The sequence below is a fragment of the Vibrio galatheae genome (genome assembly GCF_000967545.1).
Lineage (GTDB): Bacteria > Pseudomonadota > Gammaproteobacteria > Enterobacterales > Vibrionaceae > Vibrio > Vibrio galatheae.
This window is the reverse complement of sequence record NZ_JXXV01000013.1, coordinates 1-57671: the sequence shown is the minus strand read 5'-3', so window position 1 is coordinate 57671 and position 57671 is coordinate 1. Positions and strand designations below refer to the sequence as shown.

The window sequence follows — 57671 nt, the reverse complement described above, 5'->3', positions numbered from 1 at the left end:
AGCGGTATTCGTTGTTCGCTTCCCCAACCTCCCATATTAGCCTCCCTTTATAAAAGTGACCTAAATGGATAACTTTCGCTGTTGATTTAAACAGAACATTGAGGGTAGCTTTCACCTATAGAATCTCCTTAGGATGTACATTATTCCTAGTATGAGTTTCTTAGTATGTCAACCTTTAAAGAGATGCATGGATCTCGTGCATTGCCGAAGCGTAAAAACCGCGAGCAAAAATAATCCGATGATAGAGAGTGTTCTCATCGGCTGGCAGATAAATCGGTTCGTCGCCACCCAATTCTAACTTCGTGTTGTAGCTAGCAAAAAAGGTGTGATTAAAAATCTGGATCAAGTCTTGATATTGGTGGTTCATTGCTCGTTTTATGGCCTTCGAATACTGCGCTAGGCATTCTCGCATGTTTATTGTCGAACTCAAATAGCCCAGCTGAGTGACACTTGGTTATTGTAATTGTTAACCGATACGAAAACGGCCTCAATCAAGAGGCCGTCTTTAAGCTGAGCAGAGATTAAATCTGCGGTGTTTCTGTCGTCACACCGTGGTTTTGGCCGCGATGACGCAGTAGATGGTCGAGTACGACAATTGCCAACATCGCTTCCGCAATTGGCACCGCGCGGATACCAACACATGGATCGTGGCGACCTTTGGTGATCAATTGCGTTGCTTCACCTTGGCGCGTGATAGTTTCACCAGGGACGGTAATACTCGACGTTGGCTTAAGTGCAATGTTTGCCACAATGTCCTGACCAGTAGAGATACCACCCAAGATACCGCCAGCATGGTTGCTCGCAAAGCCACTAGGAGTGAGCTCATCTCTGTGTTGGCTGCCTTTTTGGTTTACAACTGCAAAGCCATCGCCAATCTCAACTCCTTTGACTGCATTGATACTCATCAGTGCATGTGCGATATCGGCGTCTAAGCGATCAAATACAGGCTCACCGAGGCCGACAGGGACATTGGTCGCGACCACTTGGAGCTTAGCACCAATGGAATCACCCTGCTTTTTCAAATCACGGATCAGTTGGTCAAACGCGTCTACCTTATCCGTGTCAGGGCAGAAGAAAGCGTTGTTCTCGATTTCGTCCCAATCGACTTTATCAATCGACACGTCACCCATTTGCGCTAAGTAAGCGCGAATCTCGACGCCAAATTCTTGCTGGAGATATTTCTTTGCGATAGAACCTGCGGCAACACGCATGGCTGTTTCGCGCGCAGATGAGCGGCCACCACCACGGTAGTCACGTACACCGTATTTTTGGTGGTAAGTGTAATCCGCGTGACCTGGACGGAACTTGTCTTTAATTTCTGAGTAATCTTTAGAACGCTGATCGGTGTTCTCAATTAACAGGCCAATGGACGTGCCCGTTGTTTTGCCTTCAAACACACCAGAGAGAATTTTAACCTCATCCGGTTCACGGCGTTGAGTGGTATAACGTGAAGTGCCCGGACGACGGCGATCCAAGTCTACTTGAATATCCGCTTCCGTAATTTCTAACCCTGGAGGGCATCCGTCAACGATACATCCTAGTGCGATACCGTGACTTTCTCCGAATGTCGTTACACGGAAATGTTGTCCGATACTGTTTCCTGCCATTACTTCCTCAATCTTATGCGCCCCGTAAACAGAGCTTTACACTTCAATTCTTCGTAAATTCATAGTCGCTTTATTACGGATTGATGTAAACCCCTAAAAGGGATCTATTTTGCTTTTTAACCCGCATAAAAAACGCCAAGTTATCGTTAACTTGGCGTTAGTCATCTCAGTGAGATGTTGCTGGCTAATCTCGGTAGATAGAGAACTCAGCCGCGTGCTCAAGCATCTGCTCGCGCGTGAGCATAAACACGCCGTGACCACCGTTTTCGAACTCTAGCCAAGTAAATGGAATATGAGGATATTGCTCCATCATATGAACCATAGAGTTGCCCACTTCACAGATAAGAATACCTTTCTCGGTTAGATAATCTGGTGCGTTGGCTAAAATACGGCGAACCAACTTCAATCCATCAGTACCTGCCGCTAAGCCAAGCTCAGGCTCATGAGTAAACTCCTGAGGTAAGCTGTTCATATCCTCTTGGTCAACGTATGGCGGGTTCGAAACAATCAGATCGTACTGCTCTTTTGGTAAGTCACGGAAGAGATCTGAGCGGATTGGGAACACTTGCTGCTCCATGCCATGATCTTGAACATTCTGTTCGGCAACTTGCAATGCATCTGTTGAAATATCAATCGCATCTACTTCAGCATGTGGAAAGGCGTGCGCACAAGCAATCGCAATACAACCACTGCCAGTACACAAGTCCATAATACGTGTTGGTTCTTCGACTAACCAAGGTTGGAACTCAGCTTGAATCAGCTCACCAATCGGCGAGCGTGGTACGAGTACACGCTCATCAACATAAAACTCTAAACCGCAGAACCAAGCGCGATTGGTCAGGTAAGCCGTTGGAGTGCGTTCGTTAATACGCTTAACCACACGTTCGACAATACGCATACGCTCGCTGGTGGTTAAACGTGAATTCAACACATGAGGAGGCACATCAATGGGTAAGTACAGCGTTGGTAAGATGAGCTGCACTGCTTCATCCCACGCGTTATCAGTGCCATGACCATAAAATAGGTTAGCGGCATTGAAACGGCTCACTGTCCAACGCATCATATCTTGAAGCGTGTGAAGTTCTGAAACCGCTTCTTCTACAAAAATCTTATCCAAAATTGCCTCCGAAAAGCGCTACAATACTGCCAATTGCATTTATATATATTTACTAGCTAGTCCCATGAGCAAAAAAGACACCGATATGAATGATGACTTCGCCCTATTTAGGGATGCAGTACAAGGCGTAAAAAAGTTGTCACAGGATACCATAGTCCAGCAACCAAAAAAAAATACTAAGCAAAAAGAAATTACTCGTACTGCTCGTGAAGCTAGCGATACCGAGTTCTATTTTTCCGATGAGTTTGTGCCGCTGCTCAACGAAGAAGGCCCAACCCGCTATGCCCGCGACGATGTGTCTCAATATGAAGTAAAACGACTGCGCCGCGGTGTGTACGTCCCCGATGTATTCTTAGATATGCACGGCATGACGCAAAAAGAGGCCAAACGTGAACTTGGCGCGATGATCGCCTACTGCATTAAAAATGAGATTTCCTGTGCCTGCGTTCAACACGGCATTGGTAAACATATCCTTAAGCAAAAGGCACCTCTATGGCTGGCGCAGCACCCTGACGTAATGGCATTCCACCAAGCACCGTTGGAGTTTGGCGGTGACGGAGCGTTATTAGTTTTGCTTTCCATTCCCGACAAGTAAGCTATTTGCGATATTCCGGCGGTATTGGTAGCTCAGAGGTTTTAAGGTTTGGTCTTTGACCACCACGCTTACGGTACTGCTTAAGCTGAAAAACATAAGCGAGGATTTGTGCCACAGCGGTAAACAGACCGTCTGGTATCTCTTGTTCCAGCTCCGTCGAGTGATAAAGAGCCCGTGCTAATGGCGGTGCCGGGACAACATAAATATCGTGTTCTCGCGCAACTTCGCGGATTTTCAGTGCCATATGATCCGTCCCTTTTGCTACCACAATTGGCGCTCGGTCAGTGTCTTGCTTATACCGTAAAGCGACAGAAAAGTGCTCAGGGTTGGTTACAATCACATCAGCTTGGGGAACTTCAGCCATCATGCGGCGCTGAGCGGCTTCCCGTTGCAACATACGGATACGACCTTTGACTTCAGGTTTACCTTCGGTCTCTTTGTATTCGTCTTTGACCTCTTGCTTGGTCATTTTGAGTTGATTCGCGTGCTGCCAGATTTGAAAGGGTATATCTATTGCGACAACGATCAGCAAGGTACAACTAATCAACAAGACAAAATTCAGTAAGATATCGAGCGCATGGAAAATGTTCTGCGGATAGACATCCATGCTCAACTGGAACAAATCTTCTTTGGCGGCATTGATCAGATAAAACGCCATTCCAGATACCAGCGCGACTTTTAAGATCGACTTAACCAGCTCAACCCAGCTCTGAAGGCCCACCATGCGCTTTAGGCCACTCAAAGGGTTCATCTTTGACCATTTAGGCATCGCCGCCTGAGCTGAAAAGTTAACGCCACCAACCCCAGCCGCCCCAGCAAGCGCCGCAATAAACAAGGTAACGAGAATAAGCAGTAACGGTAGTAGTAAGCTGCCTAGCGAGCCCAAAGCAATATCAAACAGCTTAACTTGATCGAAAATTTCATCACGAGAAAGATTGAACAGCCTCCCCATTGCTTTGAACAGAGCGCTTGCGAGGCTTTCACCAAACCACATTAGGGCAATGGAACCTACTACCAACACTGACACAGACGCTAACTCTTTTGACCTTGCAACCTGCCCTTTTTCACGCGCTTGTTGCAAGCGTCTGGGCGTGGCGTCTTCTGTGCGTTCTTGACCGTCTGACTCTGCCATTGCGCCTCCTAACAATCTAGCCTAATGAACTGGCAAACTTGCTGCTCGCCCTGTAACCAGAATAGTTCATAGTGATTGTACAACCCAGCAATGATGTACCAACATAGAAGCAAGCCGACCATCAAGGCAAACGCAAAACCCAAAGAGAAAATGTTCAACTGTGGAGCGGCACGTGTCATCACACCAAAAGAAAGGTTAATCGTCAGCAGCGCAATAATGCCAGACAGTGACATACTCAGCGCGACTTTAAACATAATGCCGAGCCAAAGCGCCAACTCCCTGAAATCGACACTGGTCAGTGAACCAGTTCCAATTGGCAATGATTTGAAGCTCATGACCACCAGCATGATCATTTTTAAGTGACCATCGGTCGCCAAAAAAAACATCGTCGCCAAAAACATAAACAGCTGACCGAGCAAAGGAGTATTTTGCCCGTTTGCCGGGTCGACCATAGACGCAAAACCTAAACTCGACTGCATACCTAAGATTTGACCTAAGATAACGAAAGTTTGAATCATAAATTGCGTCACCGTACCCATAGCGACACCAATAATAATTTGTTCAAGCAGCGTCATGAATCCGGCAAATGAGAGCAGTTCAATATTGTCCGGAACAGCAGGAATTACCGGCATCACCGCAAAGGTTATCGCCAAGCCCAGATATAAACGCACTCGGGTTGAGACAAAGCGAGCCCCTGTTACCGACATCACCATCAGCATGGCCGCAATTCGCGTGTACGGCCAAAAGTAGTTAGCAATCCAATCTAAAACAATGCTGGTTGGATACTCCATGGCGAGACCTAGTAGAGTACCTGAGGAAGCCGCTCGATCATGCTAAAGAAAAACTCCATTAGCATCTGCGTCATCCAATGCGCAAACATCATTAAGGTCAGTAAGGTCACAATCAGACGGGGTAAGAAACTGAGTGTCTGTTCGTTAATCGACGTCGCTGCCTGGAAAATGGCAACCACTAAACCAATCATTAAGCTAGGTATAATGATCGCGCACACCATGATAAGTACCATCCACAGTGCATCGCGAAAAAGCTCAACAAACATTTCAGGAGTCATCGTTTTTCTCCCATCACAAAGCGAAACTGCCGGCCAAGGTAGACAAAATCAGATTCCAACCATCAACCAAGACAAATAGCATCAGCTTGAATGGCAAAGAAACGATCATTGGCGAGAGCATCATCATACCCATCGCCATCAACACCGAGGCCACCACCAAGTCAATAATTAAGAAAGGTAAAAACAGCATGAATCCAATCTGGAAAGCGGTTTTCAGCTCTGAAGTGATAAAGGCTGGAATTAACACTGCCATCGAAACATCTTCAGGTGCGGTTGCTGTTGAGCCTGAAATATTGACAAAGGTTTCTAAGTCTTTGACTCGTGTTTGCTTGAGCATAAAGTCTTTCATTGGCACTTGCGCTACATCAAACGCCTGACGCGCTGAAATCTGCTCATTAATGTAAGGCTGAATAGCATCGTCATTAATTTTGCTTAGTACAGGTGACATGATGAAGAAGGTAAGAAAAATCGCGATGCCAATAATGACTTGGTTTGATGGCGTTTGTTGCAAGCCCATAGCTTGTCTTAAGATCGACATCACCACCACAATACGGGTAAAAGATGTCATCAAAATAACCATCGCTGGCAAAAAGCCGAGCATGGTCATTAAGGCCAATATCTGCAGGTTTATTGAGTAATCTTCACTACCATCGGGGTTAGTTGTCATAGTGAAGGCTGGGATTCCGCCTCCACCCGCAACACTGCCTGCCGCGATGGTTCTCGATGCGCCTTGCTCTTGTTCCATCGCCGTTACTGTGACTGAGTCTGACGGTGCGATGTTGGCAGGCACAGGCGTTTCAATTTCTTGCTGCGCAAAGGACAAAGGTGCCAAGCACATAAGTACCAATGCCAGTACCAGCCGTGTTAGATTATTGGCTTTTATCATGCATTTTTAACAGCTGAGTCAGTTGATTTGAAAACGGACTCGCAGCCATCTCCTCCTGAGACAAAGGTTTATCCAGCTTCGATATCAGTTGAATCGATTGTGCTGTTACGCCGACTAAAAATTGTTCTTCACCGGCTTGAACAATCACGATTCGCTCTTTATGGCCAACCGCGATTTGACGGATTACACTCAAACCTTTTTGATTTACCAAAGACGGGACGCGCATTCGTTTTAGTAACCATGCTAAAAGCAAAATGAAGACTATAACGAATAAGAGCGACCCAAATGTGGTCGCCCAATCAAGCTGGTTGCTTGGCGATGAAACACCCGCCATAGCAGAAGGAGAAAGCAGTATAAGCGAGTAAAGTAAGTACTCCTTAACCTTAAAAGACATACTTATCCTTAAGCTATCGCAGTTTCTTGATGCGCTCAGTTTGGCTGATCACGTCGGTTAGACGAATACCAAACTTATCGTTGACCACTACCACTTCTCCGTGGGCGATTAAGGTGCCATTAACCAACACATCTAATGACTCACCGGCCAAACGCTCTAGCTCAACGACCGAACCTTGGTTGAGCTGCAACAGGTTACGAATGCTGATTTGTGAACGGCCGACTTCCATAGAGATAGTGACTGGAATATCTAAGATGGTATCAAGCTTACGACGTTCATCGTCAGAAATCGGTGATGATGTATCTTTCAGTTCATCAAGCTGAGCATTCATCACTTCATCGACGTCAATCTCAGGCGCGCTCGGGTCTTCACCTAATGCCGCGGCCCATTCGTCCGCCAGTTTTTGGTCGTCACTTGGTTCCATATACGTTACCTATTATTCTCTTAATCTTCGATTTCGCCTTCGTCTTCTTCTAGCTCAGAAATGACGTCTTTACCTAAGAAAGCGATATCCGTTTTGACCACATCAGGTCGTTTGATTTCTTGTGAAACCTGAACCGCAATTTTGTCTCCTGAACGCCCCATCTTCACACGATAAGTAGGTAATTCTTCGACAAACATCACTGCATGTTCTGGCATCTCAATCGGAATGATATCTCCTGGCTGGAGCTCCATTAAGTCACGTAGCGAGATATCTTGCTCGAGTAGATCGACACGGAAGTTGACCGGCACATCCATGATCTCTTCACGCAGTGCGGTACTCCAACGAACGTCTGTTTCCATTTTGTCGGATTGTACACCGGCATCCAATAGCTCGCGAATCGGCTCAACCATGGAGTACGGCATGACAACGTGGAAGTCACCACCACCACCATCAACTTCGATATGGAACGAGCTCACGACGATCACTTCCGTCGGGCTTACAATGTTTGCCATACTTGGGTTTACTTCGGAGTCAAGATACTCAAATTCAACCCCCATCACTGGCGACCAAGCTTCTTTGTAATCTTCAAATACAATCTTTAACAATAGCTGGACGATTCGACGTTCGGTTGGCGTAAATTCACGACCTTCGATACGGGCATGGAAGCGTCCATCACCACCAAAGAAGTTTTCTACCAAAATGAAGACCAAACGTGCTTCCATGGTGATAAGGGCTGTACCTTTTAACGGTCTGAAACGCACCATGTTCAAACTGGTTGGAACGTACAAGGTGTTTTGGTATTCACCAAATTTCATCATTTGTACGCCATTGATCGAAACTTCTGCTGTTTTACGCAGCATGTTGAACAAGCTAATGCGCATGTGGCGGGCAAAACGCTCGTTAATCAGCTCCAGAGTTGGCATTCGACCGCGGACAATGCGGTCTTGTGATGAAAAGTCAAAGTCTACCGCACTGGCATCCGCCACCACTTCATCATCATCGGCCTCATCAACATCATCTACACCATGTAACAGCGCATCAATTTCGTCTTGGCTTAATAGATCAGTCACACGTCACCTATTGCATTACAAAGTCAGTAAATAGCACACGTTCAATCACCGGCTGCCCGACTGCTCGATTTAAGCTGGCTTTGATATCGTCGGTCGCCTTATCTCGTAACTCAACACGACCGTTGACCGTTCTCAACTGATCAACCGTCGCAGAGGCAAACGTGCTCAATAATGTACTTTCAATCAGAGGTGAATGATAGCGAGCTAGATTTTCATTTTCACTGCCACGAACCATCAGTTGTACTTTAATCTGCACTAAGCGATCTTTCTTATCGCCTGTGACATTAAACAAAAATGGTTGGGGGATATTTACATAGGCTACTGGATCGACAGGTGCCGCTGCGTCTTGTGTGATCGCTTGCTGCTCCTCAGCCGCATCATCCGATCCCATCAGGAAGAACGCCGCGCCTCCACCACCAGCCAATAACACCACGACGGCAATTATGATGATCAGTAACTTACTTTTTCCTTTGGGAGCTTCCGTTTCCAGTTCTTCGTCTGCCATAACGTAACGTTCTCTATTCTTTTATTATTAACAGTTTAAGCGTAATAACTAATTCCATCACGCTTTGTCGCTACATTCAAATCAAGATTGATGTCTGGTTCAAGGTTTTCTTCACCTGAGAAGCCCTGACTGCTGTTACCTTGACCATTATTGCCCTGACCACTATCTGCGTAACGTCTTTGCTGCTGACCCGCTGCTTGTTGCTGAACTGAGCTGTCGCCAAGTTGAACCCCTTGCTGAGCAAGCATTTCACGCAGTCTAGGCATTGATTGTTCTATCACATCACGTGCCTGTTGGTTAGCAACCGTAAAGTGTACCGTCGCAGCGTCACCATTCATGTGCATACGGATTTGCATTCTACCGAGTTCTGGTGGGTCGAGGCGGATATCAATATTTTTCAGATTCTTCGACATCATCATTTGCACTCGTTCAGCCACCTGATCACTTGCTAACTCTCTACTGAGCTGCAATGGGGCTTGCGCTGCCTGCTCGGCTCTCACTTGAGCCAACGCCCCCGGGCCTTGCTGTCCAGACGCTTGTGCCAATTGCTGAGCAAATCCGGAGCCTGTCTCGCTCCCTTGCTGCGCACTCTCTTTGTTAGACCCAACTTGTCCGAGCGTACCTGCCGCTTTAGCGCCCATGACAGCTTTCATCAAAGCTTGTTCCTGAGCTACAGCTGCGTTAGGCGCAACAACAGCTTGCTGCATCTGCGCTGCGGCTAAATCTGTCGGCATAGTTGGCATGATCGCTTGCTGCCCAGCAGATTGCACTAATTGAGCCGATGATTGTTGATTCACCACCGCTTGATGAACAGACTGAGCGATTGGCGTATGCTGCGCTTTAGCGGATGTATCTGCTTTAATCGCAACCTCATCTTTTGCCTGTCCTTCTAACTGCGTTGTCCATGGGATGGCTGCCGCTGAAACCGTAACCTGCGGCGAGTTAGCGTCAAGTTCCGCTTCACCTTCAACACTGTCACTGCTCAGCGTTTGGCTACTGACTGAAACTGGTTCGGCTGCAGAATCCAAGGCTTCGGTTGCGCTTGCTGTCGTCACTGCACTTGCGCCGAGCACTCCCCCAGCGGCGACTACCGCTGCTGCGCCAACCTCGACTACCTCTTCATGTACAGCTTGAGGTAACTCAGACTCCACACTTGTAGGGGCGCTCTGTACTTGTATCGGCTCTTCTAGCATATCATTGTGGCTATCACTACCCTTATGCTGCTTAGCCGCGACTAAACGAGCAGGGTTGGATAGTTTTTCTTGCGCAGGTTGAACTTCAGAATGCTTGATCGATTGCTGGTCGACAAAACGCTTAGCGGAGGCTGGGATTACGACCTCTTCACCCTCTGCTGATGACACCACCACTTTCTGTCCGCTTGGTTTTTCACCATCATCAGCCGTACTTTCCAGCACTTTAGCTGATTGATGATGTTGTTGCTCGGACTTAACCCCGCCTTTTTGCGTCACAACAAGATCTTGATCAGAGGCATCAACAGCTTGAACCTTGTTATCTTGTGGCAACGGTTTGCCGTCTTTCGGTTGCAGAACTTTATTGGCATGGTCTAGTCGCTGCAAGACTTCATCATTATCCGCAACAATTTTCTCAGCCGATTGTTGATCATCAGTATCTGATGCCGATTTCGCGATGTTAGCAACGTCGCTCTCGGCTGTGCTTTTTGTCGCCTTTACTGATTCGTCATCACCTGTGCTGGTTGACAAAAGTTCATCGGTACTTTGATTTTCTGTTTCTGAGGCCTTGCTGCTCTTGACTTCAGTATCACCTTCGACGCTAACATCTTCACCCTCAGGCTCGACTGACACTTTGGCTTCTTCAACTTTCGTCTCGGGACTACTTTCGCCTTTGATTAACGCGGCCAACTTAGAGAAAAAGCCACCGGACTCTGGTGATTCAGAGCTTACTTCACCACCTTCACTGGTAATTTTGGTTACTTTGGGACTGTCAGATACCGACGATAAATTGATATTCATATCAGATTCACTCTCTATTGCGCAGCGCCAGTCAAACTGTCGGCGGCAAGATGCCTATAGGATTGCATACATTTTTAATGTTTAACTGCAAGAAGTACGCCAAATAGACGTCCGGAGTGACAATCTAGCCAGTGATGTGAACTTAGTTCAAGCTACGACGGGAAAACTGAAGGGTTGAGAACTCGTCCATCTGCTTCTGCTCTCGAATGTTTTGCAAACGTTCTTTCTCTGCTTGTCTCTTTTCTATCATCCATTCGTACGAGCGACGCTGTTTGCGACATTCAAGCCAGTTCTGCTCACAGCCTTCCACTTGGCTTTTAAAATGTGCTTCGGCTTGTTTTTGCTTCGCTAGCGTTTCATCAAGCGTGGTTAAGAAGCGATTGAGGTGGCTGTATTGACTCGCAGTTAGCCCCTTCTGACCACGGTCAACCAGTTGTTGGCAGTAATCAAGACGATACTTCTCAATCTGTTCCAACTGCTGGTAGTACCCATCTAGCTCGTTGCGTGCCTGATTAAGCGCCAGTACCGCTTGATTCTCACGCTGTGTCGCTTGTTCTAAAAGAAATTCCAGTGCGTTGTCCATTGCCTATTACTCGCCTTGTAGTAATCCACGCAGCATATTAATGCACATATCGTAGGGAACCGTCTCTTTCATCGCTTGTTGCAAATAGCCGTCCAATTTTGGTTTGATTGTAAATGCGCCATCGATTGCAGGATCAGTCCCTGGCTTATACGCCCCAATCGAGACCAAATCTTGATTTTTACGGCATACCGAAAGAACCTGTCGCACCGCTTTTGACATTAGCACATGCTCTTCTGAGGTGATTTGTGGCATGACACGACTGACAGATTTTTCAACGTCAATCGCTGGATAATGACCAGCATCAGCCATCTCACGGGACAAAACGACGTGACCATCTAGAATTGCCCGAGACGCGTCGGCGATCGGGTCTTGTAAGTCATCCCCTTCGGTCAAAACAGTAAAGAATGCCGTAATTGAACCTTGCTCTGGGCTACCATTACCCGCACGTTCAACCAACGCTGGCAGTTTAGCGAATACAGAAGGTGGGTAGCCTTTGGTTGCTGGCGGTTCACCCACAGAAAGGGCAATTTCACGCTGCGCTTGTGCGAAACGAGTTAGTGAATCCATTAATAGCAACACATCTAACCCCTGATCGCGGAAATATTCCGCAATGGTCAATGCAGTTTGGCACCCTTTCAAGCGCATTAATGGCGAAGAATCGGCAGGTGCGGCAACCACAACGGAACGCTGACGACCATCAACCCCTAAGATTTCTTCGATAAACTCTTTGACTTCTCGGCCACGCTCACCAATCAAGCCAACGACAACCACCTGCGCCGTGGTACCGCGAGTCATCATGCCTAAGGTGACCGATTTACCCACACCAGAACCAGCAAATAGACCAATACGCTGACCTTTACCCACCGTCAAAAGACCATTGATTGCCTTGATGCCAACATCGAGTGGCTCGGAAATCGGTTTTCGTGCGAGAGGATTAATCGGCTCGGCGTTAAACGAAGCTCGCTTTTCGGTATAGATAGGACCAAGCCCATCGAGCGGATTGCCGACACCGTCAATCACGCGGCCCAGCAGCTCCATACCCACAGGCAAACCAGACTCACTGGTTAGTGGCGTCACTTTCGCCCCCGGCAGTACGCCAGTAATCTGTTCGCTGGGCATCAGGTATAAACTTTCACCAGAAAAGCCCACCACCTCAGCTTCCATTTCCCCGTGCATGGTTTCCACTTTACATAGGCTACCTATTGGCGCTCGGCATCCCGTGGCTTCTAAGGTTAAACCCACAACGCGAACTAACTTACCTGCCGCAACAGGGCGACAAGTGAGGCCTTGAGTTTTGTATTGGGATAAACGGTCGGCGAGGGCGAGCACTACTCACCACCTTGGTGGCGATTCACTCCACAAAAGCTTTGGATAACACTGCGAATGCGATCTTCCATACGGTAGTTGACACTCGACTCACCCGCCTCAATCTGGACATCACCACGATTAAGGGCTGGCTCGGACATTAATGTCCAATTACGGAACTCTAATTCGTCGGCCCCATAAGATGAACGGATGATTTCTACGTCATCTGGGTGAAGTTTCAAGGTAATAGCATGACCAGAGATAGGTAGTGATTCAACGGACTGTTTGATGGTATCCAAGATAACTTGAGGATTAGTCTGAACTTCAACATGCACCACTTCTTTGACCAACGTCAGTACCATATCGACAAGCTGCTTTTCGACTTGGGCATTCATCAGTTCCAATGGCTGAGCAAATTGATTCGCTAGGTTTACAAAAGTTTGCACTTGTTGCTGGATGAATTCTTGACCAGTTGCAACACCTTCGATTTTACCTGCTTCTAGCCCTTCTTGGTGACCATCTTGAACGCCTTGCTGTTTGCCTTTTTCATAGCCCTGTTTAAAGCCAGCTTCTTGACCTTGATGCAAGCCTTCCTGATAGGCTTGCTGCTTGATCAGATCTATCTCTTCTTGAGTGAGCTGTTTAGGCTCCTCCTCTTCTACGGGATCAGCAATCGGCATCCAGCTTGGATCGTAATTCATTGCTGTTTCTTTGGCTTGTTTGTGAGTTTGCGAGGTGTAATCAGGCATACCCCAACGTTCTGGTTTTTCAACCAACTCGTCATCCTCTAAGCGCAAAAATCCGCGTTTTCTTTCCAAAGACATAGATACCTTAATTCACTTTGTTATAAGAACTCGTCAGCGCCGCCGCCTAGCATAATCTCACCAGAATCAGCCATGCGTCTTGCAATCGCCAACACTTCTTTTTGCGCTGCTTCAACATCCGACACCTTAATTGGCGGCATAGCCTCGAGATCATCGCGCATCATCTCAGCAGCACGTTTAGACATATTCTTGAAGATCTTCTCACGCAGTGTATCGTCAGCACCTTTAAGTGCACGTTGAAGCGCATCTTGTGGTACATCACGCAGCAATTTCTGAATGCCTTGGTCGTCGACTTCGATAAGGTTTTCGAACACAAACATAAGATCTTGAATCTGAGTCGCCATGTCTTCGTCTTGATCGCGAATCTGCTCCATCAAGATACCTTCGACATTGTTATCCATGTAGTTCATGATCTCTGCTGCCGCTTTCAGGCCGCCAATTTTGGCCGCTTGTGCCCCAGCTTGACCTGCGAACTGCTTCTCCATAATCTCGTTCAATTCGGCCAAAGCTGAAGGCTGAACTTCTTCAAGGTTAGCGATACGCATCATCAGATCGAGACGGTCACGTTCGGCAAACTGAGATAGGATTTCAGCAGACTGGTCAGGCTCAAGGTAAGACAACACAATCGTTTGAATTTGAGGGTGCTCATTGATAATGATGCTGGCCACCTGACGAGGATCCATCCACTTGAGTGAATCCAAACCTTTCGACCCAGTACCAAGTAAGATTTGGTCAACAAGGTTATTGGCTTTATCCTCACCCAATGCGGCGACAAGGGCATTGCGCATAAAGTCTTCACTGCCCATACCAATATTGGTGTATTTCTGAATATCTTCGAGGAAAGCACGGTGAACCGCGCCAACTTTGTCTTGACTCAGATCAGAGGCACGCGCCATAGCACTACCCACTCGCTGAACCTGTTTAGGCTCCAAATGGCGAATGATCCCCGCAGCATCTTCCTCATTAAGACTGAGCAACAGAATTGCCGCGCGCTCTTCACCCGGGATGGTTGAAATATCGACGGTGTTTTCTACTACCTCACCGCCCTCTTGCTGTGGAACTAATTCGTTAGGCATCCTGCATCCAATTCTTCACTACTTGTGCTGCAAGTTCAGGTTCGTTAGCTACAAGTGCACGTACCGCTTTAAGCACATCTTCATCTTTGTGGAGGTTAGGCAAGTCAATGCTTGAGCCAAACTCAAATAACTCACCACCGTCTAGGTCACTACCAATCAAGCTAGTTTCACCACCAGCGCCAATTGGCAGCCCATCTGGTCCGTAAAGTTGATCGTCATCTTCATCAGACGCAGGGTTGAGTAGTTTCTTCATCGCTGGGCGTACTAATACTAATACGACGACAATGATAACCAACGCACTTGCGAACCAACGGATCCAGTCATTAAAGTTAGGGTGCTCCCAGATAGGCACATCCGCCATCACTTCGACTTCAGGTTCGGCAAACTGCATGCTCAATACATTAAGCAAATCACCGCGCGCTTCACTGAATCCTACAGTACCAATCAAAAGCTGCTTAATAGAGTTTAGTTCAGCATCTGAAATAGGCTGGTAGCTGGTTTCACCCGTATCTGGATTAACCACTGCGCGGTTTTTGACCGCTACAGCAACAGTCTGACGATTAACGACACCCGTTTGACGACGCTCATGGCTAATGGTGGTATCAAGCTCAAAGTTACGCGTGGCTTCTTTATGCACTGAACCTTGACCTAAGGTTGTACCATCTTTCATTTGCGCAACATCTTGTGGAATTGAAGCGTCCGCTGGAGGCTGATTGCTTAATGCGCCAGGAACCCCTGCGACCACATTACCGTTGTTGTAATCTTCAAGTGTGTATTCGCTGCGAGTTGAAGGTGTATTCGGGTCAAAACGCTTGCTGGTTTGCTCAACTGCACTGAAGTCGAGTTCGATGTCCACTTGCGCGGTGTAGTTACCAAAGCCAAGAATTGGGATCAATACCGAGTCAATTTTATCGCGCAGCGCTTGTTCTTGTTTTCTCTCCAGCTCGTGTTCTTTACGACGAGCGGATGAAGCTGGGTCTTGAGAGCCTGAGCTCAACAAGCGGCCATGTTGGTCGGTCACGGTAATTTTATTGGGTTTCATCCCAGGCACCGCACTAGCAACCATGTCCACTACCGAATCGACCTCTTCTTGTTTGAGATTCGCCCCAGTTTTTAGGGTTAAAAATACCGATGCTGATGCTTCTTGGTTATGTCTGACAAATACGCTCTGTTTCGGCAAAGCCAGCAATACGCGAGCTTTGCGTACCTGCTTCATCTCTTCGATCGCTTTAGAAAGCTGGCGTTCACGACTTAATTTGAGTCGCTCTTGCTCTAGACGCTGCGAGACACCGAATCCCATGTCTTGCAACAGAATATCGTCTCCCGCTTGTTTCTCTTGATTGAGGCCGGCGCGTGCCATATCAAGCTTCAAGGAGTTGAAGTCACTGGTCGGCACTAAGATGGTGTTGCCTTCTAGCTTGTAATCGAGTTTTTGCTGATCGAGATAATCAAGGACTGGGATTAATTCTTCTGTGTCGTAAACACCAAGCGGGCGCATTTCAGGCTCTTTGACCCAAAAGAACAACATGACGATCAAAGCGACACAAATTGAGATAGAAAGAACAAGCACTACCTGACGCAATAAGTCGAGATCGCCCACTGCCATGTCAAATTTAGAACTCGATTTTTCATCCAAATCTGGGTTCTGTACTTGCGTATCAAGATCTGACGTTGCCATCATTGCGCCTTCTCCAGTACCTTCGGTAACGGTTAGATCAGTGGATGAATTTTGCTCTGACACAGATTTTACCTAACTTTATACTGGCATGTTCATCAATTCTTTGTACGCTTCAACGAGCTTGTTACGTACTTGAATTGTAGCTTCAAATGCAACGCTGGATTTGTTTCTAGCAATCATGACATCAGAGAGTGACACATCGGCATCGCCGCGATCGAACCTTGTTTGTAGGTCGCTAGACGTTTTTGAGAGACCATTGACGTTATTAATTGCATTATTAAGCAACTGACCAAAGTCTGCACCGACAGTTTGCCCTGTCGCAGTCGGCTTGGTTGCACTTGCCTCAAACATCATTGCTTGCATTTCGTTTTGAAAACCGTCAATTCTCATCAAAACCTCAGTAGTCAACTCTTTGACTTAAATTAGTGTTGGACTACTGACGCTGCAACCTTCGTGCCACGTCAGTATTAGTGGAAAAATAACACTTTAGTTTGGAATTTCAATCCCTGCGTCACGCATTTTCGCTAACTTGTAGCGTAAGGTTCGCGGGCTAATACCCAGTTTTTCTGCCATTTCTTTACGTCGACCATTACATTCTTCTAGCGTATCGAGAATAATTGCGTATTCCTGATCGCGAAGCTCGCCACCTAAACCACTATTTGAAGTCAAAGGACTGTTTTGTTCAGCAATGGGTTTGACGCTTGGCACGACACTGTCTCCTTGCTCGACCGCAACCTGCAAACTTGACGCGTCTTGCCAATCTAATCCTTCAAGAAGGATGTGCTCAGCATCAATCTGACTATTTTCGGACAGGATCAGCGCTCTTTGCACGACGTTGTCAAGTTCGCGCACATTACCCGGCCAGCTATAGCTCAATAGCTTATTGATTGCGCTCGTGGTAACGCTAGGAACTGGCATACCCAGTTTTTGGCAATGACGCTCGACTAGGTGCTGCGCAAGTGGCTCGATATCGCCTTGACGTTCACACAGAGCAGGCCAAATAATTGGGAATACATTTAGGCGGTAATATAAATCTTCACGGAAGTTACCTTCTTGAACATACAACTTGAGATCGCGGTTACTCGTTGCCAACACGCGCACATCGAGCTTGATGCTCTTACGACTACCCAAGCGTTCCACTTCACGCTCTTGTAGAACGCGCAATAGTTTAGCTTGCAGACTTAAGTCCATTTCACTGATTTCATCAAGTAATATGGTTCCGCCTTGGGCTTGTTCAAACTTACCCGGACACGCTTGTACCGCGCCAGTAAAGGCACCTTTTTCATAACCAAATAGTGTTGCTTCCAGCATATTATCTGGAATCGCGGCACAGTTAATTGCAATGAAGGGGCCATCTTTACGATTCGACGCGTTATGGATATAGCGCGACATCACTTCTTTACCGGATCCACTTGGACCTAGCACCATCACACTGGCATCAGTTTTGGCGACTTTGTCAGCCAGGGCGAGTAGCTTGATACTTTTCTCATCAGCCACCACAGCGTCACCATTGTCATCGGATTTGACTGGTGCGTAACGACTGACCATATTAAGCAGAACTTCCGGTGCAAACGGCTTAGCCATGTAGTCAATCGCGCCATCTTTCATCGCAGACACCGCATCTTCAATGTTGGCATAGGCGGTCATAAGTAACACAGGTAGATTAGGCCAATGCTGTTTGATGTTTCTGAGTAGCGCTAAACCACCCATGCCCGCCATTTGCACGTCTGACACAACAATATCAACGCTGTTCGACTTGAGTTTAACTAAGGCATCTTCAGCACTGTCTGCTTCAAGCCATTCGTAGCCTGCTAGAGCCAAAGTGTCGACTAACGCTTCACGTAGGCCTTCATCATCTTCTACGATAAGTACTTTGCTTTGAGCCATTATGCTTCTCCAGTCATCGCTTGTGGTTCAGTTTGAGGGGAACGTTCGAGCGGTATGCACACTGTAAAGCATGCGCCATCACCCTGTTCTGAAATCAATTCTAATCTTCCATCGTGCGCACGACAGACCATTTGGACTACAGCTAATCCAAGCCCGGTTCCTTGTGAACGCGTAGTAAAGAAGGGTTCCATAATCTTACTTTGCAATTCGACAGGGACCCCTGGCCCGCTGTCTTGAACGGATATTTTCAGCTCACCATTTGCCGCTCTGAAAAACACATCTAGCTGTGACTCTTTTCCTGCAATTTGAATAGCGTTCATAACCAAATTGCTCAAGGCCGACGCAATTGCATTGACGTTGCCAAGTAACTTGGTTTGTTGGTCTTCAACTTCCAGATGGTAGTCGATTTGATTATTTTTCAATGCTGTTTCGACCATAGGCGAGAACTCTGTCACCAACTCAGCAACAGTAAACGGCTTAACGACTTTGTTATCACCGCCTTTCGCAAACAACAGCATATCGTTCACTTGTTTTTCGAGGTCATGTAGACGATCCATCAGTTTGGCCTGGAAACGGTCTTTGGTTGCTGGTGGCAGATTTGGCGCCCCCAAGTTAGACGCATACAGCATGGCACTTGATAATGGTGTGCGTACTTGATGGGCTAAACTAGCCACCATACGTCCAAGCGAAGACAGACGTTGTAAATCGCTGATACGCGACTGCAACAAACGGGTTTCAGTTAAGTCGGTGATTAAGATTAATTGACCCGTTTTTGACGCTGAAATAGCAAGACGCACTTTACGCCCATTGCGTAGCGAAATTTCATGACCATCATCTTCACGGGGTGCAAACGCCTGTTGAATAACTTCGAACCACTTCTCCCCCACTAGTGGGACTTCCAGTAGTCGATGCGCTTCTGGATTCGCTTCCTGAACAACGCCTTGTGTATCAAGCAAAATAACACCTGCAGGCATGACATCGAGTACCTGCTGATAGCGTTCTACTTGTTGTTCTAATGTGCCTAACGGCATCGGGTTATCTACCGACGGGGTTAACTGCATGACGAATTTCTGCCTTAAAAACTACAATAGCCTGGCATGCAAAAGGCACGCCAGGCTATTTTGTTTATATATCAACGAGTTATTCATTGGTCAGTAAATTGACAGTCAAAATTTAGATACTTTAACGCTGTAAATTGTACTTACGCATTTTCTCGACCAATGTAGTACGTCGCATGCCTAGCATATCTGCAGCTCGGGCAACAATTCCCCCCTGCGCTTCTAACGCTTGGTTGATCATATTCACTTCAAGATCAGCCAGCATTTCCTTAAGATTGACACCTTCCGGTGGCAGGCTTTGTGGCGCGTTGTCGTGCTCTTGGAAGAAGTCATTCGACTCAACAACACTGAAATTTTCTGAGAAAATGTCTTGCAGCGCATCCCGCTCCTGCTCTTCGACAGACTCAAAAGTATTGTATTCAGGTTGGAACTCAGGGATATCACTGTAGCGATATTTAGTCGGTAGATGATTAACGTCGACCAAGCTATTTGGGTAGAGAATAATCATTCTCTCCACAAGATTAGCGAGTTCGCGTACGTTACCTGGCCATTCGTGATCCATCAGAGAGTTGATTGAGCGTGGCGTGAAGCAGATCGGCTGTGCGCCTTCAGACTCCATTCTCGTCATCAGCTCTTGCAGTAATAGAGGAATATCATCTTTGCGGTCACGTAGTGCTGGCATCTCAATCGGAAATACGTTTAAGCGGTAGTAGAGATCCTCGCGAAATGACTCATCATCAATCATGTTTTCCAAGTTACGGTGTGTGGCCGCAATAACGCGTACATTGACTCGAATTGTGGTATTACCGCCAACACGCTCGAAACTGCGCTCCTGCAGCACTCGGAGTAACTTAACCTGCATCGGCATCGGCATATCACCGATTTCATCGAGGAAAAGCGTACCGCCTTCAGCAAGTTCAAACCGGCCTTTACGCGATGTGATTGCCCCGGTAAATGCGCCTTTCTCGTGACCAAACAGCTCACTTTCCAACAAATCTGGCGGTATAGCACCACAGTTTATCGGCACAAAAGGACCATTACGACGAGCAGAATGATAATGAATGTTTCGCGCAACCACTTCCTTACCGGTCCCCGATTCACCAAGGATCAGCACACTAGCTTCTGTTCCAGAAACTTGTTCGATAAGATGACGAACTTCTTTAATTCCGTGGCTTTGGCCGACAAGGCTACGAAATAGTGTGTTTTTACGTGATGTCGAAGGGACATTGACGCCTTTGCGGCCTAAGAAATCTTTACAGTAGCGCAGCGCTTGACTTAATTGCGGGTAATTTAACGGATACTCCAGTTCACCCACGTAATTGGTGAGCTCTTCAACTGGATAAGAATGCTTTCCGGCAATAAGTAAAGGAATATGGTTCGCTTGGGATAATTTATCACTCAGCTTGGACGAGAATTCATTGTTGTTGAGCGAACCAAGAATACAACCAGCCCAAACCTGAGACCAATCTAGATCGTCAAGTTGTTCAGAAGTGATCGCCTCACACTGTTCTCCAACAAATTCTAAAATATTACTGAGATTGATTCGTGCCTGAGCATCATCTTCAATCACGAGTAGTTTTGCTAAACCTTGCATAGGTGAGAATGTTTGCCTTTATTTTTGAAACGTTGTGGCTGGGTCAAAAATCTAACGTCCTTTGTAACTATAGTTCAGATATCAAGTTAGACAATTTAGAAGTTTCAGCAACAAAAAAAGCCACTAGGCTAGTTAGTGGCTTCTATTCTATTTGATAAAAAAAATAAGGCAACCAAGCAATTACTCGATGTGATATCTGCCCAAAAGCTCGATAGACATAAATTTTGTTTGCACACCTATTTAGATATAAAAAATTCTAAATCAATAAACTGGCTCTATAAGCCAACATCTGCTGCTGTCAGATTATGGTATTCATTAGGAATCTGATCCCATGCGGATTTGATTTCACGAATAATTTCTATCACGTCATCCAGTGGTTGCGGATTGTTTTGGTGATTCGCTTCAGTAATCTGAGTAATCATAAATTCATATAACTGATCGAGATTCTGAGCAATATCACCGCCGTCATCCATAGAAAGACAGCTACGTAAGCTGATAATGATATCTAGAGCCTTACCCAAACGCTCGCCTTTAGCAGGAATGTTTCCCGCTTGCATCGCCGCTTTACCTTGAATCAAACGTTCAATAGCGCCAGCCATTAGCATTTGAACAATTTTATGCGGGGAGGCCGCACTGAGCTGGCTATCAACCGATACCTTCTTGTAAGCCTGTAGTGAACCACGCATAACAACCCTCTTTTCTATAAAAACTTTTGATACTGCTGAACTGAGCGTTTACCGTGACGATACTTTTGTAGCGCCAGCGCCAGTTCAGAAGTTTTATTTTGCATCAATTCTACAACAGTTTGGGTTCGTTTAACCGCATCTTGCCACTGCTGTAGTTGTGCAAATTCTGGATGCTCATTGATCGCATCCAACAAACTTTGCAATAACTGTTCCCTTATATCGACTAACTGAGCAATTTCTTCAGCATTAATTTCTTTCGATGTAAGAGTTTCAGACATTTTATGATCTAATTCACACAAAGTCGCCAATTGACTTTCTACTTCGTTAACCGAGTGCATTCATCATACCCGCAAGCTGAGACTGCATTTTACTGGTCGCATCCTGCATCGCCGAGAATTTGGCGTGAGTGCGCTTCTCTAGGTTATCCATTCGACGATCCAGCGCCGCTTGATCATCTTGCAGACGGTAAGTCCGCTCAGTCATGCTTTTTTCCCGGTTACGAATGGAACCCGTAACACCGGTTAAACCTTGAATCGCGTCTTCGACCTTTTTCGCGAACCCTTGGTTACCACCAAAAAAGTCTTCCAGCTTGTTGAAATTAGTATTCAACTGACGATCAAGCATCTGATAGTTGATTTCCAATGTCCCTTGGCGAGTGGTGGTAATACCAAACTCAGTCAACGTTTTAAGCTCATCGGGTGCGGGTTCAACGCGTGAAGCAAATACCGCTTTTAAGCGCGAGTCGGCACTGCGCACAATGCTGTCGCCAGCCAGTGGCCCCGCCATGCCAGTTCTTGGGTCAACGCCACCTAATTCTTTTGAGGTTTGGTAGAACTGATTATACGCGGCGACAAATTGTTCAATGTCTTCTCGCACACCTTGGCGGTCATACTCAATGTCAATCTCTGAGGATGGTTTACCAACGGGTGTGCGCCCTTTTAGCGTTAAATCAACGCCATCGATCGCATCTTCAATAATGTTGTTGTTACTAGAGAGCTGTGCTACTCCATCAAGCAGCACTTTTGCATCTTGCGCTGCCTGAACTTCCGTCATGCCGCGATAGGTATCAAATGATTGTTGTGCGGCTTTTAAATCGGCTTGAGCTTGATCGATCCGCTCAAGATACTCACGCTCTTGCGCTGGCAGCTTCGCGCGCTCAAGTTGCTTCGCTTGGTCGGGCGTTAGTTCACCGGAAGCGACACGCTGAGCCAAGAGCGCCTTTTCATCCGCCACTTTTTGCTCGATACGCGCTTGCTCGGCATCAAGCTTAGCTTGCGCTTCTTTTGGTGTGACATACGAATCGGTTAATGTGCCGGATGCGGTATTGGACCAACCAGGGACATCTGGAGCTTTTTCTTGCGCTTTAGCATCAAGTTGTGGCTCTGGCTCCCAATAAGAGTCAAGTAAGGTACCTGATGCTGTTTCTGTCCAACCCGGGATGCGTTCTTCAGGTTTAAGGTATTTATTCGCTTCAATACCAGCTTGCGCGGCCGCTGCGGTGGCACTTTTCGACATTTCGTTGTCGGCTGTCGCATCTTTCGCCGCGTTCGGATCTGCGTTTATTGCCGCTTGCTTAGAGGTAGCGGCGATTTCTTGGTCTACAACTTTTGCCGCTTCAATGTTGCTTTGGGCAATTTTATCGGCAACTTTTTGCTCCTCGGGGGTCAGAGGGGCAATCAGCTCTTGAGCTGCTGCGCGAGCGCGTTCGAGATCTTTCACTCGTTGCTCAAGAGTTTTGTATTCGAGTAATTTAAGTGGGTCGCCAGCTTTTGCTTCGGCACTCATCGAGACATCATTGTCTTGACCGGAGACGTTAGAGGCAACGATAAGGCGCGGGCCTTGCGTGTCATTGATGACGGCTGCACGAACCCCAGGATTGGCTTTACTACCATTGATACCACGAACGATATCAACCAGTTTTGAATTGTCTTGCACATCCACTGAGAATTTTTTGCTTCCCAGTGAAATCTGCAGCTTACCCGGTCCAAATTTCGCGTCTTCTGGCAAAACATCTGACGCAATTTTATGACTTTGGGCAAGCTGCAACACATCGATAGCATATCGACCAGCGATAGCGTCAGTGGTTGCTGTCGCGGACACGACCGCTTCATCGGTTGACTCAACGGTTCTTGCGGCGAATGCTTTCTCTTGACGAAAGCTCGCCATCAAGTTTTTCATCGTATCCAGCGACTCTCTGAGTCGACCATAGGCACTGATACTAGAATCAATCTGAGCCTGCTCGTTGTCGATACGTTGCTGCTTTGGTACGCGCTCCGCATCCACAAGTTTGCTGACCATAGAATTGATATCCATGCCAGAATTCATGCCTATAGGCCCAAAACTCATTCATTCACCTCAAGTACGATTACACCGTCTGGTTCACAATTCCCGAGGAATATCGGGCAGTTTGCTCCCTTAGGCGGCGTAAGATAACTAGCATTTCCTCATCGGGTATCTGACGAATAATATCGCCAGTATCCGCTTCGTAAATCGTCACAACATCTCGACCAGATTCTTCGTCAACACGAAAAGATAAGCCTTTATTGATCGACGAGATGAAATCATTCATCTGTTGAACAATACGTTCGCGCTCCACTCGATTAAGCTTTTGGCGTTCTTTCGAGGCCTCTATCGCTTTTTCAACAGACTGAGTCGCTTTTTCACTCATCTCCTGTGTCGAGATCTGTTCCTTCTCCGAGGAAACTTGCTGTATATCGTATTTTGAAGCAAGTTTAGTGCCACTATCTGAGCCATAAGGCTGGATGTTCGATGTGTAGGATGGTATTTCCATAACGATCTCCCTTCCACCTTAGCAGGTTACAACATACTGTTGTACCAATAAGCTCCTATCGAACCTATCGATTAACCTAATAAGCTAAGAGCTGCCGACGGAGTCTGCTTGGCTTGCGCTAGAACAGAAGTACTGGCTTGCTGAAGAATCTGCGACTTAGTCATTTGAGTCGTTTCTTTCGCGTAGTCAGTATCTACGATACGACTTCTAGACGCATTAACGTTTTCGTTAATATTGTCTAGGTTACTGATCGCATGACCAAAACGGTTTTGGAACGCACCCAACTCTGCACGCTGACTGTCTACTGATTTTAACGCACCATCAATAACAGATACCGCCAGCTGAGAACCAGCAACAGTTGATACGTCAACATCAGCGACAGTGCGGTCTTCACCAGCACCAAAACCGATCTCAGCGCCCAAGCCACCGCCAATAGTTACATCTGATGCAACTTTATTTGACGCAGCAAAAAGTTGGAGCTTACCTTCTTCTCCAACAGACGCTTTAACGTCTTCACTTTGACCGTTAATGTAGGTTGCAAGCTGTTCAATATCATCGCCCGCTTTAGCGTTGATTGTCAGTTCTTGCGCATCACCATGTACATCAGTATAGCCTAGAGTTAAGTCGGTTGTGCCTTCAGAGACAACCCATCCCGCATCTTTACCCTCTTGAGCAATATACGCTTTACCACCCATATCTATGGTATCTGAACGCATGTTACCCATGGATAGCTGAACCGCTTCCCCTGAACTCGCACCGATCTGGAAAGATTGAGTACCAAAAGTACCGTTAAGCAGTTTGTTACCACCAAATGATGTGGTTTCTGCAATACGGTTTAGTTCGTCATTCAATGCGGTTACTTCTTCTTGGATCGCTAAGCGCTCCGAGCGAGAGTTCGAACCATTCGAAGATTGCAATGACAAATCACGCATACGTTGCAGTATGTTAGTGGTTTCGTTCATCGCACCTTCAGCGGTTTGAGCAATCGAGATACCGTCATTGGCGTTTTTCACAGCCATGTCTAAGCCACGACTTTGTGAATTCAAGCGGTTTGAGATTTGAAGGCCAGCAGCATCGTCTCGGGCACTGTTAATTTTGTACCCCGAAGATAGACGCTCCATCGATTTCTGCATGCCATCAGTCGCACCATTTAGGTAACGCTGAGCAGTCATCGCAGACACGTTCGTGTTTACGTTAATTGCCATGTTTGATCTCCTTTGGCAGTAGGGTGATGTGTATCAGCGTCTCTCACCTCGCTTCAACACATCTCATTTCTCTCAATCCTTTAACGGCGAGTAAAAAAATACCTTTAGAAAAAAATTATCGTTTTTTTTCTTTTTTTGCCAAATGACAAACAATAGCCTTTGAGATCATAGTGTTAGAAGAAACAAAAAAATCCAGCCGAAGCTGGATTTTTTGTCTAGATTTTGGCTTAGCCTAGTAGGCTTAGTGCCGAGTTTGGTGCCTGTTTCGCTTGCGCAAGGATAGAACTTGACGCTTGAGAAAGAATTTGCGACTTGGTAAGTGCCGTTGTTTCTTTCGCGAAATCGGTATCTTTGATTCGGCTCTTAGATGCATTCACGTTTTCGTTGATGTTATCTAAGTTGCTGATTGCGTGGTTGAAGCGGTTTTGGAATGCACCCAACTCTGCACGATGGCTATCAACATTTTTAAGAGCGGCATCGATAATACCTACTGACTCTTGTGCGCCACCCACTGTCGTTACGTCGATAGTATCAACTGTTACATTGGCCGCTTCGCCCATAGATAGCTCACCAGCAAGTCCACCACCGAATGCAACGTTACCTTGAACTTTGTCTGCGCCAGCGAAAACCTGTAGCTGACCATTTTCGTTAACAGACGCTTTAACCATGTCTGTCTGACCGTTAATGTATGTCGCTAGCTCTTCAATATCGTCGCCTTCTTTAGCGCTGATGTTGATGGTTTGCTCTTGGCCTGCAGTATCTGTCAGAGTAATTGCTAGGTCGTTGGCACCCGCTTGTACTGTCCAGTTTGAATCTTTAGCGTTAGCTGCTTGAAAGCTTTGGCCACCCATTTTCGAGTCGTCAGAACGCATATTGTTTAGGCTCAGCATTACCGCTTCACCATTGTCCGCACCGATTTGGAACGACTTAGTTGCAAAAGTACCGTTTAGGAGCTTGTTGCCACCAAATGAAGTCGTTTCAGCAATACGGTTTAGCTCATCGTTAAGCGCTGTCACTTCTTCTTGAATCGCAACACGCTCTGATTTCGAGTTCGAACCATTAGCAGATTGTAGCGATAGGTCACGCATACGTTGCAGAATGTTGGTGGTTTCGTTCATCGCGCCTTCAGCAGTTTGCGCGATAGAGATACCATCGTTTGCGTTACGTACAGCAACATCTAGACCACGGCTTTGAACGTTCAAGCGGTTCGAAATTTGTAGACCCGCTGCGTCGTCTTTTGCACTGTTAATCTTAAAACCAGATGACAAACGCTCCATTGAAGTTTGTTGAGCATTAGTCGCGCTGTTTAGGTAACGCTGTGCTGTCATTGCTGATACGTTAGTGTTTACATTTACTGCCATGGTAATTTCTCCATTGATTTTCCGATGTAACCGGTTTCCGACGTCTCGGAAAACCAAAGTCGTTTTCTCTTAAAGTTACTTTTATTAACGGCTCGGTGGGCAAAACCTTGAGTATTTTTTTTAGTTTTTTTTGAAAAAAGTTTGTTTAGGAGGGAAAACGTGACTAAAGGGAAAAAATAGCTATTAAAGTCATTTTTTTTCTAAAGCTTTAGACACGGGTGTCGATAACCTTCTCTTTTTTGAGAATCAGCCTAATAACGTCAGTGCGAGATTCGGTTGCTGCTTAGCTTGAGCCAAGATAGAGGTGCTGACTTGCTGCAAAATCTGTTGCTTAACCATTTGGGTCGTCTCTTTAGCATAGTCAGTATCTTTAATTCGACTATTGGATGCCGATAAGTTCTCATTCACATTAGAGAGATTATTGATGGCGTGATTAAAACGGTTTTGCATCGCGCCAAGCTCTGCTCTGTGGCTATCGACATATTTAAGCGCAGTATCAATGACCGACACGGCACGCTGTGCGCCTCCAACCTTTGAAATATCTATATTATCAACCGCTTCATAGCCAGCAAGACTCATATTCAACTCATTGGCTAAGTTTCCAGAAAACTGAATCGTCCCTGCTGTTTCATTGCCCGCCATAAAGATTTGCAATTGCCCATCTTCGTTAACAGACGCTGATACCTTATCGGTTTGGCCATTGATATAGGTCGCCAGCTCTTCAATGTCATCGCCCATTTTGGCATCGAAATTGATCGTCTCTTGCTCACCGAACGCATTGGTATATTGCATTACCAACTTATGCTTACCTTGGGTGACCTGCCAATTGCTGTCGGCTTTGCCAGAAGCCACATAACTGAAGCCGCCCATGTCTAGGCTGTCTGAACGCATGTTTTTCAGTGACACTTGCACCGCTTCACCCGAACTCGCACCGATTTGAAAAGAAGATGAAGCAAACGAACCATTGAGCAATTTTCGACCACCAAAAGAGGTAGTTTCGGCTATTCTGTTCAATTCATCGTTTAAAGCCGCCATTTCTTCTTGTAATGCAACGCGTTCCGCATGGCTGTTCGATCCATTAGCAGATTGCAATGAGAGATCACGCATTCTTTGTAAGAGGTTGGTGGTTTCGTTCATTGCACCTTCAGCGGTCTGCATAATAGAGATGCCGTCGTTAGCATTGCGCATCGCGACATCCAAACCGCGCATTTGCGATTCAAGACGGTTAGATATTTGCAGCCCTGCCGCATCATCTTTTGCGCTGTTAATACGATATCCTGAAGAGAGTCTCTCCAAAGATTGATTCAGCATCTCTGTCGCATTGCTCAAATGGCGCTGCGCAGTCATGGCTGAAACGTTGGTATTAACAGTAATAGTCATAAGATTGATGCGATCCTTTCTTGGGTTACTCTCTTTATCGGCAAGACATCAATATCTTTAGCGAAAAATAAAAAACCGAACGCGAGGTTCGGTTTTACAGTCTTTTTGCTACTCAAGTGTTACTTGAGCATTAAACCAGAAAGCATTTCACTCGACGGAGCAAAGAAATACGCGCCAGTCACCGCCGTAGTAAAGCGCAGCAGTTGGTCTGTTTTACCATCCGACACCCCGTACATACTTTCCAACATAGCTTGGAAGTTGTGCAGTGTGTTGCAGTAAGCGATAAACAACAGGCCATGTTCACCAGAAACACTCCCGTAAGGCAAACTATGACGCACTATCTTCAAGCCTTTCCCTTCTTGTTTGATATCAACACGGCCAACGTGTGACGCGGCTGGCACGTCGTCTAACTCAATGGAGTCAGGTTTAGTTCGGCCAATGACCTTCTCTTGCGCTGATACATTGAGACGATTCCACGCAGGTAAATTATGGACAAAACGCTGTAACATCACATAACTACCACCCGCAAATTCCCCTTCTGGGATCAGTGCAACTTCAGCACGCTGCGCATCTTTCGGGTTCTCTGTGCCGTCAACAAAATCGGTCATGTCACGAGCATCTAGATAGCGGTAACTGGCAGTCTCATCAACCACGACTACGTCATCGGCGATCTGTTCTAACAACTTACGCAACAGATAAAAATGCAAGTCATGGCGGTTGGAGTGAAAATGAACCAGAACGTCGACATCTGAACTTGGCGCAACCACATCACCTTCACCAAGCTGCGGAAAGTCAATCAGCTCTACTGGTGTTGGAGCATCCAACTTACTCCAAAATGATTTAGTAAACGCAATAGACAGGGTCAAATCAGCACCAGACTGCTGTTGATTGAGCTCCTCGACCAAAGCGGGTAACGATTGTAAGTGCTCTAATACCGCGGCTTCGTTGTGTTTCACCTTGAGCAAGGTAAACTGCGCGAAAGGACCCGCTTCAGGAAGAATGGCACTTTGAGGGTTTGACATATTTAATTCCTCATTTGATTTTTTTGCTCAGTGTATTTCGTTTGTGACTTAATGTTTTGATAGCGATCATGGCTTGGGCTGATCAATGCTCCGTAATGGATGAGAAGCAATCCCTCACACTACGGCTTTTAGCAACATAGATAACCAACCATAATAGCAGCAACATAACTGCACCATTGGCCCAACTGAAAGCTCCATGAACTAAATAGACATGATATAGCGTTTGTGAAAGTTGAACCAAGGCGGTAATCAATGTGATGCCGCGACCATAGGCAACAATCTTGTTTATCCAACCGCGTTCAGGGTTACGCAGCCCCATCAACCACATTAATAAAATGCTCGGTATCCCCATAATCAATCCGAGATACAACATGGTATGGTCAGGATATACAATCGACAGAATTTTACTGCCACTTTCACGACTTGCTCCTGCCACAACAAACACGACCCAAGCTTTGGCTAAAAATAACCATCCAAGCCAGACTAAAGTTGGCGCTTTGAGATAGCCATGTTTATCATAATGTTCTAACGCGTAACGCACAGCTCTGTCACTAGATGAATAAAACTCTATTCCACTCTATACCACTCTATACCAATTGATAATATTTTCTAACAGTTAATGCATATTAAACCGATAGTTAATGGATATTGGTTAATTTGCTACGGTACGGGTATCCGTTAACGATTTGATTCTACCCACTATTCACCATCAATATCGTGTTAAGATAACGCCATCTTTGATTCAGTAAGACCTATCGATATGAAAAACAAAGTGGTTCCGTCACAAGAAACCCAACAAGAAGCGATGAAAATTGCCAAAGCGACCCAAAAACCAGGTCAAACTAAAGAACAAACTAAACTGATCGCTCAGGGCATCGAAAAAGGGATTGCTCAATATAAGAAACAACAAAAAGAACGATCTCGCCAAGCGGATAGAGCAAAGAAAAAAGCCCTCAAGGCCAAAACGATGTCTCAGACGGCCTCGCTCGACACAGTTTCAATCAACAATGAAATAGCACCAACCTCAAATAAATCAGCTTTTCTACCTTGGGGATTATTGGTGATAAGTTGGATAGGATTCATTGCTTATGTTACTCAAAGCTGAATCTACTTTTATCACCTTAGCGTATTACTTGTAGCAGGCTGCGCGACTCCGACCCAAAAAGTCATGCCCGATGCACAGTCAGTGCATCTGAGATTAGATAGCCAATTTGACGCCAATCATTGTCAGTGGTTGGGGGAAATCACAGGCAGTGAGGGACATTGGTACAGTTATCTGTTTTTTAGTAATGATGTCATGGTTCGCGGCGCTTTGAATGACGCAAAAAATCAAGCGTTTGAGCTAGGCGCAAACACCGTATTTTTGATTCACCCACAAGATTTCGTGACATCGTTTACACTGTGATGGGTAACGCCTACTCCTGCCCTGAAACAGACAACAGCCAATAAAAAACCTAGCGCTATCACGCTAGGTTTGCTGTTTGGGATACGATATTAAAAACCAAGGCTTGACGCGATATCTCGCTGTCTATCCAATACCCACTGGCTGTCAAATGGCCCCCAGTCAGATAGCTGATAGTAGCCATCGTTGTGACGTCGACCATCTTGGACAAACATCAATTCAATGCCAATACCGGGTAGTGCTTTTATTACATCTTGAATCGTACGACGTGGCCATCCTGTTTTTTCAATCAGTTTGGGCACATTTGGGCGCTCTAAGTTTTCCACAAGCAATGCGAGATACAGACGCCTCGCAAAAACAGGACTCAACTCCATTGATACCTCCTATAAGTTTCTAACGTCATTATTTCTGTTTTGCTTAGCCATGTGTTGAGTTTGATCAAAAACTCTACGATCGTCATTGTTTGAAACACATTTTTTTTGCTCAATGAAATATATCCATCACACTTTTGTCTCGTCCAACACTTCCTGCTAGGATGCAAAAGCACAATAATAAATCTAGGCGACATGCCCTAGCGTCACTTTCAAAGGTTCAACTATGACTATTACTATGTATGGCATCCCTAACTGCGACACAATTAAAAAAGCGAAGAAGTGGCTTGACGCACAAGGGGTGGAATACACTTTTCACGATTACCGTAAACAAGGCATCGACAGACAGTTAGTCGAAACATTCTGTCAGCAACTTGGCTGGGAAAATGTGCTCAACAAACGTGGCACAACTTATCGTCAGCTACCCCAGCAACAAAAAGACGCTCTGAATGAAGCCAACGCGATTGATCTCCTGCTCGAACAGCCAGCGATGATCAAGCGACCAATCCTAGTTTCAGGGAACGACTATCATTTGGGCTTTAAAGCAGACCAATACGAGACCATTTTTTCATAACATTTCGGAAGGATTTCAAGGATGACAGATAGCCCAACACTGGCTCTGGCAAAAGATTTAATCAGTCGTCAATCGGTAACCCCAGAAGACGCGGATTGCCAACAAGTGATGATTGAACGACTTAAAGCGCTCGGGTTCGAAATCGAGGTTATGGTGTTTGAAGACACGACCAACTTCTGGGCAAGACGCGGTAGCGAAGCTCCCCTATTTGCTTTCGCTGGTCACACCGACGTCGTACCAGCAGGCAACCTTGAGCAATGGCAAACACCACCATTTGAGCCGACCATCATCGGCGATTTTTTACATGGTCGTGGGGCTGCCGATATGAAAGGTTCGCTTGCCAGTATGATCGTTGCCGTCGAGCAATTCATCGCTGAGAACCCAAATCACAAAGGTTCAATTGGTTTTCTGATTACCTCGGACGAAGAAGGGCCATTTATTAACGGTACCGTTCGCGTCGTTGAAGCGCTGATGGATCGTGATGAGAAAATCGACATGTGTATCGTCGGTGAGCCTTCAAGTACTGAAGTCGTTGGCGATGTGGTGAAGAACGGCCGCCGTGGTTCTATCACCGGAGATCTCACGGTTAAAGGTATACAGGGCCATGTGGCTTACCCACACTTGGCCAAGAATCCCGTTCATCAGTCTCTTATGGCAATCCATGAATTAGCGACAACAGAATGGGATCAGGGCAACGCCTACTTCCCGCCAACAAGCTTCCAAATTCCGAATGTTCATGCGGGCACTGGCGCTTCGAATGTCATTCCTGGCGAGTTTAATGTCCAATTTAACTTGCGTTTCAGCACAGAGCTCAACAATGACGCGATTGTTGCACGTGTCACAAAAACGCTAAACAAGCATGACCTAGACTACGACCTCAAATGGACGTTCAATGGAGACCCGTTCCTAACCGACACTGGTGCGTTGCTTGATGCTGTGGTGGATGCCGTTGATGCGGTCAATCAAACCAAGCCAGCCCTGCTTACAACGGGTGGCACATCTGACGGTCGCTTCATCGCTCGCATGGGTGGTCAAGTGGTTGAGCTTGGCCCAGTCAACGCCACAATTCACAAAGTGAACGAGTGTGTCAAGGTATCTGATCTTGAGAAACTGACTAAGATGTATCAAAAGACACTTGAGAACCTGTTAGCTTAGTCATGACACCGCTGCAACTAACAGGTCAAGAGACCAGCCATCTGACGCAAACGCTGGTCGGGCAAAAAAACTTCTTGGTTCACCCATGTGTGGGCCAAGATTTACTCGACCTAAAAGAGTCTGCCGCTCAGGCAGGGTTCAATCTCAACATTGCCAGTGGCTTTCGCGATTTTGACCGTCAAGCGACGATCTGGAACAACAAGATGTCAGGTAAGACAGACATTTTGGACAATGAAAGTCAGGTGTTAGACGCAAACTTACTCTCAGAATCAGACAAAATAATGGCTATTCTGAGATGGTCAGCGCTACCCGGCGCCAGTCGGCATCATTGGGGAACCGACTTTGATATTTTTGACCGAGATAGTCTCCCCGTAGGTGAAACGCTTCGCTTGGAACCTTGGGAGTACCTAACCGGTCATCAAAAGGCGTTTTACCAGTGGCTGAAAGACCATTTAGCCGAGCATGGCTTCTTTTTCCCTTATGCTAACGATCTTGGTGGAGTCGCGTTCGAACCTTGGCATATTAGTCACCGCCAGACCGCAGAAAGATGCTTACAAAAGCTTGATATTTCCACGCTAGCAGAGCAACTTACTGCTGCTCCCATTTTAGGAAAGCAAACCGTGTTAGCGCAGCTAGAAACGATCTACAATCAGTTTATCAGCAATATATCTAGATAGGGACAGTGATGGAATTTCTTACCAATCCTTGGGTTATCATTTTCATTGTACTGAGTGTCATCATAGGTAACATCGCAGCTCTGAAGTACACGGCGAAAATGAAATTTGGCCAAATGGGTAACAAGCCCAAAGCCGACAGGGAAGAGGGTGAAGACGCTAAAGCAACTAAAGACAAAGACCCGCAATAACGCTGGTCTTTGTTGTTTCTGTCCGTCGATTAGGTTATTTAAGGTGATCCCAAGAGATATTTGACACTAACCGACACTCATCGCATTTGAAATGGAAGATGTCATGCAATGGCTCGTCCAGAAGCCACTCTCCTCCGCAATTAGGGCATTGGCGCGCTTTCTCGTCGGCGAGACTTTTCCCACCGACACGATATTGATAGTAGTAGGTGGGTATTTTGCTAATGTATTCAATCCTGCCCCTTAAGTCCCAACCACGCTTGAATAACACACTGTCGACGTCGCAAATTTCGTGCAGTGCCGCGTGTTCGGCTCGACATCCGCCTGCCATCTGAATTTCATCACACGCTTGCCACTCTGTTTGCCATTTAATGACCGCTTTATGATCGCCGTTTAACGTCGGCTCGTTGCGATACAGGGGAATCGGCAATAAGGTTTCACCACTTCGAAGTGGCGAACAGGTGTGAACATAGGTGGTGTACAAAACCTGCCAGCTTGGCTCCTCCGTCTCCGCCGCTTGCTCAGAATTTAAATCACGACCAAGCAAACGCATCTTCGGAGCCAGCAGGCTTGCATCAGATAAGCGATTTAAGCACACCTTTACAAAGTCAGAATGATAGTTGGGGTGTAAACTGTCTTGATCTGGACACACCACGCGGACAAAAAACTCACCGTCGCCCATAACAATGGGAAACTCACGCCCCAAAACTTGACCGTTGTAGCGCAGCGCATCCATCAAGCCATTTATCGCCTTATCGACCGCGCTGATTGTCGTGTTATCAAAACATTCAAATTGGAGTTCAACTACGTACATGATTACACCGCAGGTTCTAGGTTGGTGAGAAACTCACTGATATCTTGTGCCAAAACGTCACGTTTGTCGGTACCTAAACGTTCCAAAATAACGTTACCCGATAGGTTGCAAATGGAAATGACATCCAGTTCCGCATCAGTGGCGGCAATAAATACCGTTGGTTTGAGCTTTAATCGGCGTTGGGTCACCAAGTGACCGAGAATATTTTCTTGTAGGCGCACAAAATCATCATCGTTCCATACCTGCAGTAGTGTGAGTTCATTACCTTGCCATGTCGCATTCATGTCGGCACTGTATTGAGAACCATAGAACGTTTTGATGTCTTGGTGGAGTGTCAGCTCGATACCATTTTCAACATTGGTAAAATCTGCGCTTTGTTCACGCGGGTACACTTGCCACTCCACTGCGTCTTCACTTTGGCTTTCAATGCAAGGTGAAATTAAGCCAACCAGCTCTTCACTTCTTGGTAGATGACCGTGAGCATCAAGATAAGCCTGACGGTATTTTTCACTGAATGAGAGCAAAGCTTGCAGGGCATGGTCGACCATTCGATTCTCCAACATGAATATTCGCTTTTGAGTGCGGGATTGCGTAAAATTCTCGACATTCTAATAGAAAACGAACAAAAATATGAGCAAATATTCCGATGCCAAAGAGCTGGCTGGCCTAACTCTTGGTCAAAAGACAGAGTACGCGACGCAATATGATTCAAGCTTGCTACAACCTGTCCCTCGTAGCCTAAACCGAGATGACTTAAATCTCGGCGACACACTGCCATTTGAAGGCTGTGATATCTGGACCTTGTACGAACTCTCGTGGTTAAACGAAAAAGGCTTACCTCAGGTTGCTATTGGCGAAGTATCGATTCCGGCCACCAGCGCCAATCTCATTGAGTCAAAGTCATTCAAGCTCTACCTCAACAGCTTCAATCAAACGCGTTTTTCATCCTGGGATGAGGTTGAGCAAACCTTAGTCAAAGATCTGTCTCAATGCGCAGGTGAAACGGTTGCTGTTACTGTTCGCTCTGTGGTTGATTACACCGACTCGCTAATTGTGACTATGGACGGTGAATGTATTGACGATCAAGATATTGCAATCTCAAGCTACGATTTTGATCGCACCTTAATCCAAGGGGCGGCAAATGGGGAGATTATTGAAGAAAGCTTACACAGCCATTTGCTAAAGTCGAACTGCTTGATTACCAATCAGCCAGATTGGGGCAGCGTTGAGATCCAATACAAAGGCAACAAAATCGATCGTGAAGCCTTACTGCGCTATATCGTGTCGTTCCGCGAACATAACGAGTTCCACGAACAATGTGTCGAGCGTATCTTTACTGACATTATGGAGTTTTGTCAGCCTGAGTCATTGACCGTGTACGCGCGTTACACTCGACGCGGGGGGTTAGATATCAACCCTTACCGTTCTAATGTAAATAGCCAACCTAGCCATAACCAACGTATGGCGCGTCAATAGGAAATCGACTCGAATGGTAAAATTACGCTGGGGGCGCATTTTGGGCGCGTTGTTACTCCTTTTGTGTCCGCCACTATGGGCCAATACCTTGTATTCTTCGCCTGTGCTCAGTGAAGCAAATAGTTTGGTCAATATTGTACCTCAGCAGGCCAAGCAGCTTGCTACAGACTATTTGGCCCAGCGTACTTTGACCGATAAAAGCGAAAAAAGCCCTTCGGCCATTTCTCGCGATGAAGCCGATACCCGTACTCGAACGCCAGGCGGGACCATAGATGCATTACGCATTCTTGCCCGAGCAGAGTTCAACTTGGGTAATAAACTCGAAGCTCTGCACTTAATTAAAGACGCAAAAGCTATCGCTAAGACCTATTATCTTCCGTATCTGTTGGTTGATCTTAAGCTCATTGAGGTCAGTTTTCGTTGGCAACTCGATGGTAAAGTAGAAGCCGCGCAACAAAAATCACAAGAGATTGAACAAGAGTTCAGCCAGATTGATAACCCACAGCAGCTTTCTCGTGGGCTAAAGTATCGCCTAACAATGCTTAAAGCTGAGATTGCTTCGGCAGCAGGCAACATCGAACTGACCGAGCAACTCTATCTTGACGCCAAACCGTACGTAGATGAGTCAAAGTCGATTCACACCTTGATCGAGTACCACGCAACGTTCGGTCGCCATCTACTAACCAATAAAAATTACAACCGCGCGCTGTCAGAACTGCTTGTCAGCTACTGGACAGCGATTGAAACCGACTCTGCGAGCCAACTGGCTGAAGTGAACCGTCTGCTAGGTCAGCTTTTCTATGAGCGAAAAGTACTCGATAAAGCCAACGACCACTTTTCACAAGCAGCCGATTTTTATGACAACTACGAGAAGTCACCTGTCTTAGCTCAATTACTAAAACGTATGGGCGATGTTTATTTCTATCAAGGAAAATACAATCTTGCCCTCGTTCACTACTTCAATGCGATGGATCACGAGCGAATTCAAAACAATATCGAAAGCGTGATTGATATACGAATCTCACTTGCCGCGACTTACCTCAAGCTTGTCAATTACACCTTGGCAGAACAATATCTAGAGCGCGCACAAGAGCTACTGCAATACGCAGATATTCCAAGATTAAAAGCTTATGCCTTGTTGTTAGATGCTGGTCTGGCGCGTCATCAAGATCAACCGCAAAAGGTGCTTTCAAGTGCCACTGCTGCGCTGACTATAGCGACCCAACTGCAAGACATCAGTTTGCAAAAATCAGCCTACCAGATGCTTTATTTAGGGCACGAGCTCAATCGTGATTACCCACAGGCTCTTAACTATCTTAAGCAGTACAATTCTCTGGCAACCATAGAGCAGAGAGAGCTCGACTCAATCAGCGAAGATGCGTTCCGCCAGCAAAAAGAATTTGTCGAACAGACCTTGCATTTAACAGGTCAACAAAAGCAGTTAGAAGATACACAAATTGAGTATCGTAAGTTCCAGAAGATCACCTTCACGCTATTCGTTCTGTGCGCGATTCTATTTATTTTCATCATGCGCCGTGGGCATGTAATCAATGTACAGAAAGTTGAGTTAGATGAGCTTAACGACGACCTTTATACCCATTCTCGCTCAGGGCTAAAAAACCTGCGCATGCTCAACGCTAAACTTCCGGCCTCACTGGAAGCCAGCAGTCATAAATTTGAGAAATGGCACGTCGGTGAACTGATCCATGAACCACTGAATGATCGACTACGTTTCGTCATGATTGATGTACCATTTTTGCGCAATATGTACCTACAGCATGGTTATCAAGAAGGTTTGAAGTTGGAGCGCGCCTTTGGTAACTATCTAAAAGAGCGTGTAGAAAGCCCTGCGCGTATCTATCACTTTTCTGATGCAAACTTGCTTTATATCGAACCCAATAGCGATCGCAATGCTGATCCAGAAGCCCTGTTTGAAAAAATACAGCAATGGATTCTAGAGTTTGAAGCTGAGCGCCTACTCAACCGCATCATTCGTATTGGTATGGCAGATTACCCTTTCCTACCTAGGGCCTATACCGCAGTTAATGACAAAGAACTAATTGATGTACTGCTGATGGCGACGAGTACCGCACGCACATTAAGTATGAAAGAACATTCGAGTCAGTGGGTCTACCTGCGCGCAATAGAAAACGCGCCTGCCGCAAGTCTTGCCACAGGCAATATCCGTAAAGCGTGCAAACATTCCATCAACCAAGGGCTAATTAAAGTCCACTCTTCTTTCAAGAATGAGGACGGTATCAAAAAACTGCTAAAAGATGAATAAAAGCTCATCAATCAAACGTAGTAACTCGTGACGCCTGTGATTTATTTGATATTATCGACAGATTACTAAATATAAGTTAAACCTTTTTAAAGTTTATTCATGGGCGTTATCGAACAAGATCTTCAGTCTCAGCTGCACAACCTGAAATCTCAATTGGAACAAGTTCGATTGACACAACGGGATACCTCGTTCAAATTTAATAGAGAACAAAAGGTACTTCAGCGTGTGATCGCTTCGTTAAGTGGTGCCTATAAATGTGAAAACCCGCGTCTACAAGCGGGACTTACACAACTGATACAAGCTATAGAACAGCAGCAAGACGTCAGCTCTTTAATACCTAAACTCGCGGTATTAGAACGTCTGCTAAAACAACAAGGCTTGGCTATGGAACAACAAACTGAACATTTGGACTCCCAAATAAAGCACAGTGGAGAAACTCTGCTGCGCTTGACTGGGCTGCCAGCAAAGATCAAGCGTGATCTACGTGATCTACTCAGTTATTCCAATGGCCTCAAACATCCAAGAGCCGAACAGGCACTGAGACTGCTTAGTCTTTACGAACGCTCTGTCAAAATCATTACCACCAACCCTGACTACAGCGTTAACCAGATTGCGGCCAGCTCTGACCGCGAGTTACTGCTGCGCCTGTCAGAAGAACTGCAACACCTTATTACCGAACTCGATTTCGAAGGTGAATCAGGCGAATTACTCACCGATATTCGAGCGAAACTGCTGATTGGAGTAAATAGCCACGTCCTGTTAGAACTCACACTACAAACGCTAAAGTTAGTCATCGAAGGGACGCATTTTGAGCGTAAAACCTCAGAGCAATTTCTTGAGCAAGTCAACGCGTCGCTATCGTCTTCATTAAAAAGCTCAGCGCAAAACGCGCAGCAATCACAAAGCTATTTTGCCCATCGCCAAGAGATGAACAGTGAGCTCGACGGTCTGCTAGCTGATACCCAAAACAAAATTTCCGACGCGACCTCACTTGATTCACTCAAAGAACAAGTCGATCCACTGATGATTCAGCTTAATTCATTGTCTGAGCGCTTGAAGCACGCCGAAGAAAGGGAAAAAGCGCTACTTGATCGCATGGAATATGGCAAGAATCAGCTTGAAGCGCTATTCGAAGTGACGCAAGACTACCGACGTCGTTTAGAAGACCAAGCGCAAAGAATGCTGCTTGATCCACTAACCAAGGTTTACAACCGTGCCGCATTTGGCGATCGACTTGAACTTGAATATCGCCGCTGGATACGAGCCCAGCACACCCTTCGCGTAGTGATTTTAGATATCGATGGATTTAAAACGATCAATGATAGCTTTGGTTATGCGGCGGGAGACAAAGCGCTGAAAATTATTGCTCGTACCATTAAGAAAGAAATTCGCGACACCGATACCGTCGCTCGCTTCTCTGGTGAAGAGTTTATCCTGTTGTTACCAGAGCTATCGGATAGCAATGCTTTCAACGTCATTCAATCGATTCAAAATCAGGTTTCCAAATTACCATTTAAGTTCCGCGATCGTCACTTAAGCATTACCCTATCGGCAGCCAGTACCGCGTTTAAAGACTCCGATACGCCAGAAGAAGTGTTAGAGCGACTGAACCTTTGCCTCAATGAAGCGAAGACACTTGGCAAAAGCCAGCTCGTGTGGCGTTAATCCCCTCTCAAACTCTCCCCAATGTTCCAGTTCTGTGATTGATCTATAGATATCAATTAGTTAGGTTTATTATCTAGCAAAAGCTGCTAAGCTTAATAAACCGTTACTGGCTTATTACCGATAGTAAGCTGCAAATACGGACAATAACAATAATGATATTTCACTCTATTTTGAGTGCTGTTTCGTCAAGGAGGTCACAATGATCACTCACATTAGTCCAGCAGGTAGTATGGATTTGCTCTCTCAACTTGAAGTTGAGCGCCTTCAAAAAACCGCTGTTGGTGATCTTTATCAGCTTTACCGCAACTGTACGCTTGCGGTTCTTAACTCAGGTAGCCACACCGACAACTCTAAAGAACTGTTGGATAAATACCAATCTTTTGATGTCAACGTCGTGCGCCGAGAGCGAGGTATAAAGCTTGAACTTACCAACCCGCCAGATCATGCCTTTGTCGATGGAGAAATCATTAAGGGCATTCAGGAACACTTGTTTTCGGTGCTACGAGATATTGTATACGTCAATATGCATCTCGCGGACAACCAGCGTCTAAATTTAAATAACGCCAGCCACATCACTAACTTAGTTTTCGGTATTCTGCGTAATGCAGGAGCCTTAACTCCAGGTATCGAACCGAATCTTGTTGTCTGCTGGGGCGGTCATTCAATCAATCCAGTTGAATATCAATACACTCGCGAAGTCGGCAACGAGCTCGGCTTGCGTGAACTCAATATCTGTACCGGTTGCGGTCCCGGAGCTATGGAAGGCCCAATGAAAGGGGCAGCGATTGGCCATGCCAAACAGCGTTACTATGATCAACGCTATTTAGGTTTAACCGAGCCGTCAATTATCGCGGCTGAGCCACCAAACCCTATCGTTAACGAACTGGTGATCATGCCAGATATCGAGAAACGTCTTGAAGCCTTTGTTCGCATGGCGCACGGAATCGTTATTTTCCCGGGCGGACCAGGTACCGCTGAAGAGCTGTTGTATATTCTCGGCATCATGATGCATCCTGATAATGCCGACCAACCACTGCAAATCGTTTTAACCGGCCCGAAAGAGAGTGAAGAGTACTTCCGCTCAATCGACCGCTTCATTGGTGAAACACTCGGTAACGCTGCGCAAAAACACTACCAAATTGTGGTGGATGATCCGGCAAAAGTCGCGCAGATCATGAAACAAAGCATGACTGATGTGCGTCAGTATCGCAAAGAAACCGGTGACGCCTACAGTTTCAACTGGTCACTCAAAATTGAGTCAGACTTCCAATTGCCGTTTGAGCCGACCCACGAAAATATGGCCAGTCTCGATTTACATTTAGATCAGCCAGCCGAAAATCTCGCAGCGGCATTGCGCCGAGCTTTCTCTGGTATTGTTGCAGGTAACGTCAAAGCTGAGGGTATTCATGAGATAGAAAGCCATGGTCCATTTATTCTTGATGGTGACGCAAGCCTTATGAAAAAAATGGATTTGTTGCTTAAAGACTTTGTTAAGCAAGATCGCATGAAACTGCCTGGTGGTAACGCTTATGAACCTTGTTACCAAATTAAGACTGACAGCTAGTTGCTGGTAATCTCAATTTCAATCTATACAATAAGGGCTTCAAGCCCTTATTTTTTGATTTATATGTCTATTCATCTTGTTATCATCGATGCTCTTAATCTGATTCGGCGTGTGCATTCGGCGCAACCTGACCCAAGCGATATAGCAAGAACGATAACCACGACGACCCGAACCCTCAATCGCATCATCTCAGAATCACAACCTACACATATTATTGCAGTGTTTGATCATCACCTGCAGGAGCGAGGTTGGCGCGCTGATATATTGCCCGAATACAAACAAAATCGTAAACCTATGCCAGAACCTCTGATGCAAGGGCTGGAGTCCATTCAGGATGCATGGTGGAAGCTGGGAATTGATTCTCTGCTTTCCGACGGTGATGAAGCCGATGATTTAGTCGCCACCTTAGCGACCAAAGTAGCAGGGCATGGAGAGAAAGTGACGATCATTTCAACTGACAAAGGTTACTGTCAGCTACTCTCTCCCACTTTGCAAATTCGAGATTATTTTCAACATCGCTGGCTAGACGCCCCGTTTATTGACGCAGAGTTTGGCGTGAAGCCAGAGCAGTTAGGCGACTATTGGGGCTTAACCGGGATCAGCTCAAGTCAAGTTCCGGGTGTACCTGGTATTGGCCCAAAAGCAGCCAAAGAGATACTGACTCAGTTTAGCGACATTGAACAAGCCTTTGCCAGTGATGCCTTGCCAGCAAAATATCGTAAAAAGTTGGATGAGCACATTAACGCAGCGCGAAAGTGCAAATCTATTGCATCCCTAAAGAGTGATATTGAACTCGGGTTTAACCTGCAGGATTTACGGTATAACGGCCCCAACGAAGCTGAATAATATTCCTTGCGGCAATGAAAAAAGGCTCTGAATTCAGAGCCTTTTTCTTCACATTAGTGCGGTGAGATGTTCGATAGACACTGAACATGAACCGTAATCTCTTCGCGGTCGTGATACAAATGTTTCGCCTGCAGCTTGAACTTAACATCATGCTCTTTAAGGAAGACTTTCAGGTTTTCAATATCTTCCAGCACTTCGTCGTAACGGCCTTTCATTGGTAATTTTAGGTTAAATATTGCTTCTTTTGCCCAGCCACTAATGATCCACTCACCCATCAATTGAGCAACGCGGGAAGGTTTTTCAATCATGTCACACACTAACCAAGTCACGTTCTTGCGCGCTGGCTCAAATTTGAAACCATCTTCTTGGTGGTGTTTAACCTGACCAGTTTCCATTAAGCTATCTGCCATCATACCGTTGTCGACAGAATGAACGAACATCGAACGTTTAACCAGTTGGTACGTCCAACCACCGGGACATGCGCCCAAGTCTACACCCCACATCCCCGGTGCAAGTCGCTCATCCCACTCTTCACGAGGAATAAATACGTGAAACGCTTCTTCTAGCTTGAGTGTCGAACGGCTTGGTGCATCGGCAGGAAACTTGAGACGCGGGATACCCATAAAGAACTGGGAGTTATTATTTGGCAGTGAGTAGCCAATAAAGCAGTGAGTCGGGCCGACAAAGCAGATATGCAGAACGGGCTTTTTCGGATTGTCTTTGCCCAGCAGAATCCCTTTCCCACGCAGTGCTTGGCGCATAGGTACAGTAAACTTACGGCAAAACTTAAGCAGTTCTTTCGCCTCATTGGTGTCGGGCGTTTCGATACGAATGTCACCACAACGCGGCATACTATCGACAAAGCTTAAATCATGGAGAATCGGTGAAATGCGATCTTCGCGTGGCAATTCTTGTATTTCAGCCGCAACGGCGAAGATTTGGCGAGCAAAAATCAAGGATTTAAAATCGAGCTCTTTAACAAGTTTTTGTGCATCCCCGTCTTGGTAACACTCAAACAGCACATAACCTGTGTTCTTTTTAAGGCGTGGGAAACCAAATACTTCTAGCTGAGTTGCACGATCCTGAATTTCACCGGCACACTCTTTTTCAAAGCCGCTGCGGCAGTAGAGCATTAACTGTTTCACTGATTCACCTCTTTAACCTGTAGTGCTGCGTAAACGAACAATCCCCAACCTAGCATAAATGTTAAACCGCCAAATGGTGTGATAGGACCAAACCATTTGATTCCTGTTAGTGCTAAGGCGTAAAGACTGCCGCTAAAACAAAAGATGCCGATGATAAAGCAAACTGCCGCGAGGGAGAAATATTTTTGTGACTTAAGTGGCAATTTTAACTGCAGTAAAACGCCACAAAGCAAAATAGCGATGCCGTGAATAAACTGGTATTGAACTCCAGTAGCAAAAACCTCAATCAAATACGGCGACAAAATCTTCTTTAAGCCATGAGCCGCAAAGGCCCCTAAAGCGACGCCAACACCACAAGCCGCACCACCAATAGTTAGCCATTGTTTACTGATCATCAGACACCCCTAGAATAAATTTGGCAAGATGTTCGACCGCGTAGGCAATGTTGCCTGATTCAGTGTGTCCTGAACGTTTACGTGGTTTGAAGCTATGATCACCATCAGCAATAAACTTGACCTCAACGGCAGGTGATAGCTCAAAATGCTCAAACTCTTCTTTATTGCCAAAGGTATCGCGCTCACCTTGCAAAATAAGACATGGTTTCGCTAACTCAGCCAGATGTGCGCCTTTAAAGTTTTCGGGTTTGCCTGGTGGATGAAACGGAAAACCTAAACACGCCACTGCGGCAACGTTGTCTTCATTGGCCAGCAAGCTCGCCATACGTCCCCCCATCGACTTACCACCGATAACTACTCGACCAGACGGGCTTATCTCTTCGATAACCGATTGATACGCTTCCAACAGTTTTGGCGCTCTGTCTGGTGGGCGCTTCTTGCCATCTTGAGCGCGTTTGACCATATAGGGAAAGTTAAAACGTACAACTTGAATGCCCTTAGTCGCCAAACCTTTAGCCACAGCCTCCATAAAGCTATGGTCCATGCCAGCCCCTGCGCCGTGAGCAAAAATAAACAAAGGATTATGTTGTTCACCATCAATCAAATAATCAGTCATCCAATAATTCCTCTTGTTCACTTTGCGCTTTCGCTAACATCCAATCGCGGAACGTGGCGATACGTCCCATATCGGCTTGCTTGTCGTGACAAACAACGTAAAAAGCATTTTTAGATAACAACACTTCGTCAAACGGTGCGATCAAACGCCCGGCTTCTAACTCCGGCTGAGCCAGTACATTGTTACCCAAAGCGACTCCCTGACCATGAGCGGCAGCCTGAAGTACCATAGTCGAGTGACTAAATATCGGGCCGTGGTTAACATTCACGCCTTCAATGCCATTTTGTTTGGCAAACTGTTTCCAATCTTTACGTGAGGTGTCATGGAGAAGCGTATGCTTGCTTAAATCACTTAGAGTTTCTAATGGTTTACTGCCCAGCAGCAATGAAGGCGAACAGAGAGGGATCAAAAATTCTTGATAGAGTTTATCGGCCCGTAAACCAGGCCAGTTTCCTCGCCCATAGTAGATAGCCACATCGACATCGTCCGTCAGCGAACCTTCATCCATATCCACTGCCTTGATACGCACGTCTATGTCCGGCTCTTGCTGATTAAAGTCAGCTAAGCGAGGGACGAGCCACTGGATAGCGAAGCTTGGCGGTAAACTGATAGTCAAGGCACCTTTTTCACTGCGCTCAAGCACTTTATCAGTCGCTTCTGCCAGTGAAGTGAAAATGTCTTTTATATCAAGAAAATAACTCTGACCTTCTTCGGTCAGGAGTAGAGAACGATTTCGGCGTCGAAACAGTTTTAAGCCAAGGAATTCTTCTAGCGCTTTGATCTGATGACTGACGGCAGCCTGAGTCACAAACAACTCTTCCGCTGCGCGGGTAAAGCTCAAATGTCGGGCTGCTGCTTCAAACACTTTTAATGAGTTCAAAGGAGGCAATCGTCTAGACATAGTAACCTACTCTAAATTGGATTAGTTTTTTTTATCTGAAACATTATAAAATGTCGATTGTCTGACGACCAGAGAAATTCTATATTTCACCCCGCAATAAGAAGTCAGAACGGCTTGATTTTCCTTTAAATCAATTGACCACTTATTGCGATGTTGTGTTTGCAAACTCGTATTTCGAGTTCGGTAGGTTTCTACCAGTTTGGTTTCGATGAGAAACGAAACATCTACTTCCTGTATTTATTTTGACCTGTCTGTCAAATTTTTTAGCACCGCCTATATGGCGGTGTTTTTTTATGTCTTGGATATAGAAAATACAAAAACGTCACTCCTTACTCGCTGGCTAACAATTCCTGTTCACAGCAAAGAGTGACGTTTATTGAACCGAATCAACGGTCTGTTTTAGTTGTGATTAGATAATCGCGGGCAGTAGTTCAAAACCAAGAACGCCACTTATCCCCATCACCACCAGCAATGAGACTTTAAACACCGATTTTGACCATACTAGGTAATTGCTGTCATCTATCGTACGGAAAGTCACTTTGGTCCACATAAAGCAGACTAAAGCAGCCACTGCAAGATATTCAAAACCCGCCTCACCAAGTAAAAATAAACTCAATGAAACTAGGCTAAATGCGACCACATAAGCTTTCATATGTCGGTGAGCTTTATGAATGCCCTCTTTAACAGGTAGAACTGGAATCCCGGCATCTCGATAATCTTGCATACGGAACATAGCAATCGCGTACGAGTGCGGCATTTGCCATAAGCAGAACATGGTAAACAGCAAAATGGCCTCGAGACTAATAAAATTAGTCACTGCCAGATAGCCCACCAGTGGTGGTACAGCACCAGAAATACTCCCAACCAGCGTTCCATAGACCGAGTTACGCTTGTACCACATGGTGTAGAAGAACACGTAGTAAACATAACCAAGCAGTACCACGACCGCCGAAAGTGGATTGGCTAATTGGAACAGCATTGCCGTTCCCACCAATAACATCACCAAGGCGTAAACAAAGGCAATATCAATATTGATGTTGCCTTTGGCCAGTTCTCGATTTTGCGTACGTGCCATCTTTTGGTCTATATCGCGGTCAAAAATATTGTTCACCACACAACCTGAAGCAATCACCAACCCCACACCTGCCAATGTTGTCAAAAACAACAACAGGCTCGCAGGCTCAGATTTTGCGGCGAGGAAAAAACCCGCCGCGACCGATATCAAGTTGCCGAAAATAATGCCCGGTTTAGTGATAGACAAATAACTTTTCAGCGTCGCCATGACTAAAGTCTCATGTTGACGTTCATGTTATAGATAATCCAGATCGAACCCGCGATCAAAATCAGCACAACTATGGCAGTAAACATCAGTGAGACTAAGTTCCAACGTCCGTCTGACGTTTTTGCTTCCATATGAAGGAAATACTTAAAGTGCACAAAAATCTGTACTAAAGCACAGGTAAACATCACCACATAGGTTGCGTTTGCTGGCAGTACCTTCGTCCAAACGAAATAGAAAGGAATCACAGTTAAGATCAGCGACGCGACGAAGCCTTTTACGTAATCCGCTGCGCTGCTTTCAACATGTTGGCCCATTACATAACCCCCATTAAGTACACAATGGTAAAGACACAAATCCAAACAATATCGAGAAAGTGCCAGAACAGGCTCAAGCAGTTAAAACGCATCGCCATATTGTCGTTCAGACCTTTAGTAGAAAGCTGATGATAAGCCACCGCTAACCAAATCAGACCAAAAGTCACATGTAGGCCGTGCGTTCCAACCAGCGTAAAGAATGCTGATAGGAATGCACTGGTTTGCGGGCCATAGCCTTCTTCAATCAGGTGATGGAACTCGTAAACTTCCATGCAGATAAAGCCAAGACCAAGCGCAAACGTCACTAGCATCCAACGTTTGAGACCCGCTACATCGTTACGTTTCATCGCGATAATGCCAAAACCGAATGTGATACTACTGAAAAGCAGCAGCATGGTTTCAACAAACACAAACGGCAGTTCGAAGATCTCTTTACCTGTAGGACCTGCTATCGAGTTACTCGATAACACAGCGTATGTCGCGAACAAAGTCGCAAACAATACACAGTCACTCATCAGGTAAACCCAGAAACCAAACAGCTTGTTGCCATTCGTGTCATGGTGGTGATCATGGTCATGATGAGCAGCGACATTAGTTTGCATAGGTCACCTCCAGATCATCGCTATTTTGGTTATCTTTCACAGTTCCTTTCTTCGCTTCTTTCAACTCAGCTTGGCGCGCAGCCTCTATCGCTTTGATCTCTTCCACTTCGACGTAATAATCCACATCTTCGTTGTAGCTGTGTTGAATGCAGGTGACAACGATACCCACTAAGCTTGCAGCGGCGAGCCACCAGATGTACCAGATCATCGCAAAGCCAAAAACAAGAGCCCAAGCCGACACATACATACCTGTTGGCGTGTTCTTCGGCATATGGATTCGTTCGTAATCGACAGCTTTCATAGGATCGAACTCACCACTTTGCTTCTGGTACCAAAATGCGTCCAGTACATCGCCTTTTGGCAGATGAGCAAAGTTGTAGAACGGCGGAGGTGAAGACGTTGCCCATTCCAAAGTGCGGCCTCCCCACGGGTCACCCGTTAGATCGCGATTTTGTTCACGGTCACGGATACTCACATAGATTTGGATAAATTGAGACAAGATGCCCAAAGCAATCACTACCGTTCCCGCAGCTGCGACGGATAGCAGAGGGAAAAACTCGGGGTTGATGTCTTGACTTAAACGACGGGTCATGCCCATAAAGCCCAGCGCGTAAAGCGGTAGGAACGCCATCAAGAAACCAATAATCCACAGGTAAAAAGCGCGTTTGCCCCAAGTTTCATCCATGGTGAAACCGGTCGCTTTAGGGAACCAGTAAGTCAGAGCAGCAAAACAGCCGAACACGACACCACCGATAATCACGTTGTGAAAATGGGCAATTAGAAATACTGAGTTGTGCAGAACAAAGTCTGCTCCCGGCACCGCCATCAATACGCCTGTCATACCACCAACAGTGAAGGTAATTAAGAAACCCACCGTCCATAACATTGGCGTAGTAAAGCGAATACGGCCTTTGTACATGGTGAACAGCCAGTTGAAGATCTTCACCCCAGTCGGGATTGAAATGATCATTGTCGCTATACCAAAGAAAGCATTGACGTTTGCGCCCGAGCCCATAGTAAAGAAGTGGTGTAACCAAACAACGAAAGCCAAGATAGTGATAGCAATCGTAGCCCAAACTAGCGAGGTATAACCAAACAGCTTTTTACGTGAGAACGTCGCTGTTACCTCTGAGAACACACCAAAAACAGGAAGCACTAAGATGTAAACTTCAGGGTGACCCCAAGCCCAAATCAAGTTGACGTACATCATTACGTTGCCGCCAAGATCATTGGTAAAGAAATGCATACCCAAGTAACGATCTAACGTAAGCAACGCGATAGTCACAGTCAAAATTGGGAACGAGATAATGATCAGGATGTTGGCACACAGTGACGCCCAAGTGAATACTGGCATCTTCATCAATGGCATTGACGGTGTGCGCATACGTAAAATCGTTGCAAAGAAGTTCACACCTGTCAGCGTGGTACCTACACCGGAGATTTGCAGCGCCCATATCCAGTAATCGACCCCGACTCCTGGGCTTGCCTCAATGCCTGACAGAGGTGGATAGGCCAACCATCCAGTACGGCCAAACTCACCCAAGCCTAAAGACATGTTGGTCAAAATTACGCCGACCACAAACAACCAAAAGCTCAAGTTATTCAAATATGGGAAAGCCACATCACGAGCACCGATTTGCAGAGGTACTATGATATTCATTAGGCCAATCACAAGTGGCATCGCGACGAAAAAAATCATGATCACGCCATGCGCGGTAAAGATTTGATCGTAGTGATGCGGCGGCAAATAGCCCGCTTCGCCCGCAGAAGAAAGCAATTGTTGGCTACGCATCATTACAGCGTCAGCAAAACCACGCACAAGCATCAACATAGCGACGGCAATGTACATGAAGCCAAGTTTTTTGTGATCTACCGAAGTAAACCATTCATTCCATAGATATTGCCATTTTCCTGCTTTGGTCACGGCAGTCACTACGGCTAATCCCACTAGAGCTACGATAGCAAGCGTAATGATGATAATCGGCTCATGGTATGGAATTGAATCCAGAGTTAATCTTCCAAACATTTGATTATCCTTGATTGTCAGACAAACAATTCATGGAACCCGGATGCTGGGTCACGATGTTGCTGAACAGAAACGGAGGAATACTTGAGAATAAAGTGACCGGTGCAGCAACGCTTGGCTCAGCCAACGAGCTGTATTGCTCCCAGTCTTCAATTCGGTCAGGACTCGCTTTTACTTTTTGCACCCAATTAAGGAATGCAGCGCGATCTGGCATAGCCGATGCGGTGAACTTCATCTGCGAAAAACCCTCGCCACTGTAGTTCGATGCTATCCCCTTGTAGTCCCCTTCGTGGTTAGCGATCAAATTTAATTTAGTCACCATCCCAGGCATCGCGTAGATCTGAGAACCTAAGCGCGGGATAAAGAACGCGTTCATGATGTTGTCGGAGGTGATCTTAAAGGTCACAGGTACGTCTTTTGGAAACGCAACATAGTTCACAGTCGCTATATTGTGTTCTGGATAGATGAATAACCATTTCCAATCAAGCGAGACCACTTCAATCGTCATCGGTTTTACGTCACTCACTATGGCTTTGGATGGCTCTAGCTCGTGAGTAGAACGCCAAGTGATGGTGGCAAGAATGGCAATAATGATGATTGGAATTGTCCATACCACCACTTCGATTTTGGTCGAATGCGACCATTCTGGAGCGTACTCGACGTCGGTGTTACTTGCTCGGTATCGGTAAGCAAAATAAATTGTCATTAGAATCACAGGGATCACAACGATTAGCATCAGCAACAGAGCTGTAATGATCAGCTCTTTTTCTTGGATACCAATAATACCTTTCGGGTCAAGTAGCGCAGAATTACATCCTGAGAGCATAAGTATGACGGACGCCAAACTCCCCCTAGACAAGATGCGTTTATATCTTGAGGCTTCCATTAACTTTCTCGATGGTTGTCTGGTTGCAATGAAGATACATAGAACCAGTTGTTATAGTCATTAGAATGTTTATGTGTTGAGCATGAGTAACGTTGGTATCAGAGAGAAATAAACACGATTGAGATGAGGATTAAACCACACTCTTAGTGTGAGTTTATTGTTACGCTTTGAAATACATTGTTACATCCGGCGCATTATGAGCAGTTCAAAGCAAAACCTCATCACTCGAACTTGAAAACTAACCTTCCAATAATGAAAGCAATCGACATCAAGCAGTGTTAGGAAACGCAAACACAAGCCACGTGCTACATGATAACTAGTTGGTAATACAGGAATAATGATAGATATAAATCAAAGTGAAAAATGTAGTGTTTCGGAAAAGACAAACAAATGTAATAATTATCACCAACCAAAATCGTGATATAGATCACAAAATCAAGAGCCCTTAATTTTTGAATGGTGTATATTCTCAGCAAAATGTGCAGATCGCGAATTTCGTTAAATTTAGCGTGCAATAGACAAAAAAAGCGCAAATCGAACAACGATTTGCGCTTGCTATCTTACCAGTGAGGGTTACGACTAAGGGCGGTAAACTTTAACATTGCTGAAGCCCTGCTCTTGTAGGTAAAGTGCCTGAAGACGGCTCATTACACCACGGTCACAATAAAGTAGGTAAGACTTAGACTGGTCTAAATCGCCAAACTGAGTACCGAGCTTGAAGAATGGGATATGCTTAACTTCAACACCGTCGATCTCTAACGGATTATCGTCTTCTTCTTCAGGGCTACGAATATCAAGTACGACAGCGTGCTCTTCAACTGCCTGAACTTGTTCTACCTCTGGCGCGGCTTGTGCCGTCTCTTTGGCGATATCACGAATATCCATGATACGCGCATCGCGAACCACCTGCTCTAGAATAGAGAAGTCGAACTTGTCTTCTTCCGCTTCGAGTTTAGCTTTAACAGCTTTTACCGTTGGTTTCTTCGAGATTACACCGCAGTACTCTGGCATGGTTTTAGCGAAGTCTTCAGTACCGATATCACGCGCTAGGTTAATAATATCTTCTTTGTCCCAGTTAATCAGCGGGCGCAGAATCAAAGTATCCGTCACGTTATCGATATGACGTAAGTTGGTCAACGTTTGGCTTGATACCTGCCCCAACGCTTCACCTGTTACTAATGCTTCAATCTTAAACTTCTCTGCCACCATGCCTGCAGCGCGCATAAACATACGCTTCAAGATAACGCCCATCTGGCCATCATCGACTTTCTCAAGAATCTCAGCCACAACAGGTTCAAAGTCTACCGAAATAAAGCGTACTTTGGCGGACGAACCATACTTGTTCCATAGGTAATACGACACTTGCTTAACACCAATTTCGTGTGCAGGACCGCCAAGATTAAAGAAACAGTAATGAACTTTTGAGCCACGCTTGATGTGCAAGTAGCTAGAGACCCCTGAGTCGAAACCACCAGAGATCAAACTTAGCACATCTTCTTGCGTACCAAGAGGGAAGCCACCAAGACCTTTGTAACGTCGAATCACTTGGTTGAGCTTCTCGTTGGCCACTTCCACTTTAACCGTAACATCTGGATTGCGCAGTTTCACACTGGCCGTTTCGATCGCCTGATTAAGACCGCCACCCACGTAGCGCTCCAGTTCAATCGAAGTGAAATCATGCTTACCACGACGCTTAGCACGTACCACAAAGGTCTTACCTTCCAGATGTGGGCGGTTAAGCTCTAATACCTGCTCGAAGATATCGTGGAGATCTTTAAATTCAGATTGCTGCACTTCAAGGACGTGGTGAATCCCAGGAGTGTGAGTTAAGACCTCAATGGTCTCTTTGTAGAATTGATCCGTTTCCGCCGTCACTTCGATATGGTCACGACGGTTGAAAACAGCCACAGACTCTGTACGACTCTTGATAATGTTGCGGATGTTGCACTCAAGAATCTTTGTGAAGCGCTTACGCACAGACTCACTTTTTACAAAAATTTCTGGATGGGGCTTGACGATAAATTTCATAATTCACTTCACAAGTTAACTGTTACGCTATTTTCATGCTCTAGAGAGCGTAGCAGGTCTGTTTAACAAACAGCTGCCTCTAAGGGCGCAAGATTATACATGAAGCACTGAACATAAAAAAGACGAGCATTTCGGCTCGTCTTTATATTCAATTTATTGTACTGCTGGTACTTCGTCGCTGAGTAGCGCTTCGCCCTGCATGATACTGATTTCCACCCGACGGTTTCTCGAACGTTGAGCTTCAGTATCATTTGGCCCTAACGGGTCGGTATCTGCCATGCCTCGAACACGCAGTCTTTGATGATCAAACCCACGTACTTTTTCCATCTCTTGTGCGACTGAAACAGCACGCTGCGCCGACAGATCCCAGTTGGAACGATAAAGTTCTGAATCTAAACGTTGATTATCGGTGTGACCGGAAACTCGAACCATACCCGGAATATCTTTCACCAAATCAGCGATTTGACGCACCAAAGGACGAAACTTAGGTTGTAAGAACGCGGAACCTTCAGGAAATGCGCCTTTCTCTCGAATACGAATATCGATTTGTTGACCAAGGTTTTCGACTTCAATCGCCCCTTGTTCAATCTCTCGTTCGAGCGCTTTTTTGATGCTCTCCATCAAAGTTTCAAGCTCTTGAGACATTTCAGCCGCTTGCTGCTGTTGATTCTCTGACTCAGAGTTTTGATTATTCTGCGTTGCAGTATCTGGAGACTGGCCGCCCGTGAGAGCGCCTTGGTCACGTTGTGTCCCACCAGCGCGATCAGATTCACCTTCATGAAACTCTAACGTCTGCTGAGTGATATCTATGGTCTGCTGCATAATGACATCAATCGGCGTGGGCTCTGGTCGACCAGGTCTAAACTCTTGGGCAATAATACTGGTCCCTTTAGGGATGTCTTTCACTTCAAGTCGGTTTTGCACCCCGAAGGCAAACTTCATTGAACCGGCGATTTGCTTGAACTTAAGTACGTCCATCTCTGAAAACGACAACAGCAGTACGAAGAAACACATCAATAGTGACATCAAGTCTGCGAAGGTCCCCATCCATAATGGAAGACCGGGGGGCGGACATTTGGCTTTTTCTTCTTCCATATCCGCGACCTTACTCGTTGTCTACATCTAACGCACGTTTACCTTCATTGAGGTAATTCTTCAGATAACTATCGATAACACGTGGATTTTGACCATCTTGAATGGCTAGCACACCATCCATGATTAAGCGTCGATTGAGCTTCTCTTGTTCACGACGTAGGGAAAGCTTATCCGCAATCGGGAAGAACAACATGTTTGATAACACCGCGCCATAAAGCGTGGTTAACAAAGCAACCGCCATCGCAGGACCGATTGCCTTTGGATCGTCCATGTTCGAAAGCATAGCAACGAGACCAACTAATGTACCGATCATCCCCATCGCAGGCGCAACGTCACCAAACGCCCGAAATACGCTAGAACCAAAATCATGACGTTCGTCGGTTAAGGCGATATCTTTTTGCAATGCAGCGCGCACTACGTCCGCATCATGACCATCCACCAGCAGGTCAATGCCTTTCTGCATAAAGCTATTGGTGATTTCCATCTCTTCTAAAGCCAGAAAACCACCTTTGCGCGCAGCATCAGCCATTTCCACCACTTTTGCGATCAGATCTTCGGGCTCATCTGTCTTAAACATGAAAGCTTTACCCGCGATTTTCGCTGCACCAAAGAATTGCCCCATCGTGAACTTCATCAGCACGACGAACGTAGAGCCACCCACCACGATCAAAATCGACGTAACGTCGATGAACATCATGATGCTTCCGCCCAGAACCATTGCCATGATAACGAAAGCAAAACCGCCAATCAGTCCTAACAGCGTCGCTAAATCCACAGAGCACTCCTCATGCTATCTATAAGCTTCTAACAAATTATATCGGCAACATCTTAAGATCTTTAGTGTTTTATTGGTACTGTACTCACATAAATATAGATATTGCGTACTCAACATCTACTAGACTTTAGCCTCAAATCAAGTTTGTGGGTAAAATAGCGCCGTCAAAGCTCGATTTTTCTGACAATTTTACTCGGTTAAATTTGACCATCATTATCGGCTAAGGTAACTTTCGTCCATCTTTGTCAACGTAGAAAAGTTATGGCGAGCAAGAAACCTGAAAACATGACCTTCGAAGCGACCATTGAAGAACTCGATGCGATTGTTGAAAACCTCGAAAATGGTGATTTGGCACTGGAAGATGCGCTTAAAAAATTTGAGCGCGGTATTGCTCTTGCTCGTTCTGGGCAAATTAAGTTAAGTGACGCAGAGCAGCGTGTCAGTATTTTATTGCAGAATGATGACCAATCTCCGCTCACCGAATTTAACGACCAGCCTGAAGAATAGTTTATAGAAGATGTCTGTCATGCATGAGGCATTAACCTCACTCCAACAGCGCAATAATGCTCAGCTTGAACACTGGCTGCAAGCACTCCCGCACCAAAACCTGCCCCTCATCGAAGCGATGCGCTATGGGTTGTTACTGGGAGGGAAACGCGCGCGTCCGTTTCTTGTCTACATTACAGGTCAGATGCTGGGTTGCGAATTAGAAGATCTCGATACTCCGGCGTCTGCCGTTGAGTGTATTCATGCTTATTCGCTTATCCACGACGACCTACCCGCTATGGACGACGATGAACTGCGACGCGGCAAACCGACATGCCACATCAAATTTGATGAAGCGACTGCCATTTTGACCGGTGACGCTTTGCAAACCTTGGCCTTTACGATTTTAGCCGATGGACCATTAAACCCAGCGGCAGAAAATCATCGAATTAAAATGGTCAGAGTGCTCGCCGATGCGTCCGGTGCCAACGGCATGTGTATGGGGCAAGCGTTAGATCTCGCGGCTGAGAATAAGCAAGTATCACTTGAAGAGTTGGAAGATATTCACCGAAACAAGACCGGTGCTCTGATGAAATCTGCCATTCGCCTTGGCGCATTGTCGGCAGGCAACAAAGGCTTAGAAGTGATGCCGCAGTTGGATAAATTTGCCGATGCGGTTGGCCTTGCGTTTCAGGTTCAAGACGATATTTTGGATATCATCAGTGATACTGAAACCTTAGGCAAACCACAAGGTTCTGACCAAGAATTAAACAAAAGCACCTATCCAGCTCTGCTAGGTTTGGATGGCGCTATCAACAAAGCTCACACTCTGTTAAATGAAGCTCTTCAAGCATTAGCAGCAATCCCATACAATACAGAGTTACTCGAAGAGTTCGCCCGATATGTCATCGAGCGCAAGAACTAACACTATAAGCGCGCATTTTATATGACTCTTGATATTTCGAAATATCCAACACTGGCTTTAGCAGATACACCTGATGAGCTACGTAGCCTTCCTAAGGAAGTACTGCCACAACTGTGTGATGAACTACGCACCTATTTATTAAACTCGGTCAGTCAATCGAGTGGTCACTTAGCATCTGGACTTGGTACAGTAGAGCTTACTGTTGCTCTACACTACGTCTACAATACTCCGTTTGATCAACTGGTATGGGATGTTGGCCACCAAGCGTATCCACATAAAATCTTGACTGGTCGCCGCGACCAAATGCCAACCATTCGCCAAAAAGGCGGCCTTCACCCATTCCCGTGGCGTGAAGAAAGTGAATACGACACGCTGTCTGTAGGTCACTCGTCTACTTCAATCAGTGCTGCTCTCGGCATGGCGATCAGCGCAGGTAAAGAAGACAAAAACCGCAAGGTGGTGAGTGTTATCGGTGACGGTGCTATTACCGCGGGCATGGCGTTCGAAGCGATGAACCACGCTGGTGACGTTCACCCAGATATGTTGGTGATCCTTAATGACAATGAGATGTCGATTTCAGAGAACGTCGGCGCGCTGAATAACCACCTTGCTCAAGTACTATCAGGTAGCCTTTATACCTCCATTCGCGAAGGCGGTAAAAAAGTTCTCTCTGGTGTGCCACCAATCAAAGAATTAGTCCGTCGCACTGAAGAACACCTTAAAGGTATGGTAGTCCCTGGCACTTTGTTTGAAGAGCTTGGCTTTAACTATATCGGCCCCGTCGATGGTCACGACGTCAATGAGCTGGTCAAAACGTTAAAGAATATGCGTGAGCTGAAAGGCCCGCAGTTCTTGCATATCATGACCAAGAAGGGCAAAGGCTACGAGCCTGCCGAGAAAGATCCAATCGGCTATCACGGCGTACCTAAATTTGACCCTAGCCATACTTCATTACCGAAAAGCAGCGGTGGTAAACCAAGCTATTCGAAAATCTTTGGCGATTTCCTCTGTGATATGGCGGCGCAAGATCCTAAATTGATGGCAATAACACCTGCCATGCGCGAAGGCTCTGGCATGGTGCGCTTTTCAAAAGAGTATCCAAAACAATATTTTGATGTTGCTATCGCAGAACAACACGCCGTGACTCTCGCAACGGGTATGGCTATCGCGGGTCAACATCCGATCGTGGCGATTTACTCCACATTCTTGCAGCGTGGATATGACCAGTTGATCCACGATGTTGCGATCATGGATTTACCTGTGATGTTTGCCATTGACCGGGCAGGGTTGGTCGGTGCCGATGGTCAAACCCACCAAGGGGCATTTGACTTGAGCTTTATGCGCTGCATTCCGAACATGGTAATTATGGCGCCGAGCGATGAAAACGAATGCCGCCAGATGCTCTACACAGGTCATACGCATACAGGGCCTTCAGCGGTTCGCTACCCTCGCGGTACTGGTATGGGAACAGAGATAGAACAAGAGTTTACTGCACTTGAGATAGGCAAAGGGCGCGTTGTGCGTCAAGGGGAAAAGGTCGCTATTCTAAGTTTTGGTACCTTCCTAGCCAATGCACTAGAAGCGGCTGAATCACTCAATGCAACCGTCGCTGATATGCGCTTTGTCAAACCACTCGACGAAGCGTTGATAGCTCAACTGACAGCCGAGCATGATGTAATTGTGACTCTCGAAGAGAACGCCATCGCAGGCGGTGCGGGCGCAGGGGTGATTGAGTTTATGATGAAAGAGAAAATCCTGAAGCCTGTGCTCAATCTTGGCCTGCCTGATAAATTTATCGCCCAAGGCACGCAAGATGAACTTCACCAAGAGTTAGGGCTTGATGCATCAGGCATTGAACAGTCGATTAAAGACTACCTTGCTAAGTAACCATAAACTAATGCGTAAAAGCCCTGATTAATCAGGTAATGCCGATCAGTTAAGG

General features: G+C 46.0%; 59 protein-coding genes and 2 pseudogenes (1 of these 61 running past the window's edge). 15 read left to right on the top strand and 46 right to left on the bottom strand.

Annotation, left to right across the window (positions count from 1 at the left end; all coding sequences use genetic code 11):
• The 4 genes and pseudogenes from TW81_RS07115 to prmB form a co-directional block, all read right to left on the bottom strand.
• Positions 1 to 115, bottom strand: the beginning of a protein-coding gene (locus TW81_RS07115; protein WP_045955022.1) for a site-specific integrase. It extends 1307 nt beyond the left edge of the window; only the first 115 of its 1422 coding nucleotides appear in the window; the start codon lies at positions 113 to 115; its stop codon lies beyond the left edge, outside the window.
• 75 nt (positions 116 to 190) lie between these two features.
• A pseudogene (locus tag TW81_RS07110) lies at positions 191 to 367 on the bottom strand (elongation factor P hydroxylase); the annotation flags it as partial.
• 154 nt (positions 368 to 521) lie between these two features.
• The gene (gene aroC / locus TW81_RS07105) at positions 522 to 1607 is read right to left on the bottom strand and encodes a chorismate synthase (protein WP_045955020.1); all 1086 of its coding nucleotides are present in this window, start codon (positions 1605 to 1607) and stop codon (positions 522 to 524) included.
• 184 nt (positions 1608 to 1791) lie between these two features.
• Entirely contained in the window at positions 1792 to 2724 is a 933-nt protein-coding gene (prmB, locus tag TW81_RS07100; protein ID WP_045955019.1) for a 50S ribosomal protein L3 N(5)-glutamine methyltransferase, read from the bottom strand.
• 64 nt (positions 2725 to 2788) lie between these two features.
• On the opposite strand from prmB, the gene smrB reads away from it, so the two are divergent.
• Positions 2789 to 3319 (top strand): endonuclease SmrB, encoded by a 531-nt coding sequence (smrB, locus tag TW81_RS07095; RefSeq protein WP_045955018.1) that lies wholly within the window; start codon positions 2789 to 2791, stop codon positions 3317 to 3319.
• A 1-nt stretch (position 3320) separates the two neighbouring features.
• Here the strand turns inward: smrB and flhB are convergent, their stop codons facing one another.
• The 27 genes from flhB to TW81_RS06960 all read right to left on the bottom strand — a co-directional run bounded on the left by flhB (position 3321) and on the right by TW81_RS06960 (position 29781).
• On the bottom strand, positions 3321 to 4451 hold the full coding sequence (gene flhB, locus TW81_RS07090) for a flagellar biosynthesis protein FlhB (RefSeq protein ID WP_045955017.1): 1131 nt from the start codon (positions 4449 to 4451) through the stop codon (positions 3321 to 3323).
• Between the two features lie 8 nt (positions 4452 to 4459).
• The gene (fliR, locus tag TW81_RS07085) at positions 4460 to 5242 is read right to left on the bottom strand and encodes a flagellar biosynthetic protein FliR (protein ID WP_045955016.1); all 783 of its coding nucleotides are present in this window, start codon (positions 5240 to 5242) and stop codon (positions 4460 to 4462) included.
• A gap of 8 nt (positions 5243 to 5250) precedes the next feature.
• Positions 5251 to 5520, bottom strand: coding sequence for a flagellar biosynthesis protein FliQ (gene fliQ, locus TW81_RS07080; protein ID WP_045955015.1), 270 nt, complete (start codon positions 5518 to 5520; stop codon positions 5251 to 5253).
• Between the two features lie 13 nt (positions 5521 to 5533).
• Positions 5534 to 6358 (bottom strand): flagellar type III secretion system pore protein FliP, encoded by an 825-nt coding sequence (gene fliP, locus TW81_RS07075; protein ID WP_420835058.1) that lies wholly within the window; start codon positions 6356 to 6358, stop codon positions 5534 to 5536.
• 31 nt (positions 6359 to 6389) lie between these two features.
• Positions 6390 to 6800, bottom strand: a complete 411-nt coding sequence (gene fliO / locus TW81_RS07070) for a flagellar biosynthetic protein FliO (RefSeq protein WP_045955013.1) — start codon at positions 6798 to 6800, stop codon at positions 6390 to 6392.
• 13 nt (positions 6801 to 6813) lie between these two features.
• Positions 6814 to 7224: a flagellar motor switch protein FliN gene (fliN, locus tag TW81_RS07065; protein WP_045955012.1), complete on the bottom strand. Its 411-nt coding sequence runs from the start codon at positions 7222 to 7224 to the stop codon at positions 6814 to 6816.
• Between the two features lie 20 nt (positions 7225 to 7244).
• Positions 7245 to 8294: a flagellar motor switch protein FliM gene (fliM, locus tag TW81_RS07060; RefSeq protein ID WP_045955011.1), complete on the bottom strand. Its 1050-nt coding sequence runs from the start codon at positions 8292 to 8294 to the stop codon at positions 7245 to 7247.
• A gap of 7 nt (positions 8295 to 8301) precedes the next feature.
• Positions 8302 to 8799 (bottom strand): flagellar basal body-associated protein FliL, encoded by a 498-nt coding sequence (gene fliL / locus TW81_RS07055; RefSeq protein WP_045955010.1) that lies wholly within the window; start codon positions 8797 to 8799, stop codon positions 8302 to 8304.
• Between the two features lie 35 nt (positions 8800 to 8834).
• Positions 8835 to 10790 carry a flagellar hook-length control protein FliK gene (locus tag TW81_RS07050; RefSeq protein WP_045955009.1) on the bottom strand — a complete coding sequence of 652 codons (1956 nt, stop codon included), beginning with the start codon at positions 10788 to 10790 and terminating at the stop codon, positions 8835 to 8837.
• A gap of 142 nt (positions 10791 to 10932) precedes the next feature.
• Positions 10933 to 11373 (bottom strand): flagellar export protein FliJ, encoded by a 441-nt coding sequence (fliJ, locus tag TW81_RS07045; RefSeq protein WP_045955008.1) that lies wholly within the window; start codon positions 11371 to 11373, stop codon positions 10933 to 10935.
• Between the two features lie 6 nt (positions 11374 to 11379).
• Positions 11380 to 12702, bottom strand: coding sequence for a flagellar protein export ATPase FliI (gene fliI, locus TW81_RS07040; RefSeq protein WP_045955007.1), 1323 nt, complete (start codon positions 12700 to 12702; stop codon positions 11380 to 11382).
• Positions 12702 to 13502, bottom strand: coding sequence for a flagellar assembly protein FliH (gene fliH, locus TW81_RS07035; protein WP_045955006.1), 801 nt, complete (start codon positions 13500 to 13502; stop codon positions 12702 to 12704). The genes fliI and fliH overlap by 1 nt, the downstream gene beginning before the upstream one ends.
• Before the next feature lie 20 nt (positions 13503 to 13522).
• On the bottom strand, positions 13523 to 14578 hold the full coding sequence (fliG, locus tag TW81_RS07030) for a flagellar motor switch protein FliG (RefSeq protein ID WP_045955005.1): 1056 nt from the start codon (positions 14576 to 14578) through the stop codon (positions 13523 to 13525).
• Positions 14571 to 16319, bottom strand: a complete 1749-nt coding sequence (gene fliF, locus TW81_RS07025) for a flagellar basal-body MS-ring/collar protein FliF (RefSeq protein ID WP_045955004.1) — start codon at positions 16317 to 16319, stop codon at positions 14571 to 14573. The genes fliG and fliF overlap by 8 nt, the downstream gene beginning before the upstream one ends.
• Before the next feature lie 15 nt (positions 16320 to 16334).
• Entirely contained in the window at positions 16335 to 16646 is a 312-nt protein-coding gene (gene fliE, locus TW81_RS07020) for a flagellar hook-basal body complex protein FliE (protein WP_045955003.1), read from the bottom strand.
• A gap of 96 nt (positions 16647 to 16742) precedes the next feature.
• Positions 16743 to 18143: a sigma-54-dependent transcriptional regulator gene (locus TW81_RS07015; protein WP_045955002.1), complete on the bottom strand. Its 1401-nt coding sequence runs from the start codon at positions 18141 to 18143 to the stop codon at positions 16743 to 16745.
• On the bottom strand, positions 18143 to 19204 hold the full coding sequence (locus TW81_RS07010; protein WP_045955001.1) for a sensor histidine kinase: 1062 nt from the start codon (positions 19202 to 19204) through the stop codon (positions 18143 to 18145). Before TW81_RS07010 ends, TW81_RS07015 begins: the two co-directional genes overlap by 1 nt.
• Positions 19205 to 19325: 121 nt before the next feature.
• On the bottom strand, positions 19326 to 20795 hold the full coding sequence (locus tag TW81_RS07005) for a sigma-54 dependent transcriptional regulator (protein WP_045955000.1): 1470 nt from the start codon (positions 20793 to 20795) through the stop codon (positions 19326 to 19328).
• A gap of 275 nt (positions 20796 to 21070) precedes the next feature.
• Entirely contained in the window at positions 21071 to 21481 is a 411-nt protein-coding gene (fliS, locus tag TW81_RS07000; protein WP_045954999.1) for a flagellar export chaperone FliS, read from the bottom strand.
• 14 nt (positions 21482 to 21495) lie between these two features.
• Positions 21496 to 21819, bottom strand: coding sequence for a flagellar protein FliT (gene fliT / locus TW81_RS06995; protein WP_045954998.1), 324 nt, complete (start codon positions 21817 to 21819; stop codon positions 21496 to 21498).
• Complete coding sequence (gene fliD / locus TW81_RS06990; RefSeq protein WP_045954997.1) at positions 21806 to 23827, bottom strand: flagellar filament capping protein FliD; 2022 nt, start codon at positions 23825 to 23827, stop codon at positions 21806 to 21808. The genes fliT and fliD overlap by 14 nt, the downstream gene beginning before the upstream one ends.
• Before the next feature lie 19 nt (positions 23828 to 23846).
• Complete coding sequence (flaG, locus tag TW81_RS06985; protein ID WP_045954996.1) at positions 23847 to 24272, bottom strand: flagellar protein FlaG; 426 nt, start codon at positions 24270 to 24272, stop codon at positions 23847 to 23849.
• 71 nt (positions 24273 to 24343) lie between these two features.
• Positions 24344 to 25477 (bottom strand): flagellin, encoded by a 1134-nt coding sequence (locus tag TW81_RS06980; protein WP_045954995.1) that lies wholly within the window; start codon positions 25475 to 25477, stop codon positions 24344 to 24346.
• A 227-nt stretch (positions 25478 to 25704) separates the two neighbouring features.
• Positions 25705 to 26838 (bottom strand): flagellin, encoded by a 1134-nt coding sequence (locus TW81_RS06975; protein ID WP_045954994.1) that lies wholly within the window; start codon positions 26836 to 26838, stop codon positions 25705 to 25707.
• A gap of 246 nt (positions 26839 to 27084) precedes the next feature.
• Positions 27085 to 28218: a flagellin gene (locus tag TW81_RS06970; protein ID WP_045954993.1), complete on the bottom strand. Its 1134-nt coding sequence runs from the start codon at positions 28216 to 28218 to the stop codon at positions 27085 to 27087.
• Positions 28219 to 28337: 119 nt separating this feature from the next.
• Positions 28338 to 29240: a Dyp-type peroxidase gene (locus tag TW81_RS06965; protein WP_045954992.1), complete on the bottom strand. Its 903-nt coding sequence runs from the start codon at positions 29238 to 29240 to the stop codon at positions 28338 to 28340.
• 82 nt (positions 29241 to 29322) lie between these two features.
• Positions 29323 to 29781, bottom strand: coding sequence for a DUF2919 domain-containing protein (locus TW81_RS06960; RefSeq protein ID WP_045954991.1), 459 nt, complete (start codon positions 29779 to 29781; stop codon positions 29323 to 29325).
• 219 nt (positions 29782 to 30000) lie between these two features.
• Between TW81_RS06960 and TW81_RS06955 the strand changes: the two genes are divergently transcribed.
• Positions 30001 to 30345: a DUF2956 domain-containing protein gene (locus tag TW81_RS06955; RefSeq protein WP_045954990.1), complete on the top strand. Its 345-nt coding sequence runs from the start codon at positions 30001 to 30003 to the stop codon at positions 30343 to 30345.
• Positions 30346 to 30689, top strand: a pseudogene (locus tag TW81_RS06950) (DUF4156 domain-containing protein).
• Positions 30690 to 30734: 45 nt separating this feature from the next.
• Here TW81_RS06950 and TW81_RS06945 read toward each other — a convergent pair.
• Positions 30735 to 31016 carry a winged helix-turn-helix domain-containing protein gene (locus TW81_RS06945; RefSeq protein ID WP_045954989.1) on the bottom strand — a complete coding sequence of 94 codons (282 nt, stop codon included), beginning with the start codon at positions 31014 to 31016 and terminating at the stop codon, positions 30735 to 30737.
• Between the two features lie 223 nt (positions 31017 to 31239).
• Between TW81_RS06945 and TW81_RS19410 the strand changes: the two genes are divergently transcribed.
• Genes TW81_RS19410 through TW81_RS06925 form a run of 4 tightly spaced genes read left to right on the top strand, consistent with a single transcriptional unit; the run spans position 31240 to position 33607 of the window.
• Complete coding sequence (locus TW81_RS19410) at positions 31240 to 31587, top strand: ArsC family reductase (protein ID WP_045954988.1); 348 nt, start codon at positions 31240 to 31242, stop codon at positions 31585 to 31587.
• 21 nt (positions 31588 to 31608) lie between these two features.
• A complete protein-coding gene (gene dapE, locus TW81_RS06935) occupies positions 31609 to 32742 on the top strand; it encodes a succinyl-diaminopimelate desuccinylase (RefSeq protein WP_045954987.1) in 1134 nt (377 codons plus the stop codon).
• Between the two features lie 2 nt (positions 32743 to 32744).
• Positions 32745 to 33419 carry a M15 family metallopeptidase gene (locus TW81_RS06930; protein WP_045954986.1) on the top strand — a complete coding sequence of 225 codons (675 nt, stop codon included), beginning with the start codon at positions 32745 to 32747 and terminating at the stop codon, positions 33417 to 33419.
• An 8-nt stretch (positions 33420 to 33427) separates the two neighbouring features.
• On the top strand, positions 33428 to 33607 hold the full coding sequence (locus TW81_RS06925) for a DUF2897 family protein (RefSeq protein ID WP_045954985.1): 180 nt from the start codon (positions 33428 to 33430) through the stop codon (positions 33605 to 33607).
• A gap of 34 nt (positions 33608 to 33641) precedes the next feature.
• On the opposite strand, the gene TW81_RS06920 is transcribed toward TW81_RS06925, so the two are convergent.
• Together TW81_RS06920 and syd are read right to left on the bottom strand one after the other, a co-directional pair.
• Complete coding sequence (locus tag TW81_RS06920) at positions 33642 to 34418, bottom strand: Zn-ribbon-containing protein (protein ID WP_045954984.1); 777 nt, start codon at positions 34416 to 34418, stop codon at positions 33642 to 33644.
• Positions 34419 to 34420: 2 nt separating this feature from the next.
• Complete coding sequence (syd, locus tag TW81_RS06915) at positions 34421 to 34966, bottom strand: SecY-interacting protein (protein WP_045954983.1); 546 nt, start codon at positions 34964 to 34966, stop codon at positions 34421 to 34423.
• A gap of 82 nt (positions 34967 to 35048) precedes the next feature.
• On the opposite strand from syd, the gene queF reads away from it, so the two are divergent.
• From queF to xni, 5 genes are all read left to right on the top strand, one after another.
• Complete coding sequence (gene queF / locus TW81_RS06910; RefSeq protein WP_045954982.1) at positions 35049 to 35894, top strand: NADPH-dependent 7-cyano-7-deazaguanine reductase QueF; 846 nt, start codon at positions 35049 to 35051, stop codon at positions 35892 to 35894.
• A 13-nt stretch (positions 35895 to 35907) separates the two neighbouring features.
• Entirely contained in the window at positions 35908 to 38178 is a 2271-nt protein-coding gene (locus TW81_RS06905; protein ID WP_045954981.1) for a tetratricopeptide repeat protein, read from the top strand.
• Between the two features lie 99 nt (positions 38179 to 38277).
• On the top strand, positions 38278 to 39843 hold the full coding sequence (locus TW81_RS06900; protein WP_045954980.1) for a GGDEF domain-containing protein: 1566 nt from the start codon (positions 38278 to 38280) through the stop codon (positions 39841 to 39843).
• 199 nt (positions 39844 to 40042) lie between these two features.
• Positions 40043 to 41407: a nucleotide 5'-monophosphate nucleosidase PpnN gene (ppnN, locus tag TW81_RS06895; RefSeq protein ID WP_045954979.1), complete on the top strand. Its 1365-nt coding sequence runs from the start codon at positions 40043 to 40045 to the stop codon at positions 41405 to 41407.
• 63 nt (positions 41408 to 41470) lie between these two features.
• Positions 41471 to 42253 (top strand): flap endonuclease Xni, encoded by a 783-nt coding sequence (gene xni / locus TW81_RS06890; protein WP_045954978.1) that lies wholly within the window; start codon positions 41471 to 41473, stop codon positions 42251 to 42253.
• 53 nt (positions 42254 to 42306) lie between these two features.
• On the opposite strand, the gene rlmM is transcribed toward xni, so the two are convergent.
• From rlmM to pomA, 12 genes are all read right to left on the bottom strand, one after another.
• A complete protein-coding gene (rlmM, locus tag TW81_RS06885) occupies positions 42307 to 43398 on the bottom strand; it encodes a 23S rRNA (cytidine(2498)-2'-O)-methyltransferase RlmM (RefSeq protein WP_045954977.1) in 1092 nt (363 codons plus the stop codon).
• Positions 43395 to 43793: a DUF423 domain-containing protein gene (locus tag TW81_RS06880; RefSeq protein WP_045954976.1), complete on the bottom strand. Its 399-nt coding sequence runs from the start codon at positions 43791 to 43793 to the stop codon at positions 43395 to 43397. The genes rlmM and TW81_RS06880 overlap by 4 nt, the downstream gene beginning before the upstream one ends.
• Entirely contained in the window at positions 43783 to 44409 is a 627-nt protein-coding gene (locus TW81_RS06875) for an alpha/beta fold hydrolase (protein WP_045954975.1), read from the bottom strand. Before TW81_RS06875 ends, TW81_RS06880 begins: the two co-directional genes overlap by 11 nt.
• Positions 44402 to 45310, bottom strand: coding sequence for a transcriptional regulator GcvA (locus tag TW81_RS06870; protein ID WP_045954974.1), 909 nt, complete (start codon positions 45308 to 45310; stop codon positions 44402 to 44404). Before TW81_RS06870 ends, TW81_RS06875 begins: the two co-directional genes overlap by 8 nt.
• A 409-nt stretch (positions 45311 to 45719) precedes the next feature.
• Positions 45720 to 46592 carry a heme o synthase gene (cyoE, locus tag TW81_RS06865; protein ID WP_045954973.1) on the bottom strand — a complete coding sequence of 291 codons (873 nt, stop codon included), beginning with the start codon at positions 46590 to 46592 and terminating at the stop codon, positions 45720 to 45722.
• A 2-nt stretch (positions 46593 to 46594) separates the two neighbouring features.
• Positions 46595 to 46906 carry a cytochrome o ubiquinol oxidase subunit IV gene (gene cyoD, locus TW81_RS06860; RefSeq protein ID WP_045954972.1) on the bottom strand — a complete coding sequence of 104 codons (312 nt, stop codon included), beginning with the start codon at positions 46904 to 46906 and terminating at the stop codon, positions 46595 to 46597.
• Positions 46906 to 47508 carry a cytochrome o ubiquinol oxidase subunit III gene (gene cyoC, locus TW81_RS06855; protein ID WP_045954971.1) on the bottom strand — a complete coding sequence of 201 codons (603 nt, stop codon included), beginning with the start codon at positions 47506 to 47508 and terminating at the stop codon, positions 46906 to 46908. The genes cyoD and cyoC overlap by 1 nt, the downstream gene beginning before the upstream one ends.
• Complete coding sequence (cyoB, locus tag TW81_RS06850) at positions 47498 to 49534, bottom strand: cytochrome o ubiquinol oxidase subunit I (protein ID WP_045954970.1); 2037 nt, start codon at positions 49532 to 49534, stop codon at positions 47498 to 47500. The genes cyoC and cyoB overlap by 11 nt, the downstream gene beginning before the upstream one ends.
• Positions 49535 to 49538: 4 nt before the next feature.
• Complete coding sequence (cyoA, locus tag TW81_RS06845) at positions 49539 to 50420, bottom strand: ubiquinol oxidase subunit II (RefSeq protein ID WP_084715828.1); 882 nt, start codon at positions 50418 to 50420, stop codon at positions 49539 to 49541.
• Between the two features lie 579 nt (positions 50421 to 50999).
• The gene (gene thiI / locus TW81_RS06840; RefSeq protein ID WP_045954968.1) at positions 51000 to 52448 is read right to left on the bottom strand and encodes a tRNA uracil 4-sulfurtransferase ThiI; all 1449 of its coding nucleotides are present in this window, start codon (positions 52446 to 52448) and stop codon (positions 51000 to 51002) included.
• 153 nt (positions 52449 to 52601) lie between these two features.
• Positions 52602 to 53543, bottom strand: coding sequence for a flagellar motor protein MotB (locus TW81_RS06835; protein WP_045954967.1), 942 nt, complete (start codon positions 53541 to 53543; stop codon positions 52602 to 52604).
• A gap of 10 nt (positions 53544 to 53553) precedes the next feature.
• Positions 53554 to 54318 carry a flagellar motor protein PomA gene (pomA, locus tag TW81_RS06830; RefSeq protein ID WP_045954966.1) on the bottom strand — a complete coding sequence of 255 codons (765 nt, stop codon included), beginning with the start codon at positions 54316 to 54318 and terminating at the stop codon, positions 53554 to 53556.
• Positions 54319 to 54579: 261 nt separating this feature from the next.
• On the opposite strand from pomA, the gene xseB reads away from it, so the two are divergent.
• Genes xseB through dxs form a run of 3 tightly spaced genes read left to right on the top strand, consistent with a single transcriptional unit; the run spans position 54580 to position 57616 of the window.
• Positions 54580 to 54825, top strand: coding sequence for an exodeoxyribonuclease VII small subunit (xseB, locus tag TW81_RS06825; RefSeq protein ID WP_045954965.1), 246 nt, complete (start codon positions 54580 to 54582; stop codon positions 54823 to 54825).
• Positions 54826 to 54844: 19 nt separating this feature from the next.
• Positions 54845 to 55729, top strand: a complete 885-nt coding sequence (gene ispA, locus TW81_RS06820) for a (2E,6E)-farnesyl diphosphate synthase (RefSeq protein ID WP_045954964.1) — start codon at positions 54845 to 54847, stop codon at positions 55727 to 55729.
• 21 nt (positions 55730 to 55750) lie between these two features.
• Positions 55751 to 57616, top strand: coding sequence for a 1-deoxy-D-xylulose-5-phosphate synthase (gene dxs / locus TW81_RS06815; RefSeq protein WP_045954963.1), 1866 nt, complete (start codon positions 55751 to 55753; stop codon positions 57614 to 57616).
• Positions 57617 to 57671 lie beyond the last annotated feature (55 nt).

Bases quoted from the DNA above. Each gene is read 5' to 3' on its own strand.
- aroC (WP_045955020.1), bottom strand. From the start codon at position 1,607: ATGGCAGGAAACAGTATCGGACAACATTTCCGTGTAACGACATTCGGA.
- smrB (WP_045955018.1), top strand. From the start codon at position 2,789: ATGAGCAAAAAAGACACCGATATGAATGATGACTTCGCCCTATTTAGG.
- flhB (WP_045955017.1), bottom strand. From the start codon at position 4,451: ATGGCAGAGTCAGACGGTCAAGAACGCACAGAAGACGCCACGCCCAGA.
- fliR (WP_045955016.1), bottom strand. From the start codon at position 5,242: ATGGAGTATCCAACCAGCATTGTTTTAGATTGGATTGCTAACTACTTT.
- fliQ (WP_045955015.1), bottom strand. From the start codon at position 5,520: ATGACTCCTGAAATGTTTGTTGAGCTTTTTCGCGATGCACTGTGGATG.
- fliP (WP_420835058.1), bottom strand. From the start codon at position 6,358: ATGTGCTTGGCACCTTTGTCCTTTGCGCAGCAAGAAATTGAAACGCCT.
- fliO (WP_045955013.1), bottom strand. From the start codon at position 6,800: ATGTCTTTTAAGGTTAAGGAGTACTTACTTTACTCGCTTATACTGCTT.
- fliN (WP_045955012.1), bottom strand. From the start codon at position 7,224: ATGGAACCAAGTGACGACCAAAAACTGGCGGACGAATGGGCCGCGGCA.
- fliL (WP_045955010.1), bottom strand. From the start codon at position 8,799: ATGGCAGACGAAGAACTGGAAACGGAAGCTCCCAAAGGAAAAAGTAAG.
- TW81_RS07050 (WP_045955009.1), bottom strand. From the start codon at position 10,790: ATGAATATCAATTTATCGTCGGTATCTGACAGTCCCAAAGTAACCAAA.
- fliJ (WP_045955008.1), bottom strand. From the start codon at position 11,373: ATGGACAACGCACTGGAATTTCTTTTAGAACAAGCGACACAGCGTGAG.
- fliH (WP_045955006.1), bottom strand. From the start codon at position 13,502: ATGTCTTTGGAAAGAAAACGCGGATTTTTGCGCTTAGAGGATGACGAG.
- fliG (WP_045955005.1), bottom strand. From the start codon at position 14,578: ATGCCTAACGAATTAGTTCCACAGCAAGAGGGCGGTGAGGTAGTAGAA.
- fliE (WP_045955003.1), bottom strand. From the start codon at position 16,646: ATGAGAATTGACGGTTTTCAAAACGAAATGCAAGCAATGATGTTTGAG.
- TW81_RS07015 (WP_045955002.1), bottom strand. From the start codon at position 18,143: ATGGCTCAAAGCAAAGTACTTATCGTAGAAGATGATGAAGGCCTACGT.
- TW81_RS07010 (WP_045955001.1), bottom strand. From the start codon at position 19,204: ATGCAGTTAACCCCGTCGGTAGATAACCCGATGCCGTTAGGCACATTA.
- TW81_RS07005 (WP_045955000.1), bottom strand. From the start codon at position 20,795: ATGCAAGGTTTAGCAAAACTACTCGTGATTGAAGATGATGCTCAGGCA.
- fliS (WP_045954999.1), bottom strand. From the start codon at position 21,481: ATGCGTGGTTCACTACAGGCTTACAAGAAGGTATCGGTTGATAGCCAG.
- fliT (WP_045954998.1), bottom strand. From the start codon at position 21,819: ATGCACTCGGTTAACGAAGTAGAAAGTCAATTGGCGACTTTGTGTGAA.
- fliD (WP_045954997.1), bottom strand. From the start codon at position 23,827: ATGAGTTTTGGGCCTATAGGCATGAATTCTGGCATGGATATCAATTCT.
- flaG (WP_045954996.1), bottom strand. From the start codon at position 24,272: ATGGAAATACCATCCTACACATCGAACATCCAGCCTTATGGCTCAGAT.
- TW81_RS06980 (WP_045954995.1), bottom strand. From the start codon at position 25,477: ATGGCAATTAACGTAAACACGAACGTGTCTGCGATGACTGCTCAGCGT.
- TW81_RS06975 (WP_045954994.1), bottom strand. From the start codon at position 26,838: ATGGCAGTAAATGTAAACACTAACGTATCAGCAATGACAGCACAGCGT.
- TW81_RS06970 (WP_045954993.1), bottom strand. From the start codon at position 28,218: ATGACTATTACTGTTAATACCAACGTTTCAGCCATGACTGCGCAGCGC.
- TW81_RS06965 (WP_045954992.1), bottom strand. From the start codon at position 29,240: ATGTCAAACCCTCAAAGTGCCATTCTTCCTGAAGCGGGTCCTTTCGCG.
- TW81_RS06955 (WP_045954990.1), top strand. From the start codon at position 30,001: ATGAAAAACAAAGTGGTTCCGTCACAAGAAACCCAACAAGAAGCGATG.
- TW81_RS06945 (WP_045954989.1), bottom strand. From the start codon at position 31,016: ATGGAGTTGAGTCCTGTTTTTGCGAGGCGTCTGTATCTCGCATTGCTT.
- TW81_RS19410 (WP_045954988.1), top strand. From the start codon at position 31,240: ATGACTATTACTATGTATGGCATCCCTAACTGCGACACAATTAAAAAA.
- dapE (WP_045954987.1), top strand. From the start codon at position 31,609: ATGACAGATAGCCCAACACTGGCTCTGGCAAAAGATTTAATCAGTCGT.
- TW81_RS06930 (WP_045954986.1), top strand. From the start codon at position 32,745: ATGACACCGCTGCAACTAACAGGTCAAGAGACCAGCCATCTGACGCAA.
- TW81_RS06925 (WP_045954985.1), top strand. From the start codon at position 33,428: ATGGAATTTCTTACCAATCCTTGGGTTATCATTTTCATTGTACTGAGT.
- TW81_RS06920 (WP_045954984.1), bottom strand. From the start codon at position 34,418: ATGTACGTAGTTGAACTCCAATTTGAATGTTTTGATAACACGACAATC.
- syd (WP_045954983.1), bottom strand. From the start codon at position 34,966: ATGGTCGACCATGCCCTGCAAGCTTTGCTCTCATTCAGTGAAAAATAC.
- queF (WP_045954982.1), top strand. From the start codon at position 35,049: ATGAGCAAATATTCCGATGCCAAAGAGCTGGCTGGCCTAACTCTTGGT.
- TW81_RS06905 (WP_045954981.1), top strand. From the start codon at position 35,908: ATGGTAAAATTACGCTGGGGGCGCATTTTGGGCGCGTTGTTACTCCTT.
- TW81_RS06900 (WP_045954980.1), top strand. From the start codon at position 38,278: ATGGGCGTTATCGAACAAGATCTTCAGTCTCAGCTGCACAACCTGAAA.
- ppnN (WP_045954979.1), top strand. From the start codon at position 40,043: ATGATCACTCACATTAGTCCAGCAGGTAGTATGGATTTGCTCTCTCAA.
- xni (WP_045954978.1), top strand. From the start codon at position 41,471: ATGTCTATTCATCTTGTTATCATCGATGCTCTTAATCTGATTCGGCGT.
- TW81_RS06880 (WP_045954976.1), bottom strand. From the start codon at position 43,793: ATGATCAGTAAACAATGGCTAACTATTGGTGGTGCGGCTTGTGGTGTT.
- TW81_RS06875 (WP_045954975.1), bottom strand. From the start codon at position 44,409: ATGACTGATTATTTGATTGATGGTGAACAACATAATCCTTTGTTTATT.
- TW81_RS06870 (WP_045954974.1), bottom strand. From the start codon at position 45,310: ATGTCTAGACGATTGCCTCCTTTGAACTCATTAAAAGTGTTTGAAGCA.
- cyoE (WP_045954973.1), bottom strand. From the start codon at position 46,592: ATGGCGACGCTGAAAAGTTATTTGTCTATCACTAAACCGGGCATTATT.
- cyoD (WP_045954972.1), bottom strand. From the start codon at position 46,906: ATGGGCCAACATGTTGAAAGCAGCGCAGCGGATTACGTAAAAGGCTTC.
- cyoC (WP_045954971.1), bottom strand. From the start codon at position 47,508: ATGCAAACTAATGTCGCTGCTCATCATGACCATGATCACCACCATGAC.
- cyoB (WP_045954970.1), bottom strand. From the start codon at position 49,534: ATGTTTGGAAGATTAACTCTGGATTCAATTCCATACCATGAGCCGATT.
- cyoA (WP_084715828.1), bottom strand. From the start codon at position 50,420: ATGGAAGCCTCAAGATATAAACGCATCTTGTCTAGGGGGAGTTTGGCG.
- thiI (WP_045954968.1), bottom strand. From the start codon at position 52,448: ATGAAATTTATCGTCAAGCCCCATCCAGAAATTTTTGTAAAAAGTGAG.
- TW81_RS06835 (WP_045954967.1), bottom strand. From the start codon at position 53,543: ATGGAAGAAGAAAAAGCCAAATGTCCGCCCCCCGGTCTTCCATTATGG.
- xseB (WP_045954965.1), top strand. From the start codon at position 54,580: ATGGCGAGCAAGAAACCTGAAAACATGACCTTCGAAGCGACCATTGAA.
- ispA (WP_045954964.1), top strand. From the start codon at position 54,845: ATGCATGAGGCATTAACCTCACTCCAACAGCGCAATAATGCTCAGCTT.
- dxs (WP_045954963.1), top strand. From the start codon at position 55,751: ATGACTCTTGATATTTCGAAATATCCAACACTGGCTTTAGCAGATACA.